The organism is Klebsiella sp. K5-45 (genome assembly GCF_030128605.1).
Lineage (GTDB): Bacteria > Pseudomonadota > Gammaproteobacteria > Enterobacterales > Enterobacteriaceae > Klebsiella > Klebsiella quasipneumoniae.
Window position 1 is genome coordinate 57,385 of sequence record NZ_JAKUZW010000001.1, and the last position, 54,906, is coordinate 112,290.

Genomic DNA, 54,906 nt, shown 5'->3' on the forward strand with positions numbered 1-54,906 from the left:
TAATACCAAATTGTTCAGCGTTTAGCGCCAGATCCTTTTCAATCATTGGTACCGTAATGGATAACGCCACCCGGTCCAGATAATTAATCATATATACTAAAAATAATAACAGGACGATAATCCAGCGGATATTTTTTCCCATGATGACACCATGATGATTATATTATTGAGCTCTGGCGCGACGGATATCAATATTCACGTCGCCCGTTATTTAGTATTTAACCCAGCTGCAGCAATACCTTGCAGCAAGTTTTCCGATCGTTGGCGAAAATCTCCATCGCCTCTTTTACCTGCTCCAGCGGCATGCAGTGGGTGATTAACGCCTCAGGCTGGATAAGGCCTTTCTCCATCCAGTCGATAACCAGCGGAAAACGCCCGCTGTTTAGCCGGGAGGAGAAAATGGAGATCTCTTTACTGGTGATGCTTTGCTGGGTCAGGGTGGACGGCTCGCCGGAGAAGCCGAGTATGCCGATGCGTGCGGCGGGAGAGGCGAGGAGAATGGCCTCCTGAAGGATCGCCGGATGGCAGGCGGCATCGATGATCAGCGTGGGGGCTATCTGCCGCTGCGCCAGCTGTTCCGCCAGCGGCTGGTGAGTGTTATCCAGCGTCAAATCGGCGCCGTTGTCCCGCGCCATCTGCAGACGTTCGGCAATGCGGTCCACTACGATCACCTGCTTAACGCCATACACCCCCTTCAGCGCCTGGATCGCCGTCAGACCCATCGGACCTGCGCCGTAGATCAGGGCGATATCCTGCGCCGTGGGCTGCAGCTGGGCGGTAATGTTTGCCGCAATGGTAAAAGGCTCAACCATCGTCGCCTGACGATCGCTGATGGCCTCCGGAATGCGCCAGGCGTTTTTCGCCGGCACGCAGGCGTAGTCGCTGAATCCGCCGTCGCGGTGAACCCCGATGACCTGGAGCTGCGCACAGACATTCGGCCGCCCCACCGAGCAGGGATAACAATGGCCGCAGCTGACGACAGGGTCGACCGCGACGCGCTCGCCGATGCGTGCCGAAGAGACCTGCTCGCCGACGGCATCAATGATGCCGAAGAATTCATGGCCGATAACGCGGGGATATTTCGCGAAGGGGTTATGGCCTTGATAGATATGCACATCGGACCCGCAGATCCCGGCAAAGGCGATTTTCACCCGGACTTCGTGGGCGCCCGGAGCGGGAACCGGACGGGATTCGATGTTCAGTTGGCCTGGCTCTTTGACAACGACGCTTCTCATTTCTGTTCCTTCCCTTGTCTGTTTTCTGAACAAATAGCGTTATTTTTATTACCATACAAGTATGCAATTGATCATAACTAGCTCTGGATCACATTTGGCGAAGGTCGTCAGAAAAAGCCCGGGAATGATTAATCTATTGAAATAAATTGAGAAAAATTATGAATGTCGCGAAAGCGACCTTACCGACGAGCCGGTCAGCAGGAATGTGATCGTCATCACGACAGTTAAGGCTCAATCAATTATGATTAATGGTATGGTAGTAGGGTGAAATTAAACTATGTTGAGCAGGTGATGACGATGCAGATGACAATGCGCTGGTTTGGACCAGAGGAAGATAAGGTTTCATTAGAGCATATACGCCAGGTGCCCGGCGTGGAGGGAGTGGTCGGCGCGCTCTATGACGTCGCGGTCGGCGAGGTATGGCCGGAGGATAAAATTGAGCGTCTGGTCAGCCAGGCCCATGCCGCAGGCCTGAAAATGGAGGTGATAGAGAGCGTCAACATCCATGACGACATCAAAATCGGCCTCCCTTCCCGTGACCGCTATATTGCCAACTATCAGCAGACCATTCGCCACCTTGCCCGCTTCGGCGTCAAAGTCATCTGCTATAACTTCATGCCGGTGTTTGACTGGATGAAGACGGATATGAACTACGTCCTGCCGGATGGCTCGTTGACGATGGCTTTTGAGAAGAAAGATATCGATAAGCGGCTGGAAGACGTGGTTAAGGAGGTCCTGGAGAATTCAAACGGCTTCGCGTTGCCGGGCTGGGAGCCGGAACGGCTGGCGGAAGTGCAGACCCTGTTTGCCAAATATAGCGCGGTGGATGACCACAAGCTGCGGGAGAACCTGGTCTATTTTCTCCAGGCGGTGATCCCGGTTTGTGAAGAGGTGGGCGTGAAAATGGCGATCCATCCTGACGATCCGCCGTACTCGATATTTGGCCTGCCGCGGGTGGTCAAAAACCGCGACGATCTGGACTGGATCTGCCGGGCTGTCGATTCACCCGCCAACGGCATTACCCTCTGCACCGGCTCGATTGCCGAAGATCCGGATAACGACGTATACGCTATTCTGGCTGAGTTTACCCGCCGCAAGCGGATCCATTTTGCCCACGTCCGCAATATTAAACTGATGCAGGATAAAGACTTTTACGAGTGCGCCCATCCGTCAGAATACGGCTCCCTGGATATGTACAAGGTGATGCAAGCGTTGCACGACAACGGCTTCGACGGCTATATACGCCCGGATCATGGCCGCTTTATCTGGGGAGAGACCGGACGCCCGGGCTATGGTTTATACGATCGCGCACTCGGGGTGACCTACCTCAAAGGTCTCTGGGAGGCGCTAAGCAAGCGCTAGCCTCCTCCTGACCATGCCTCTTTTTAGCGGCTGGTTCGCCTTGGCGGCCAGCCGTCATATCGGCTCCTTCCCGCATTTTTTGCACAACTTACAGCGCATTGCTCAGAATTGAGTATTATTGTGCGGAGTTGTCGTGAAGGAATCCCCTATGAAGCAAATTCGTATGCTGGCGCAGTATTATGTCGACCTGATGATGAAGCTGGGTCTGGTCCGCTTTTCAATGCTGTTGGCTCTTGCGCTGGTGGTGCTGGCCATCGTGGTACAGATGGCGGTCACCATGGTGCTGCATGGCCAGGTTGAAAGCATCGACGTTATCCGCTCTATCTTCTTCGGTCTGCTGATCACCCCTTGGGCGGTCTACTTTCTCTCGGTGGTGGTGGAGCAACTCGAAGAGTCCCGCCAGCGTCTGTCGCGGCTGGTGGAGAAGCTGGAGGAGATGCGCGAGCGCGATCTGAAGCTGAATGTGCAGCTGAAAGACAATATCGCGCAGTTGAATCAGGAGATTGGCGAACGTGAAAAGGCGGAAGCCGAGCGTGAGACTACCCTTGAGCAGCTGAAGATCGATATGAAAGAGCGTGAAGAGACGCAGATCCAGCTCGAACAGCAATCCTCCTTTCTGCGCTCTTTCCTCGACGCCTCCCCGGACCTGGTCTTTTACCGCAATGAGGATAAAGAGTTTTCCGGCTGTAACCGGGCGATGGAGCTGCTGACCGGCAAAAGCGAGAAACAGCTGATCCACCTCAAACCACAGGACGTCTATAGCGAAGAAGCAGCGGAAAAGGTGCTGGAAACCGATGAGAAGGTGTTCCGCCACAATGTATCGCTGACCTATGAGCAATGGCTGGACTATCCCGATGGCCGTAAAGCGTGCTTCGAAATCCGCAAGGTCCCGTACTACGATCGCGTCGGTAAGCGTCGCGGCCTGATGGGCTTCGGGCGCGATATCACCGAACGAAAACGCTATCAGGACGCCCTCGAACGCGCCAGCCGGGATAAAACCACCTTCATCTCCACCATCAGCCATGAGCTGCGTACCCCGCTGAACGGGATCGTCGGGCTGAGCCGAATTTTGCTGGATACCGAACTGACCAGCGAGCAGGAAAAATACCTGAAAACCATCCATGTCTCGGCGGTGACGCTGGGGAATATCTTCAATGATATTATAGACATGGATAAAATGGAGCGCCGTAAGGTACAGCTCGATAACCAGCCGGTGGACTTCACCAGCTTCCTTGCCGACCTTGAAAACCTTTCCGGTCTGCAGGCGCAGCAGAAGGGACTGCGCTTTGTGCTGGAGCCGAGCCTGCCGCTGCCGCACAAGGTGATCACCGACGGCACCCGCCTGCGGCAGATCCTGTGGAATCTTATCAGCAACGCCGTGAAATTTACCCCACAGGGCGGTGGGGTGAACGTCCGCGTGCGCTATGACGAAGGCGATATCCTGCACTTCGAAGTGGAAGACTCCGGGATTGGTATTCCTGAAGCGGAACAGGACAAAATATTCGCGATGTATTACCAGGTCAAAGACAGCCACGGCGGCAAACCAGCCACCGGCACCGGGATTGGCCTCGCCGTATCGCGCCGCCTGGCGCGCAATATGGGCGGCGATATCAGCGTCACCAGCCAGCCGGGTAAAGGAGCGACCTTTACGCTCACCGTCCATGCGCCTGCCATTGCGGAAGAAGTGGAAGATACCCTGGCGGAAGACGACATGCCATTACCGGCGCTCAACGTGCTGCTGGTAGAAGATATTGAGCTCAACGTCATCGTGGCGCGCTCGGTGCTGGAAAAGCTGGGCAACAGCGTGGATGTCGCGATGACCGGTAAAGCCGCGCTGGAGATGTTTGAGCCTGGCGAGTACGACCTGGTGCTGCTGGATATCCAGCTGCCGGATATGACGGGTCTGGATATCTCTCGTCAGCTAAAACAGAATTTTGCCGCGGATGAGCTGCCGCCGCTGGTAGCCCTGACCGCCAACGTGCTGAAGAATAAGAAAGAGTATCTTGATGCCGGCATGGACGATGTGCTGAGCAAGCCGCTATCGGTGCCGGCGCTGACGGCCATGATCAAAAAATTCTGGGATGCGCCGGAAGAGGAGGCGCAGGAAGCGCCGGCGGCCGATCTGCATAAAGCCGACGCGGTGCTGGATACCGATATGCTGGAGCAATACATCGAACTGGTGGGACCGAAGCTTATCAACGATGGTCTCGCGGTGTTTGAGAAGATGATGCCGGGCTATATGTCCGTCCTTGAGTCTAATCTCACCGCCCGCGATCAAAAAGGGATCGTCGAAGAGGGGCATAAGATCAAAGGGGCTGCGGGTTCTATTGGCCTGCGCCACATCCAGCAGCTGGGTCAGCAGATCCAGACGCCGGACCTGCCTGCCTGGTCTGATAATGTCGCTGAATGGGTTGAAGAGATGAAATCCGAGTGGCAAAACGACGTGGCGATTCTGAAGGCATGGGTGGCGAAGGCCGGGAAAAAATGACCCCGGACAGACCGGGGTGCGCGAATACTGCGCCAACACCAGGGAACTGGTGGTTGAGCCAGTGTGATTTGAGTGATGTTGTTACGTGGCGCAACCTGAGAAGTGGATTGCTCGCTCATTAAGATAGCAAAGCTTAACTAATTTGTTACATGAATCAGTAAAATATGTGAAGCATAGCGAGTAAATCGACATTTTTGACTGGTTTCAGTGAGTTGCATGGAGGAGCGAAGGCGATGAAAAAAATTGGTGTGGTACTGAGCGGCTGCGGCGTGTACGACGGCAGTGAAATTCATGAGGCAGTGATTACCCTGCTGGCGATCGCGCGCAACGGCGCGCAGGCGGTCTGCTTTGCGCCCGATAAACCGCAGCGCGACGTCATCAACCATCTGACGGGTGAACCGTTGACGGAGCAGCGCAACGTGCTGGTGGAAGCGGCGCGCATCGCCCGCGGCGACATCCTGCCGCTGGCGCAAGCGCGTGAGGAGACGCTGGACGCGCTGATCGTCCCCGGCGGCTTCGGCGCGGCGAAAAACTTAAGCAGCTTCGCTGCCGAGGGCAGTAAATGCGAGGTGGACCACGATCTGCGGGCCCTGGCGCTGGCGATGCATCAGGCCGGCAAGCCGCTGGGCTTTATGTGCATCGCTCCGGCGCTGCTGCCGAAGATCTTTGCGTTTCCGCTGCGGATGACTATCGGGACCGATCTCGACACCGCCGATGTGGTGGAGGAGATGGGGGCGGAGCATGTGCCTTGCCCGGTCGACGACATCGTGGTGGATGAAGAGAATAAAGTGGTCACCACCCCGGCGTATATGCTGGCGGAGAATATTGTGCAAGCCGCCACTGGGATCGAAAAACTGGTCGCCCGCGTGCTGGCGCTGAGCGCATGAAGCTCCGCATTGCGCCCTTCGCGCTGCTCAAACGACTGGCGCTGCGTCTGCTGCTGATCGCCGCCGTCTTCTGGGGCGGGGGGATCGCGCTGTTTAGCGTGCTGCCGGTGCCCTTTTCGGCAGTCATGCTTGAGCGGCAGATAAGCGCCTGGCTGTCCGGCGATGTCCACTATCTTGCTCACTCCGACTGGGTCGCCATGGATAAGATCTCCCCGTGGATGGGGCTGGCGGTGATTGCCGCCGAAGATCAGAAGTTCCCGGAACACTGGGGGTTTGACGTCTCGGCAATCGAAAAGGCGCTGGCGCACAATGAGCGTCACGATACCCGCATCCGCGGCGCGTCAACGCTGTCGCAGCAGACGGCGAAAAACCTGTTTTTGTGGGATGGTCGTAGCTGGCTGCGCAAGGGGCTGGAGGCCGGATTGACCGTCGGCATGGAAACCGTGTGGAGTAAAAAGCGGATCCTGACCGTCTACCTGAATATTGCCGAGTTTGGCGAGGGGATTTTTGGTGTGGAAGCGGCCGCCCAGCGCTATTTTCATAAGCCCGCCAGCCAGTTGACGCCGGGGGAAGCGGCTCTGCTGGCCGCGGTGCTGCCAAACCCGATCCGCTATCGCGCCGACGCGCCTTCGGGCTATGTGCGCAACCGCCAGGTCTGGATCTTACGCCAGATGCGACAGCTGGGTGGGGAAGGGTTCATGCGTGAGCATAAGCTCTATTAGCGGGTAAATCCGGCGCCGGGGCTGGTACCGTCGCCAGTCTCCGTCGCCGGGAAGCGTCACCTTTAGTCTTCGTCAAACCCGGCATTAAACAGGGCAATCACCGCGGCGAGGGCTTCCACTTCCTGCGGACCGCTGGCCTCCACCTCTATCTGCCGTCCTTTCGCCGAGTCCAGCATCAGCAGGGCAATGACGCTGTTGGCTTCCGCCTCCGTGCCTTCATCGTTGCGCAGCAACACCTCGGCATCGAAATTCTGCATCAGTTCGAACAGCTTCATCGCCGGGCGGGCGTGCATGCCCAGCTTATTGGTGATTTCAACGGTCTGCTTTACGGTCATGATTTACGTTTTTCCAGCGTCCGATGACGAGACTGCACGTTTTTGCCGCGCGAGCGGAAGTAGTCAGCCAGTTGTTCAGCAATATAAACCGAACGATGTTTACCGCCGGTGCAGCCAATGGCCACCGTCAGATAGCTGCGATTGTTGGTCTCCAGCATCGGTAACCATAGCTCAAGATAGCTCCGGGTCTGGTAAATAAAGTTGTGCACTTCGGTGTGCCGATCGAGGAAGGCGGCCACCGGCTTATCCAGACCGGTCATGGGACGCAGCTTCGGATCCCAGTGCGGGTTTGGCAGAAAGCGCACGTCAAAGACGTAATCGGCATCGATCGGGATACCGTGCTTAAAGCCGAAGGATTCGAAGACCATGGTCAGTTCGCGTTCTCGTTTACCCAGCAGCCGGGTGCGTAACATTTCCGCCAGCTCGTGAACCGACATCTCCGAGGTATCGACAATCAGATCGGCCCGCGAGCGCAGGGGCTCCAGCAGATCGCTCTCTTCATCGATGGCGCTTTCCAGCGACAAATTCTTGCTCGACAGCGGATGCAGGCGACGGGTGTCGCTGTATCGACGGATCAGCGTGTTGCGATCGGCATCGAGAAACAGCAGCTGCGGCGAAAAGCACTCCGGCAGGTTTTTCATCGCCTGCTCGAAGATCTCCGGTGATTCCGGCATGTTCCGCACGTCGATGCTGACGGCCGCCGAAATATTGCGGTCAGCCAGCGACCGTGCCAGATCGGGCAGCAGCACGACCGGCAGGTTATCCACGCAGTAAAAGCCCATATCTTCCAGCGCTCGCAGAGCGACGGATTTACCCGAGCCCGAGCGGCCGCTGACGATCATCAGTACCATGTACCGTTTCTCCTCAGTACGATAAAGGATAAGGTGCGACTGCCGTTATGCGTCATCGCTGCTTCCTGCTTCGGTGATGATCTCATACAACTCTTCATCGCTCTGCGCCGCGCGCAGGCGACGACAAATCGCTTTGTCGGCCAGCCGTTTGGCCACCAGGGAGAGCGTATGCAGGTGGGTTTTTGTCTGATCGGCCGGCACCAGCAGCGCGAACAGCAGGTCGACAGGCTGATTGTCGATCGCGTCGAAGGCGATGGGGGTTTCCAGCTGGACAAAAACGCCGACAGCACGCAGCGTATCCTCTTCCAGTTTTCCGTGGGGAATGGCGATACCATTGCCAATCCCGGTACTGCCCATTTTTTCGCGGGTGAGGATCGCTTCGAACACCACCTGCGGCGGCAAACTTAACTGTTTGGCGGCCAGTTCGCTAATGATTTCCAGAGCACGCTTCTTGCTCTGGCAGTGAACCTGGCTACGGGTACATTCCTGGTTCAGGACGTTGCTCAGTTGTAGAGCCGAATCGTTGTTCATCATAATTTCACCTGAGCGCCCCCGCGCCCATCGCCGGTGTTACCTGGCGGCTGACGCAGGGGGGCCCGGACAATTAGTGTTGTTTTAGTTTATCTTTATGCTTCGTTAACTGCCTTGCCAGCTTGTCGATAAGACCATCGACAGCTGCATACATATCCTGCCCTTCCGCACTGGCATGGATTTCGCCACCGTTGACATGCAGATTCGCGTCCGCAATTTGCGTCACTTTCTCTACTTTTAACACAATATAGACCTGATTGATCCGGTCGAAAAATTGTTCCAGCTTGCTGAACTTCGCCGTGACGAAGTCGCGCATCGCGGGAGTGATCTCGACGTTGTGTCCTGTAATGTTGAGCTGCATAGTGTCTTCCTTATCGGTTGTGTCAGACCAGTTGTTTACGCTGGTTTGACGGCGGGATGGATAAAGACTCTCTGTACTTCGCGACAGTGCGGCGCGCGACCATGATACCCTGCTCGGACAGCATGGAGGTGAGCTTACTGTCGCTCAACGGCTTCGCGGGATTTTCCGCGGCGATGAGTTTCTTCACCAGCGCGCGAATCGCCGTCGACGAGGCTTCGCCGCCGCCTTCGGTATTGACATGGCTGGAGAAGAAATACTTCAGTTCAAAAATACCGCGCGGACTGTGCAGATATTTTTGCGTGGTGACACGGGAAATCGTCGATTCATGCATCTCGACGGCCTGGGCGATATCGGCCAGCACCATCGGCTTCATATACTCTTCACCCTGTTCGAAAAAAGCCTGCTGTTGTTCTACGATGCAGCGGCTCACGCGCAGCAGGGTATCGTTGCGGCTTTCCAGACTTTTAATCAGCCAGCGGGCTTCCTGCAGATTGCTGCGAATGAACTGGCCGTCGGCGTCATTGCGGGCGCTGTTGCCCATTGCCGCATACTGCTGATTAATTTTCAGCCGTGGAATGCTGTCGGCGTTGAGCTCCACGGTCCAGCGGCCGCTGACCTTGCGCACCAGCACGTCGGGAATGACATATTCCGGTTCGCTGGTTTGAATGGACTGGCCTGGACGGGGATCCAGGGACTGGATCAGGTTCACCGCCTCTTTCAGCACCTCTTCTTTCAGCCGGGTCACCCGCATCAGGGTGCGGAAATCATGGTTGGCCAGAAGATCGAGATGATCGCTGATAATCAGCCGGGCCTCTTCCAGCCAAGGCGTCTCTTTGGCGAATTGCGAGAGCTGGATCAGCAGACAGTCGCGCAGATCTTTCGCCGCGACGCCAACCGGATCAAAACGCTGGATGCGCTTCAGGACGGCTTCCACTTCTTCGAGGCCGATCTCCTCATCGCCGATGCTGTCGACGATATCTTCAATCTGAACGGTGAGGTAGCCCGTATCGTCGACGGCGTCGACAATGGAGGTGGCGATGGCGCGGTCGGTATCGGTGAAGGGCGTCAGCTCGACCTGCCACATCAGGTAATCCTGCAGCGTCTGGGTGGTCTCGCCTTGATAAACGGGGAGTTCGTCGTCCTGGTAGTCCACGCCGTTGCCTGACGGCGTACCGGCGGTATAGATTTCATCCCAGCTTGCATCGAGAGGAAGCTCGTCGGGCATCTCTTTTTGCTCAAGTGCGTCGACGGTATCGAGAGACTCGCGGTCCTCCACCTCTTTCGCCTCTACCTCGTCGTGAAGATCGGTTTGCTCAAGCAACGGGTTACTTTCCAGCGCTTGCTGGAGCTCTTGCTGGAGTTCTAACGTGGACAACTGCAGCAAACGAATCGCCTGCTGTAGCTGCGGCGTCATGGCAAGCTGTTGGCTAAGCCTTAATTGCAAACCTTGCTTCATGTTCAGGGTAAATATCTCCGGCTAAAACGTCTGTAACCTCTACCCTATCAGAGTCTGAAGTCTTCCCCAAGATACACGCGCTTAACCTGCTCATCTTCGAGGATCTGCTGCGGTGTACCATGAGCGATAAGGTGTCCCTGACTGACAATATACGCGCGTTCGCAGACCGCGAGAGTCTCTCTGACGTTATGGTCGGTAATCAGTACGCCGAGGCCGCTGTCGCGCAAATGCTCAATGATGCGTTTGATGTCGATAACCGAGATCGGATCCACGCCGGCAAAGGGTTCATCCAGAAGAATAAATTTCGGGTTGGCCGCCAGCGCGCGGGCGATTTCGACGCGGCGGCGTTCACCACCGGAGAGCGCCTGACCGAGGCTGTCGCGCAGGTGCTCAATATGAAACTCTTCCATCAGCTCTTTGGCGCGATCTTCCCGCTGCTCGCTGCTCAAATCGTCACGGATCTGCAGGACCGCCATCAGGTTGTCATAAACGCTCAGGCGACGGAAAATCGAGGCTTCCTGCGGCAGATAGCCGATCCCCCGGCGCGCGCGCGCGTGCAGCGGCAGCAGGCTGATGTCTTCGTCATCAATGATAATATTGCCCACGTCGCGCGGCACAATCCCGACCACCATGTAGAAGGTGGTGGTTTTACCGGCGCCGTTGGGGCCAAGCAAGCCGACAATCTCCCCCGAGTTAACGGTGAGACTGACATCTTCCACCACGCGGCGGCCTTTATACGCTTTAGCGAGATTCTTCGCAGTTAAGGTTGCCATAACGGATTAGTTACTCTTCTTTTGCTGGTTGCCGCTTTTGTCCTGCAGCTCGGACGGCACCAGAACGGTGGTGACGCGTCGACCTTTGTCGCTGAAGGCCTGCATTTTTTGCTCTTTCACCAGATAGGTGATCTTGTCGCCCTTGATGTTGCTGTCGAGCTGTTCAAGGTACGCGTTGCCGGTCAGCACGACGTAATCGTTCTGCAGCTCATAGCGCATTTTCGACGCCCGGCCTTTTACCGGTTTGCCGTTATCCTGCATCTGGTAGAAGGTGGCCGGGTTACCGAAACCTTCGATCACCTCTTTGCCTTTTTCATTGCCCGGACGGGTGACCACCACTTTATCAGCGTTAATTTTGATCGTCCCCTGAGTCACGACCACGTTACCGGTGAAGGTGACGACATTGCCCTGCATATCCAGCGACTGCTGATCGGATTCGATATGGATCGGCTGATCGGTATCGCCCGTCTTGGCGAGGGCCGGCAGGCTGGCGGCCAGTAACGCGCCGGCGAGCGCAATCTTAAGGCTGAGTTTGTTTGTTCTGAATTTCATAAGAGGTTCTCACCTTTTCAATCAGCTCGGCATTTTTGCTGCGAAGGTTTCCACGCATTTTCAGGCCGCTGGAATTAAATGTGGTGCCGTATAACGTCACCATGTCATCAGAGGTAACGTCCTGCGTTACCAGATTTATCTGGGCGTTATCCGTCGTAATTTTGCGCAGTTGAGAGTCAGGCGCGAGCGCATTCACCTCAACGTGCCCGTAAAGATAGAGCATCCGGTCATTTGTCAGCTTCGCTTTATCTGCTCTGACTGACCAGGTCGGCACCTTATTGGTATCAAAGGTGGTCATCACTGGTTTGGTAAACCAGGAGACCTCCTGATCGGAAAAATACTCCACATGCTCGGCAATCAGCCGATAGCTCAGGGCGCCTTCCGGACTGTACACCACGGTGTCAGTGTGTTCGCTTTTATACGTCGGGTCGTTGGGATTGACCTCCTGCTGGGCCGTGTCGTCCGTATTCGCCAAATTCAGGCCGATGAGGATCAGCGCGAGCAGCGACAGTAAAATGATAACCCAACGTCTGGTTTTACTCATATTGATTGCCCTTTGGCCTCATCCAGCTTGCCCTGCGCCAATAGTAACAAATCGCAGACTTCGCGTACCGCGCCGCGTCCGCCATTAATCCGGGTGATGTAATCGGCGCGCGGCAGCAGCAGCGGATGCGCATCCGCGACGGCGACGCTAAGCCCCACTTCGGCCATCACCGGCCAGTCAATCAGATCGTCGCCGATGTAGGCGACTTCCTCTGGCCGCACGCCCAGTTTGTCAGTGAGATCGCGGAACGCCAGCAGCTTGTCCGACTGCCCCTGATACAAATGCGTGATGCCCAGCGTCTGACAGCGATCTTCTACCAGTTTAGCTTTTCGTCCGGTAATAATCGCCACTTCAATGCCAGAGGTCAGCGCGCAGCGGATACCATAGCCATCGCGGACGTTGAACGCTTTCAGCTCCTCGCCGTGATTACCCATATAGATAAGCCCGTCGGATAATACACCGTCGACATCAAGGATCAGTAAACGGATCTTAGCCGCGCGATCGAGAAACGTCTGGCTTACCGGCCCATAGCAGGTCGCTAACTGAGCATCAGCATTATTCATTATTTTTTCCTTACTTACACTACGCCCGCGCGCAGGAGATCGTGCATATGTACCACACCCAGCAGATGGTCGCCATCGGCAACCAGCACGCAGGTGATATGACGGGATTGCATCAGGTTTAGCGCATCCACCGCCAGGGTGCCGGGACGGATACGGATCCCTCCCCGGGTCATGACGTCGGCAATGCTGGCATCGCGCATATCAATGCCGGTGTCGAAGACCCGCCGCAGGTCACCGTCGGTAAAGATACCGATGATGTTCATGTCGTCATCGCAGATAGCGGTCATACCTAAATTTTTACGGGTGATTTCCAGCAGCGCATCGCGCAGGGTGGCCTGCAGGCCGACGTGCGGGATCTCATCACCGGTATGCATAATATCATTGACGCGCAGCAACAGCTTACGACCGAGTGCGCCACCCGGATGCGAGAGGGCGAAATCCTCAGCGGTAAAGCCGCGGGCTTCCAGCAGGGCGACGGCGAGGGCATCGCCCATCACCAGCGCGGCGGTGGTGCTGGAGGTGGGCGCCAGCCCTAACGGACAGGCCTCCTTCGGCACTTTCACGCACAGATGGATATCCGCCGCGCGCGCCATGCTGCTTTCAGGCCGGCTGGTGATGCAGATAAGCTTCACCTGCTGACGTTTCAGTACCGGGATCAGCGCGAGGATTTCGTTCGATTCGCCGGAGTTCGACAACGCAATCACCACGTCCTGCGGCGTAACCATGCCCAAATCGCCGTGCGCGGCTTCGCCTGGGTGGACAAAAAATGCCGACGTGCCGGTACTGGCGAAGGTTGCCGCCATTTTGCGGCCGATATGGCCGGATTTGCCCATCCCCATCACCACGACCTTCCCGCCGCAGCGGAAAATCGTTTCGCAGGCGCGGGTGAAATCGTCATTTATATACTGATCGAGCTGGGCCAGACCTTCACGTTCAATTTCCAGCACCTGACGGCCTGCCTGTTGAAAGTCAAAATCCGTGGGCAAATCTATTTGCGACATGATGTTATCCCGAGTCATTCAACGAAGAGCGGCGCTGTCCAGAACAGCATCGCCAACCAAACCACAAAACCGCCGACCAGCAGCGCGCCAACCAGTCGTCCCGGCTGCTGCTGGCGGCGCCAGCACAGCACGGCGAAGATCAGGCTGACCAGCAACATCACGCCATAGTCGCGGGTAAAGGCTTCCGCCGCAAAGGCTCCCGGCGCGATCAGCGCCGGCAAACCCAGCACCAGCGCAATATTGAGGATATTTGCGCCGATGATATTGCCGATGGCAATGTCATCTTCCCCTTTGCGCGCCCCGGCGATGGCGGTGGCCAGCTCCGGCAGGCTGGTGCCTATCGCCACTACCGTCAGGCCGACGGTCAGTTCACTGATGGCAAAATAGTTTGCCAGCACCGTACTGTTATCTACCACCATGCGGGTGGCCATCGGCATGACGATCATCGCCACCCCTAACCACAGCAGAGCGACCGGCAGCGACCCTTCACGCGGCAGTTCGGCCAGCTGTTCGCGGGTCAGGCTATCGCTTCCCTGGCGTTCCGCCAGACGGGCGATTTTGATGGTGAACAGCAGCCATAGCAGCGCCAGCGCCAGTAAAAACAGGCCGTCGAGACGGGACAGTTGACCATCATAGAGCACCAGCCCTGCCAGTACGCTGACCAGCAACATTAGCGGTAATTCGCGGCGCAGAATATCAGAATGCACGGTAAATGGCCTGAGTAAGGCAGCCAGACCGAGGATCAGGAGAATATTAGTAATGTTGGAGCCGAGCGCGGTGCCCACCGCCAGATCGGTCTGTCCATGCAGCGAGGCCGCGGTGGAAACCATGATCTCTGGCAGGCAAGTGCCAATACTCACCACCGTCATACCGATGATCAGCGGCGGGATCCCCAACATGCGACAGAGGATGGAGGCGGCATAGACCAGACGATCGGCACTGTAGACAACCAGCAATAAACCAATAATTAACAGAGCCGTCGCTAAGAGCATCTAAAGTCCTTTCTTCAGGTATAATCGTCGCCTCGCTGGGTTATCCCTACGCAGCGTAACGAATTCTTAATTTTGACTTTATGCGTGCCAAAAGTAAAACAAATGCCAGCTTTCGCTAACCTGTGCAGGTAAGATTCTGTAAAAATGTTGTGATTGTGGCGTAAGAAAGGGCGATGCTTGCCCATCAGGTGCTTAGTAAGGATGATTTTATGAGCCAAACTCAGGCGAATTTAGTTGAAGTGCGCGGTATCCGCTTTTCTCGCGGCGATCGCGTGATCTTCGACGACATCTCGCTGTCGGTGCCGCGCGGTAAAATTACTGCGATTATGGGACCTTCGGGGATCGGCAAGACTACCCTGTTACGCCTGATCGGCGGACAGATCCCGCCGGACAGGGGAGAGATCCTGTTCGATGGCGAGAACGTGCCGCAGATGACCCGTTCGCGTCTGTACACGGTGCGTAAGCGGATGAGCATGCTGTTCCAGTCCGGGGCGCTGTTCACCGACCTCAATGTCTTTGACAACGTCGCCTACCCGCTGCGCGAACATACGCATCTGCCGCCTGCGCTGCTGCATACGACGGTGATGATGAAGCTGGAGGCGGTAGGGCTGCGCGGTGCGGCGAAGTTAATGCCCTCTGAGCTTTCCGGCGGCATGGCGCGCCGCGCCGCCCTGGCGAGGGCCATTGCCCTGGAGCCGGATCTCATTATGTTCGACGAACCGTTCGTCGGGCAGGATCCCATCACCATGGGCGTGCTGGTGAAGCTGATTTCTGAACTCAACAGCACGCTGGGTGTCACCTGCATCGTGGTTTCGCACGATGTGCCTGAGGTGCTGAGCATTGCGGACTATGCGTATATCGTGGCGGATAAAAAGATTGTCGCCCACGGCAGCGCCCAGTCGCTACGTGAGAATGCTGACCCTCGGGTTCGTCAGTTCATTGATGGTATTGCCGACGGCCCGGTGCCGTTCCGTTATCCGGCTGGCGACTATCACCATGATTTATTAGGCATAGGGAGTTGAGCGACTGATGTTGTTTAATGCGCTGGCCGCGCTAGGCCATCGCGGTATTAAAACCACCGCGACCTTTGGACGCGCCGGATTAATGCTGTTCAACGCCGTTGTCGGCAAACCAGAGTTTCGCAAGCACGCGCCGCTGCTGGTTCGTCAGCTCTACAACGTCGGTGTTCTGTCGATGCTGATTATCGTTGTATCGGGCCTGTTTATCGGTATGGTGCTCGGGCTGCAGGGGTATCTGGTCTTAACCACCTACAGCGCAGAGACCAGTCTTGGCATGCTGGTGGCGCTGTCGCTGCTGCGCGAGCTGGGGCCGGTGGTCGCCGCGCTGCTGTTTGCCGGTCGCGCCGGGTCGGCGCTGACCGCCGAGATTGGCCTGATGCGGGCCACGGAACAGCTCTCCAGTATGGAGATGATGGCGGTGGATCCGCTGCGCCGCGTCATTTCTCCCCGTTTCTGGGCCGGCGTCATTTCGCTGCCGCTGCTGACGATTATCTTCGTTGCGGTGGGGATCTGGGGTGGAGCGCTGGTGGGCGTGAGCTGGAAAGGCATTGATGGTGGTTTTTTCTGGACCGCGATGCAAAATGCCGTCGACTGGCGAATGGATCTGGTGAACTGCCTGATTAAGAGCCTGGTATTCGCCATTACGGTAACCTGGATTGCGTTATTCAATGGTTATGACGCTATCCCCACTTCCGCCGGGATTAGCCGGGCGACTACGCGCACCGTGGTGCATGCGTCGCTGGCGGTTCTGGGGCTGGATTTTGTGCTGACTGCGCTGATGTTTGGGAATTGAGTTCATGCAAACGAAAAAAAATGAAATCTGGGTAGGGGTGTTCTTACTGGTGGCGCTGCTGGCGGCGCTGTTTGTCTGCCTGAAGGCGGCGAACGTCACCTCGCTACGTACCGAGCCGACTTACCGTCTTTACGCGACCTTCGATAATATCGGCGGCCTGAAAGCACGCTCGCCGGTGCGCATCGGCGGTGTGGTTGTTGGCCGCGTGGCGGACATCACCCTCGACCCGAAAACCTATCTGCCGCGCGTGGAGCTCGATATTGATGAGCGCTACAACCATATCCCGGATACCAGTTCGCTGGCGATCCGCACCTCTGGCCTGCTGGGCGAGCAGTATCTGGCGCTGAACGTCGGTTTTGAAGACCCGGACCTCGGGACGACTATTCTTAAAGACGGCGGTACTATCCAGGACACCAAGTCCGCTATGGTGCTGGAAGATCTGATTGGTCAGTTCCTTTATAACAGTAAGGGCGGCGACAATCAGAATTCTGGCAATGATAAGGCCGAGGCAGAAGGTCATACTGACGCGACGCCGGCAGCCGGCACGACGCATTAATTTCAGGAGAAACACGATATGTTTAAACGCTTACTCATGGTCGCCATGCTGGTGATTGCCCCGCTGACCGCCGCCCAGGCGGCAGACCAGTCCAATCCGTATAAGCTGATGAATGAAGCGGCGCAGAAAACCTTCGATCGCCTGAAGAATGAACAGCCGAAGATCAAGGCCAACCCTAACTATCTGCGCGACATCGTCGACCAGGAGCTTCTGCCTTATGTGCAGGTGAAGTATGCCGGCGCGTTGGTGCTGGGCCGCTATTACAAAGAAGCTACCCCGGCGCAGCGTGACGCCTATTTTGCCGCCTTCCGTGAATACCTGAAGCAGGCCTATGGCCAGGCGTTGGCAATGTACCATGGTCAGACCTACCAGATTGCCCCGGAACAGCCGCTGGGCAGCGCGACCATCATTCCGATCCGCGTCACTATCATCGACCCGAACGGCCGTCCGCCGGTACGTCTCGACTTCCAGTGGCGTAAAAATACCCAGACCGGCAACTGGCAGGCCTACGATATGATTGCGGAAGGGGTCAGCATGATCACCACCAAACAAAACGAGTGGAGCGACCTGCTGCGTACCAAGGGCGTTGATGGCCTGACCGCGCAGCTCAAAGCGATCTCCGCTCAGCCGATCACCCTGGAACAGAAAAAATAATGAGCGGGCAGCTGAGCTGGACTCGTGATGGCGAGACGCTGGCGCTGCACGGAGAGCTGGACCAGGATCTGCTGGTCCCGCTCTGGGAGGCACGCGCCCAGGCGACAGCCGGGACAGCGATCATCGATCTCAGTCAGACCACGCGCGTGGACACGGCGGGCCTGGCGCTGTTAGTACATTTTGTGGCGCTGATTCGCCGCCAGGGCCGGGAAGCGCAGCTGATCGGCAAGAGCGAAAATCTGCAAACGCTGGTCGGTCTTTACAACCTGCCTGTCGATATGATCCCATAATCTTTTCAGTGTCTTAGCGCTGAAGCTATTCCGAAAGCCCCGGCAATCTTTTCGCCGGGGCTTTTTGCTTGTTTAAGACCGCGCCACTTTCCTCTAAGATGTTGGGCTGTTTTCACTATCAGATAAATTTGAGCCCATGGAAAATCATGAAATTCAGACCGTGCTGATGAACGCACTCCCCCTCCAGGAAGTCCACGTCTCTGGCGATGGCAGCCACTTTCAGGTTATTGCTGTGGGTGAGATGTTCGATGGCATGAGTCGGGTTAAAAAGCAGCAGAGCGTCTACGCGCCGCTGATGGAATATATTGCTGACAACCGCATCCATGCGCTGTCGATCAAGGCCTTTACTCCGCAGGAGTGGGCGCGAGACCGCAAACTAAATGGCTTCTAAGCTGTGGGGGATCCCCTGCAGCGTATGTGAATTTTTAATAGAGAACAGAATCAATGGATAAATTCCGTGTTCAGGGGCCGACTCGCCTTCAGGGCGAAGTCACCATCTCCGGTGCAAAAAACGCCGCCCTGCCAATCCTCTTTTCCGCGCTGCTTGCCGAAGAGCCGGTAGAGATCCAGAACGTACCTAAGCTCAAAGACATCGATACCACCATGAAGCTGCTGAGTCAGCTGGGCGCGAAGGTAGAGCGCAATGGTTCGGTGTGGATTGACGCCGGCCCGGTCGATGTATTCTGTGCTCCGTACGATCTGGTGAAAACCATGCGCGCCTCTATCTGGGCGCTGGGCCCGCTGGTGGCGCGTTTCGGTCAGGGACAAGTCTCTCTGCCTGGCGGCTGCGCCATCGGCGCGCGTCCAGTCGATCTGCATATTAGCGGCCTGGAACAGCTGGGCGCCGAGATCAAACTGGAAGAAGGTTATGTAAAAGCTTCGGTCAATGGTCGTCTGAAAGGCGCGCATATCGTGATGGATAAAGTGAGCGTCGGCGCCACCGTCACTATCATGAGCGCAGCGACCCTCGCCGAGGGTACGACGATTATCGAAAACGCCGCTCGCGAGCCGGAGATCGTCGATACCGCGAACTTCCTTAACGCGCTGGGCGCAAAAATCAGCGGCCAGGGTACCGATCGCATCACCATCGAAGGCGTGCAGCGTCTGGGCGGCGGCGTTTACCGTGTGCTGCCGGACCGTATTGAAACCGGGACCTTCCTGGTGGCCGCAGCCATTTCCGGCGGCAAGATCCTCTGCCGTAACGCGCAACCAGATACCCTCGATGCCGTACTGGCGAAGCTGCGCGACGCCGGAGCGGACATCGAAACGGGCGAAGACTGGATCAGCCTTGATATGCACGGCAACCGTCCGAAAGCGGTTAACGTGCGTACCGCGCCGCATCCGGGCTTCCCGACCGATATGCAGGCCCAGTTCACGCTGCTCAACCTGGTCGCGGAAGGGACCGGCGTGATCACCGAAACGATCTTTGAAAACCGCTTTATGCACATTCCGGAACTGATCCGTATGGGTGCTCACGCGGAGATCGAGAGCAATACCGCGATCTGTCATGGCGTGAAGCAGCTTTCGGGCGCGCAGGTGATGGCGACCGATTTGCGTGCTTCGGCGAGCCTCGTGCTGGCAGGTTGTATCGCTGAGGGAACCACCATCGTCGATCGCATCTATCATATCGATCGTGGCTATGAGCGTATCGAAGATAAACTGCAGGCGCTGGGTGCCAATATTCAGCGCGTGAAAGGCGAGTAATCGCGTCCTGACAGGGCCCGGGTGTCTCTCCCGGGTCCTTGTCGCATAATCCCATCACTTGTCCATCTTCTTCTGACGCATCATCTGCGTTCTGTCGATAAACTCATGCGTTACCGGATCATGGTAGCGTGACGGCCAGATGACCCATGGCTGTGTATCCAGCGCCGTGGCGATGATTAATTCGCCTTTCGGCCAGGGGCGGGTCAGGGCGTTCGCCAGCGTTGAAGAACTCAGACCGTGCCGTCGCGACTCTGCCGCCAGCGATGTTCCCCGTTTACGTAATCCAGCAACAATATCTGCGGGATGCCAGTCGATGAACTTATCCATAAATTCTCCTGGTGATAAAGATCCTGAACGGCCCATATGGGCGACGGAGACACTATACCCGCGCACCAGGTAAGGTTCTAACAAGTTCTGTTAAAGCGTCGGAATATTCAGAATGTATCAAGATATCCGGAAATTTACGGTAGGGAATGGGTTTTTACTGGAACTTTCCCGCGCATTGCGCGGGAAGGGAGAGGGGATTAATGATCGCGCTGAACCGCGATATGCGCCAGCCCGATCAAGGCTTCACGCCAGGGGGTGTCCGGGAGAATCTGCAGCGCGGCGATCGCTTTGTCAGCTTCTTCTTCAGCACGTTTCTGCGTCCACTCCAGCGAACCGCAGGCAGCCATCGTTTCCAGGACGGCATCCAGCAGATGGCGGCCGTTGCCCTGCTCGATAGCCCCGCGGATCATCGCCGATTGATCGGCGGTACCATGGTGCATGGCGTGTAGCAGCGGTAGCGTCGGTTTGCCTTCGTTGAGGTCGTCACCGACGTTTTTACCGAGCCGCTCTCCGTCGGAGCTGTAATCGAGTAAATCGTCGATCAGCTGGAAAGCGGTGCCGAGATAGCGGCCATAATCCTGCAACGCGCGCTCTTCTTCGGCAGTGCAGTCGGCCAATAGTCCCGCACACTGCGAGGCTGCCTCAAACAGACGCGCCGTCTTGCTGTAGATGACGCGCATGTAGTTCTCTTCCGTGATATCCGGGTCATTGACGTTCATCAGCTGCAGCACTTCGCCTTCGGCAATAACGTTCACCGCTTCCGACATGACCTCGAGGATCTTCAGCGAGCCCAGCTGGGTCATCATCTGAAAGGCGCGGGTATAGATAAAATCGCCGACCAGCACGCTGGCGGCATTGCCAAACGCCGCATTTGCCGTGGCTTTGCCGCGACGCATATCAGACTCATCGACGACGTCGTCATGCAGCAGGGTGGCGGTATGAATAAATTCAATCAGCGCAGCAATGGTGACATGCGCGCTCCCCTGATAACCCACCGCGCGCGCGGCGAGCACAGCAATCATCGGGCGAATGCGTTTGCCGCCGCCGCTGACGATGTAATAGCCTAACTGATTGATAAGCTGAACATCGGAGTTGAGTTGCTCAAGAATCGTCGCATTGACACCCGCCATATCTTGCGCGGTTAACTCATTGATTTTTTCTAAATTCATCGCAAAAGCCGGGCCAAATGTCCTGTTACCATGAATCCAGGTGGGATCACAGAAGGATTAAGACAGAATTAAAAGAAGATATGATTGTACTGAAAAATTGCCGTAGATAAACGTTGTCGTGAAAGTTGTGTTTTTTTTCTGCATTGATCGCTAATCGCTCTTGTCAAAGGCTCGCGTTTTGCGTAATATTCGCGCCCTATTGTGAATATTTATAGCGCACTCTGAATCACACGAAGAGGTGCGCGGAAGCGGAGTTTTATATGTACGCGGTTTTCCAAAGTGGTGGTAAACAACACCGAGTAAGCGAAGGTCAGACCGTTCGCCTGGAAAAGCTGGACATCGCAACTGGCGAAGCTGTTGAGTTCGCTGAAGTGCTGATGATCGCAAACGGTGAAGAAATCAAGATCGGCGTTCCTTTCGTTGAGGGCGGCGTAATCAAAGCTGAAGTTGTTGCTCACGGTCGTGGCGAGAAAGTTAAAATCGTTAAGTTTCGTCGTCGTAAACACTATCGTAAGCAGCAGGGCCATCGTCAGTGGTTCACTGATGTGAAAATCACTGGCATCAGCGCCTAAGACCTGAGGAGTAGATTTAAATGGCACATAAAAAGGCTGGCGGCTCGACTCGTAACGGTCGCGATTCAGAAGCTAAACGTCTGGGCGTAAAACGTTTCGGCGGTGAAGCAGTTCTGGCAGGTAGCATCATCGTTCGTCAACGTGGTACCAAATTCCACGCTGGCACCAACGTTGGTTGCGGCCGTGACCACACTCTGTTCGCTTTGACTGACGGTAAAGTCAAGTTCGAAGTTAAAGGCCCGAAAAACCGTAAATTCATCAGCATCGTTGCTGAATAAGTTTTTCGCGTCCCGGTAACGGATGAAAGCCCCGCAACACGTTGCGGGGCTTTTTACATTCGTCTACCGGAAAATTTTTGCAGGGAAACAGGCATGAAGCAGCAGGCTGGGATTGGCATTATTCTGGCGCTTACCACCGCGATGTGTTGGGGAGCGTTGCCGATTGCAATGAAGCAGGTTCTTGAGGTGATGGCGCCGCCAACGGTGGTGTTTTATCGCTTCCTGATGGCCAGTATTGGCCTTGGCGCGATTCTCGCGATCAAAGGCAAACTGCCGCCGCTGCGGATTTTTCGCAAGCCGCGCTGGCTGGTCTTATTAGCGATTGCCACCGGCGGTCTGTTCGGTAACTTCATTCTGTTCAGTTCTTCCCTGCAGTATCTCAGCCCCACGGCTTCTCAGGTCATCGGCCAGCTATCGCCGGTGGGCATGATGGTGGCTAGCGTCGTGATTCTGAAAGAGCGCATGCGCGGCACCCAGGTGGTGGGCGCGTTGATGCTGCTCAGCGGGCTGGTGATGTTCTTCAACACCAGCCTGATTGAAATCTTTACCCGCCTGACGGACTACACGTGGGGGGTAATTTTCGGCGTTGCTGCCGCCACGGTGTGGGTAAGCTACGGCGTCGCGCAAAAGGTGTTATTGCGCCGTCTGGCATCGCAGCAGATACTATTTTTGCTGTACACTTTATGTACGATTGCATTACTGCCGCTCGCTGAGCCTGGGGTGATATCCCGGTTAAGCAACTGGCAACTGGCATGCCTGATTTTTTGCGGGCTAAATACCCTGGTCGGCTACGGCGCGCTGGCGGAAGCCATGGCGCGCTGGCAGGCGGCGCAGGTCAGCGCGTTAATCACCTTGACGCCACTGTTTACGCTACTGTTTTCTGATTTATTATCAATGGCCTGGCCCGATGTTTTCGCCAGACCGATGTTAAACCTGATTGGTTATCTCGGTGCGTTTGTCGTGGTTGCGGGCGCGATGTATTCCGCCATCGGTCATCGTCTTTGGGGACGTTGGCGTAAGCGAGAGGCGGTAGTACCGCTGCCCCGCTCAGGCGAATGATTTACGGAGAGTAAAATGAAGTTTGTAGATGAAGCAACGATCCTGGTCGTAGCAGGTGACGGCGGCAATGGTTGCGTAAGCTTCCGCCGCGAGAAATATATTCCGAAAGGCGGCCCGGACGGCGGCGATGGCGGTGACGGCGGCGATGTCTGGCTGGAAGCGGACGAGAACCTGAATACCCTGATCGACTACCGTTTTGAAAAATCTTTCCGCGCCGAACGCGGGCAGAATGGCCAGAGCCGCGACTGTACCGGTAAGCGTGGTAAAGACGTGACGGTAAAAGTGCCGGTCGGGACCCGGGTTATCGACCAGGGCACCGGCGAGACCATGGGCGATATGACCAAACACGGTCAGCGTCTGATGGTGGCGAAGGGCGGCTGGCACGGTCTGGGCAACACCCGTTTTAAATCATCCGTTAACCGTACCCCGCGTCAGAAGACCATGGGTACGCCGGGTGATAAGCGCGACCTGCAGCTGGAGCTGATGCTGCTGGCGGACGTCGGAATGCTGGGGATGCCGAACGCCGGTAAATCCACCTTCATCCGTGCGGTCTCCGCCGCCAAGCCAAAAGTGGCTGACTATCCGTTTACCACCCTGGTACCAAGCCTGGGCGTGGTGCGTATGGACAACGAGAAGAGCTTTGTGGTCGCCGATATCCCGGGGCTGATTGAAGGCGCAGCGGAAGGCGCAGGCCTCGGTATCCGCTTCCTCAAGCACCTTGAGCGCTGCCGCGTATTGCTGCACTTGATCGACATCGAGCCTATCGACGGTTCCGATCCGGTTGAGAACGCGCGCATCATCATCGGCGAGCTGGAGAAATACAGCGAGAAGCTGGCCTCCAAACCGCGCTGGTTAGTCTTTAACAAGATTGACCTGATGGACAAAGCGGAAGCCGAAGCTAAAGCGAAGGCGATTGCTGAAGCGCTTGGTTGGGAAGAGAAATTCTACCTGATCTCCGCCGCCAGCCAGCAGGGCGTGAAAGATCTGTGCTGGGACGTGATGACCTTCATCATCGAAAACCCCATCGTGCAGGCGGAAGAAGAGCAGAAGCCGGAGAAAGTCGAGTTTATGTGGGACGACTATCACCGTCAGCAGCTTGAAGAGGCCGAAGCCGAAGTGGAAGATGACGAAGACTGGGATGACGACTGGGACGAAGACGACGAAGAAGGCGTCGAATTCATCTACAAACGCTAATCCTGACTTCTTTGGATCAAAAAGGGCCGCATCTGATGCGGCCCTTTTGTTTTTAGTTGTTCTGGTACAGATCCTTATAAAGCCGGCTTTCAAAGCGCACCAACGGTATGCGGCGATTACGCTGATCGGCTGGCTCCACCGCGTAGCCGGAGAGGTATTGCACGAAGGCCACCTTTTGCCCGCTGGCGGTAGTGATGAAGCCCGCAAGGTTATAAACCCCCTGCAGTGACCCAGTTTTCGCCGAGACTTTGCCATCGACGCCCGCCTGATGGAGGCCGGCGCGATACTGCAGCGAGCCGTCATGGCCCGCCAGCGGCAGCATAGAGATGAAGTTGAGCTCGGTGTCGTGCTGGGCGATATACTGCAACACCTGCATCATGGTCGCCGGCGCGATCAGGTTGTGGCGCGACAGGCCAGAGCCGTCGGCGATGATGGTGTTGCCAAGATCAACACCAGCCTGTTGACGCAGGATCTGACGTACGGCATCGGATCCTGCCCGCCAGGTCCCTGGTACGCCGAACCGGGCATGACCGATGGTACGAAAAACGGTATCCGCAATCATGTTGTCGGATTTCTTCAGCATGATCCGCAGCAGATCGTGCAGCGGCGCCGACTGGGTGGTGGCTAATACCGTACCGGGCTCATTGGCCAGTGTCTGACGCAGCAGCGTGCCGCTATAGGCGATCCCCGCCTGCTTCAGCTCCGCTTTAAGGATCGCCCCGGCATAGCTGGCACCATCCTGTATCGCAAAGGCCAGCGGCAGCGGTTCGCTACGCTGCGGCAGGCAGCCGGTGAGGGTATAGCGGTTGAGGTCGCCCGGCACCACGTCCAGTTCGCAATACTGGGCTTCCGATGAGCCGCGCGCCAGGGTGCGAACCTGACTGAACATGGTGACCGGATAATAGGAGGCGACGCGAATGAAGGCGAGATCGCCCGGCTTCTGCGCGCTATACAGCGAGACCGAGAAGCAGTTGCGGTCGACAATCGCCGCCGCAGGCGGAGCGCTGAAGCATTGCGTCATGTCGTTCCACGGCCACCCCGGCGCTTTATCATGGCTGGCGAAGACCGAGGTATCGATAAGCACATTGCCGTCGATACGCTGCACGCCAGCTTTTTTTAGCGTCGCCACCATGTTGCGAATATCCTGCCGCTTCAGCGTTGGGTCGCCGCCGAAGCGGGCGATCAGATCGCCTTTCAGCACGCCGCCGTCCAGTGAGCCTTTGGTTTCCAGCGTGGTGGTGAAGCGAAAATCGGGCCCCAGTTGCAGCAGCGCCGCCAGCGCGGTGATGACCTTTTGCGTACTGGCTGGAAGTGCCATTTGCTGGCTGTGATAGTCGATTTCCGGCGTCGACGCGCCGACCTTTTGCGCCATAAAGGCAAGGTTCGCACCGGCGGGAAGCTGGGTGATGTACTCGTCAATATTCGCCGCCTGAGCGCTAAGCGCTATACCGGCAGTCAATCCGATGATAAATCTGGGAAATCGCATAATCTCGCGCTAACAACCTGAAGCCAGGCCGTCATACTACGGTGCAACGCCCAGTAAAGTAAACGATGACCCATAATGAACTTCGGGTTAAAATACCTATCAAATGAAAAATTGCTGCTGACCTGGGGAGTGTTTCCCGGGTCGGTTTCTTTTTGCTCGTGTCCTGCCCGTGTACAGGACAGGTGGCGGAGCGGGGCTATCCGTTCCCTGAAGGAATGATAAAGAGGTATAACTAATGCAAGCGATTCCGATGACCTTACGTGGCGCTGAAAAACTGCGCGAAGAACTGGATTATCTGAAGTCTGTGCGTCGTCCTGAAATCATTGCCGCTATTGCTGAGGCCCGTGAACACGGCGATCTGAAAGAGAATGCCGAGTATCACGCCGCGCGTGAACAGCAGGGCTTCTGCGAAGGGCGTATCAAGGACATCGAAGCGAAACTGTCCAACGCGCAGGTTATCGATATCACCAAAATGCCGAACAATGGCCGGGTGATTTTTGGTTCAACCGTCAGTGTGCTGAACCTCGATACTGACGAGGAGCAGACCTACCGTATCGTGGGCGATGACGAAGCTGATTTTAAGCAGAATCTGATCTCCGTGAACTCGCCGATTGCCCGTGGTCTGATCGGTAAAGAGCAGGATGACGTCGTGACTATCCGCACACCAGGTGGGGAAGTGGAATACGAAATTACCAAGGTTGAATACCTGTAAGGCGTATTTCCCGCTACGATGTTTATAGATTGTAAAGAAAGGAAAAAGGCCGCATAGCGGCCTTTTATCAACGTCACGAGCATGGCATTTTGCTCGCCTGGCCACAGAAATCCCTCGTTTTACACAAAGTTGTGTCGGGATTGAGGATATTCTTAGCGTGGCAGCGAGATTTTACGCTCTGGCGTTGGGCGGTACAGAACCAGCGTTTTACCGATGACCTGTACGTTACAGGCGCCGGTTTCGCGCACGATGGCTTCCACGATCAAGGCTTTAGTTTCGCGATCTTCTGAGGCGATCTTCACCTTGATGAGTTCATGGTGCCCTAACGCTTGTTCGATCTCGGCCAGTACCCCTTCGGTCAAACCATTGTTGCCAAGCATAACTACCGGCTTGAGCGGATGTGCCAGACCTTTCAGGTGCTGTTTTTGTTTAGTACTCAGATTCATCGTATTTTTTTGCTTACGTTGGGATTGAAAACGGGTCATTCTACCGCCATCTCCCATATATCGCCAAACTACCGCGTCGATTTTTACGCAGTAAAGTACGATGAACCCGAACGGGAATGTTAAATGACAGGTAAAAAGCGTTCTGCCAGCTCAAGCCGCTGGCTTCAGGAACACTTTAGCGATAAATATGTTCAACAGGCACAGAAAAAGGGGTTACGTTCCCGTGCCTGGTTTAAACTTGATGAAATACAGCAAAGTGACAAAATTTTTAAGCCGGGGATGACGGTAGTCGACCTCGGTGCTGCTCCCGGTGGCTGGTCGCAGTATGCGGTCACGCAGATCGGCAACAGCGGCCGCATCATCGCTTGCGATCTTTTACCAATGGATCCAATTGTTGGTGTGGACTTCCTTCAGGGCGATTTTCGTGATGAATTAGTCCTGAAAGCGTTACTTGAGCGAGTGGGCGACAGTAAAGTACAAGTGGTCATGTCCGATATGGCGCCGAATATGTGCGGAACACCGGCGGTGGATATTCCCCGGGCTATGTATCTGGTAGAACTGGCGCTTGAAATGTCTCGTGATGTATTAGCGCCAGGTGGTAGTTTTGTAGTGAAGGTGTTCCAGGGCGAAGGCTTCGATGAGTATCTTCGAGAAATTCGCTCCCTGTTTACGAAGGTCAAAGTTCGTAAGCCGGACTCTTCCCGCGCTCGTTCGCGTGAAGTGTATATTGTAGCGACCGGGCGTAAACCATAACCGGCAGATTTCAAACGAAAGTTTGAAAGAAACTGGATATAGAGTATCCTGACGCTGTTTTTAACACAGTTGTAATAAGAGGTTAATCCCTTGAGTGACATGGCGAAAAACCTAATACTCTGGCTGGTCATTGCCGTTGTGCTGATGTCAGTATTCCAGAGCTTTGGGCCCAGCGAGTCGAATGGCCGCAAGGTGGATTATTCTACCTTCCTGCAAGAGGTCAATCAGGACCAGGTTCGCGAAGCGCGTATCAACGGACGTGAGATCAACGTTACCAAGAAAGATAGTAACCGTTACACGACTTACATTCCGGTTAACGATCCGAAGCTGCTCGATAACCTGTTGACTAAAAACGTCAAAGTGGTTGGTGAACCACCAGAAGAGCCAAGCCTGCTGGCTTCCATCTTCATCTCCTGGTTCCCTATGCTGCTGTTGATCGGCGTCTGGATCTTTTTTATGCGGCAAATGCAGGGCGGCGGCGGGAAGGGCGCGATGTCCTTCGGCAAAAGCAAAGCCCGTATGCTGACGGAAGATCAGATCAAAACCACTTTTGCTGACGTTGCAGGGTGTGACGAAGCGAAAGAGGAAGTCGGCGAACTGGTGGAATACCTGCGTGAGCCGAGCCGCTTCCAGAAACTGGGCGGTAAGATCCCGAAAGGCGTCCTGATGGTCGGTCCTCCGGGTACCGGTAAAACGTTGCTGGCGAAAGCGATCGCTGGCGAAGCAAAAGTGCCGTTCTTTACTATTTCCGGTTCTGACTTCGTAGAAATGTTCGTCGGTGTTGGTGCATCTCGTGTGCGTGACATGTTCGAACAGGCTAAGAAAGCAGCGCCTTGCATCATCTTCATCGATGAAATCGACGCCGTCGGCCGCCAGCGTGGCGCCGGTCTTGGCGGTGGCCACGATGAACGTGAGCAGACCCTGAACCAGATGCTGGTTGAGATGGACGGCTTTGAAGGTAACGAAGGCATTATCGTTATCGCGGCGACTAACCGTCCGGACGTTCTTGACCCCGCGCTGTTGCGTCCGGGCCGTTTTGACCGCCAGGTGGTGGTTGGCCTGCCGGATGTTCGCGGTCGTGAGCAGATCCTGAAAGTGCATATGCGTCGCGTTCCGCTGGCGCCGGATATCGATGCGGCAATCATTGCTCGCGGTACCCCTGGCTTCTCCGGTGCCGACCTGGCCAACCTGGTCAACGAAGCGGCCCTGTTTGCTGCCCGCGGCAACAAACGCGTCGTCTCGATGGTTGAGTTCGAAAAAGCGAAAGACAAAATCATGATGGGTGCGGAACGCCGCTCCATGGTGATGACGGAAGCGCAGAAAGAGTCTACCGCTTACCACGAAGCGGGCCACGCGATTATCGGTCGCCTGGTGCCGGAGCACGATCCGGTACACAAAGTGACGATTATCCCGCGCGGTCGTGCGCTGGGTGTGACCTTCTTCCTGCCGGAAGGCGATGCGATCAGCGCCAGCCGTCAGAAACTGGAAAGTCAGATCTCCACCTTGTACGGCGGTCGTCTGGCGGAAGAGATTATCTACGGTCCGGAACATGTTTCTACCGGCGCGTCCAACGACATTAAAGTGGCGACGAACCTGGCGCGTAACATGGTGACCCAGTGGGGCTTCTCCGACAAACTCGGTCCGCTGCTGTATGCGGAAGAAGAGGGTGAAGTGTTCCTCGGCCGCAGCGTCGCGAAAGCGAAGCATATGTCCGATGAAACCGCGCGTATCATCGACCAGGAAGTGAAATCGCTGATTGAGCGTAACTATGGTCGTGCTCGCCAGTTGCTGAACGACAACATGGATATTCTGCACGCGATGAAAGATGCGCTCATGAAGTATGAGACCATCGATGCGCCGCAGATTGACGACCTGATGGCTCGTCGCGATGTTCGTCCGCCAGCGGGTTGGGAAGAACCAGGTTCTTCTAACAACTCTGACAACAATGGCACGCCTCGTGCGCCGCGTCCGGTTGATGAACCGCGTACGCCGAACCCGGGCAATACCATGTCAGAGCAGCTGGGCGACAAATAAGCTGCCGCTGTTGATGTCTTGTTTTAACCTTAAAACCCCGGGGCGCCCGCTCCGGGGTTTTTCTTTTTTAACCTCTTCTGTCTCAGGGATTTTGTGATGAAACTTGTAGCCCAGGGCTCAACCCTCGATCTCTCTCACCCCCACGTGATGGGTATTCTTAATGTGACGCCTGACTCCTTCTCTGATGGCGGCGCCCATAATTCGCTGATTGAGGCGGTGAAGCATGCCAATCTGATGATCAACGCCGGGGCGACCATCATTGATATCGGCGGTGAATCGACGCGGCCAGGGGCTGCTGAGGTTAGCGTGGAAGAGGAGCTTGCGCGGGTGATCCCGGTGGTGGAGGCTATCGCCCAGCGCTTTGAGGTGTGGATCTCAGTGGACACCTCCAAAGCGGAGGTTATCCGCGAATCGGCCCGAGCGGGGGCGCATATCATTAACGATATTCGTTCGCTGACCGAACCCGGCGCGCTGCAGGCTGCGGCGGAAACCGGGTTGCCGGTGTGTCTGATGCATATGCAGGGACAGCCGAAAACCATGCAGGAGGCGCCGAAGTATGAGGATGTCTTCGCCGATGTAGAGCGCTTTTTTAATGAACACATCGTGCGCTGCGAACAGGCGGGGATCGCAAAAGAAAAATTGCTGCTCGACCCGGGATTCGGTTTCGGTAAAAATCTCACCCACAATTATCAGTTGCTGGCCAGGCTGGGAGAGTTTCATCACTTTGGTCTGCCGCTGCTGGTCGGTATGTCGCGTAAGTCGATGGTAGGTCAGTTGCTGAACGTTGGGCCGTCGGAACGGCTGAACGGCAGCCTGGCGTGTGCCGTCATAGCAGCAATGCAGGGCGCGCAGATTATCCGCGTCCATGATGTCAAAGAAACGGTAGAAGCGCTGCGCGTGGTGGAAGCCACCCTCGCCGCTAAGGGAAAAAAACGTTATGAGTAACCGCAAGTATTTTGGCACCGATGGTATTCGTGGCCGCGTCGGCGATGCGCCGATCACTCCGGAATTTGTGCTTAAGCTCGGCTGGGCGGCGGGTAAAGTGTTAGCGCGCCACGGCTCGCGTAAAATTATCATCGGCAAGGATACCCGTATTTCGGGCTATATGCTGGAATCGGCGCTGGAAGCCGGGCTGGCGGCAGCGGGACTCTCTGCATCGTTCACCGGGCCAATGCCGACGCCGGCGATTGCCTACCTGACGCGCGCCTTTCGCGCCGAGGCGGGGATCGTCATCTCCGCTTCACATAACCCTTTCTACGACAACGGCATCAAGTTCTTCTCCATTGAGGGCACCAAGCTGCCTGATGATGTGGAAGAGGCGATTGAAGCCGAAATGGAGAAAGAACTCACCTGTGTGGATTCGGCTGAGCTGGGTAAAGCCAGCCGTATCGTCGATGCCGCGGGGCGCTACATTGAGTTTTGTAAAGGCACCTTTCCCAATGAACTGAGCCTCTCCACGCTGAAAGTGGTGGTGGACTGTGCGCATGGCGCAACCTACCACATCGCTCCTAATGTATTCCGCGAGCTGGGCGCCCAGGTTATCGCGATGGGCTGCGAGCCTGACGGCCTCAACATCAACGAAGAGGTCGGGGCTACCGACGTGCGGGCGCTGCAGGCGCGCGTGCTGGCGGAAAAAGCCGATCTGGGCATTGCCTACGACGGCGATGGCGATCGGGTGATCATGGTTGACCATGAAGGCAATAAAGTCGATGGTGACCAAATCCTCTACATCATCGCCCGGGAAGGGCTGCGTCAGGGACAGCTGCGCGGCGGCGCCGTCGGTACGCTGATGAGCAATATGGGCCTGGAGCTGGCGCTCAAGCAGCTAGGCATCCCGTTTGCCCGTGCGAAGGTGGGCGACCGCTATGTGCTGGAGATGCTTCAGGAAAAAGGCTGGCGCATCGGTGCGGAAAACTCCGGCCATGTGATCCTGCTGGATAAAACCACCACCGGCGATGGCATCGTCGCCAGTCTGCAGGTGGTCGCGGCGATGGTACGCAACCACATGAGCCTGCATGACCTGTGCAGCGGCATGAAGATGTTCCCTCAGCTGCTGGTGAATGTGCGCTTTACCGAGGGCAGCGGCAACCCTCTGGAGAATGAGCATGTCAAAGCGGTGACCGCAGAAGTGGAAGCGGCATTAGGTAAGCGCGGCCGCGTCCTGCTGCGTAAATCGGGTACGGAGCCGCTGATCCGCGTCATGGTGGAAGGCGAGCATGAAGATCAGGTGCACGAGTTTGCGCATCGCATCGCCGAAGCGGTAAAAAGCGTCTAAGCTTGCTGGCTAAGTGGTTAAAAAGGCGGCGCTTGCCGCCTTTTTTATGATCGAATACCGGCTTTTTGCTGTTTTTTTCTGCAGTTGATACAATGTGTCGAAATTGCCCTTGCGAAGGTCATTCGCTTTGGTTAGTATTCACACCCGCTTCAGTGGGAAACGTTAAAACGCCCCGCTTTATTGGTCGAAGCACTTGGTATGCGGCGAATCCGCAAGGAACAGGTTGATTATGTACGAAGCTCTTTTGGTTGTTTTCCTTATTGTAGCGATTGGCCTCGTAGGTCTGGTTATGCTGCAGCAAGGTAAAGGCGCTGATATGGGAGCCTCCTTCGGTGCAGGCGCTTCCGGCACACTGTTTGGGTCCAGCGGTTCTGGTAACTTCATGACCCGTATGACCGGCATCCTGGCTGCGCTGTTCTTCATCATCAGTCTGGCGCTGGGTAACATCAACAGCAACAAGACCAGTAAAGGAAGTGAGTGGGATAACCTGAGCGCGCCGAAAACAGAGCAAACTCAGCCAACTGCGCCGGCTCAGCCGACCAGCGATATCCCGCACTAAGTATTCTGTACCGAGGTGGTGGAATTGGTAGACACGCTACCTTGAGGTGGTAGTGCCCTAACGGGCTTGTGGGTTCGAGTCCCATCCTCGGTACCAATATTCCAGAAAAAAGACGCTGAAAAGCGTCTTTTTTTGTTTTTATCCCCACCGGTCATTTATTAATAAACATCTCTTCGCTGGTCCCCTCCTTTTGCTGTCGTTAAAGTCGCCTCGTCAAATTAACAGAGGTGAAGTGACACAATGAACAAGATCGGGGTGCTTATCGTCGCCGGCGTGCTCGGTTTAGCGGGATGCAGTTCAACATCCCCATCCAAAACGGTGGAGACGATTAATACGCTAACCGTACCGGTATCGCACAGTGAGCCGGGGACTGCGGCGAACAATGCCCAGGCTGTGACGCGCTATTTCCAGGACAATACGGCACTGATTGGTCGCCTTAATCATTCGTTGAAAAGCCATTATTTGCAGGATGTGGAGCGCCGCGATGTGTTCGACAGACACAGCGAGGCATATCAGGTGTATGGCGCGTTGACCCGCCTGGAGCAGATGGCATCCATGAATGACGTTTACCGTAAAGAGAATAATGTTGCTGGTCTGCAGGAGATCAACCGTGTACTGAAAAGCGTGCCACTGACCAGCTGAGATGAGACAGGGACTGCCGGAAGGCAATCCCTGTGCATGGATTAAAAGCGGAAGTTAACCCCGGCATAGGCCCCGTCGGCGAGGGTGTTGTCGCGGTTGCCATCTTTCCCCGCCATATCGATATAACGATAGCCAGCTTCGATATTTAGCGACGGAAGCACGTTAAGGCGTAGCCCGGCATTAGCCTCCACATAATCATCGACGCCGCTGGACATCGAGTCCGGCGAGTAATAACCCTCACCGAAGAGCGTGAAGTACTGGCCGAGTGGGAGTTCTGCTCCGCCACCTGCGGCGATAGCGTAACCTTCATCACCATCTTTAGGGTTCAAATAGACCCCTTTACCGCCCAGCGTCATCAGAAAGGGTCCGAGGTTAAAGTTGTAACCCATTCCCAGTCCTACGCTGTCCCCGTCATTGTCGCTGTGGGCCCACTGGGTGTTGAACGTCATGCCAGGTTCCCCGGCACCAAAGCTGGCGGACAGATTGGTAAACTCGGCGCCGGCTTCACCATGCAGGTTAACGGATGCGCAGGCAGCGCTGCTGGCCCCTAAAGCGATCATCACGGCAACCATTTTTGGAGCAATAGACTTCATTGTTGAATTCCTTCAGATAAAAAAAAGCCCGATACGGGCGTTCGGGCAAAATTAACGGGTTCTTGGATCTCATCGTTATGGTCGCTGCAGACGGCAAACAAGAGGGGTCAACTCCCGCTGCCGCTGCTCACGCCTGGCCGATTTCCGGTGGCATATCCTGAGCTGATGCAGGCCCGGCGGTTAACGCCGTGAGTGGCAGTCTGCTGGTTGATCTCAGGGACATGTTGTCCACCGGTAAATTCAGGAACTCAGCATAAAATTTTTCTTTTTTTACCGTTAGCGTTTATTGATTTAAATTTAAACATTTTCAACAGTAAGGTGAATAACGACAAAAAGATGGTGACGGGCGCGGGTTAGAATTTTTCCGGAAGCGAGGCGATACTTTGCAAATAACCGCCGCGGGCAAAGGCAATATAACCGCCTTTCTTTAAGGCTGACAAGACATTGAGAATACTGCTGCGCGACAGATGGGTCCGGTCCTGAATATATTCCAGAATAGACACGCGCTGCCGAGTCTCTTCGGTTAAGAGCATCATTTCCAGCAGATGGTTACGGATCACCGAATAGGTTCGCTGCTGCAGGACCAGATCGTCACGATATACCATATACGAGGTATGATAAGCCAGCAGGCTGGTAACTTCTTCCCACAGGTTGTGCTGACGGAATAGCGCCGACGCCAGGTCATAATCGATACGCAGCAGTTCGGAAGAGACCTCCGCCCGCAGACTATGGCTGCGGCTGGGCTGCAGCATTTCCGCCACGCCGAACAGATGCGGCTCATAGACGGTCACCATCAATAGCTTGTCGGAATTACGAATAATCGACAGCTCGCCTTTTTTAAAAATAAAGAGTTGGGTCTTACCTTTATATTCCCACGTTAGTCTTTTTCTGGCGATCGCGTTAACGGGCGTCGCGTGTGGCTCAAGCACATCGATCAGTCGGTCAATGGCCTTTTGCGGCCTGATCGGCGGTTTAATATTCATGATGTTTATCACCAGATATGAATTAATCAATTGAGGCTATTATAGTCAACAATTTTGCCGGCCGGGTGATAAGGAAAAAATGCCTCTTTTCGATTTTTCTGCTGCTGACTGGTAACAAAAAATAAAAAGCCGGCGGAGAGCCGCCGGCAGAGAGAGTAAACATCGTCAGGCGATTATTTGCCTTTGTTTTCCAGATTTTCAACCTGCGGTAAACCCGTCGCTGAGGAGGCGCTCAGCAGTCCAGACTGCGCGTAGCCGAACAGCTTCTCGCGAGTATCGGTGATATCCAGATTACGCATGGTCAACTGGCCGATACGGTCTTCAGCGGTAAACATGGAATCGCCTTTTTCCATGGTCAGGCGCTCTGCTTTATAGGTCAGGTTGTCTGATACCGTATTGAGGATCGAGTAGTCATTGCCGCGACGCAGCTCAAGGGTGACTTCGCCGGTGATCTGGCTGGCGACCCAGCGCTGCAGCGAATCACGCAGCATCAGCGCCTGGGAATCGAACCAGCGGCCCTGATACAGCAGACGGCCCAGCTGGCGACCGTGAGCGTGATACTGCTCGATAGTATCTTCGTTATGAATACCGGTCAGCAGACGCTCGTAGGCGATATGCAGCAGCGCCATCCCCGGGGCTTCATAAATGCCGCGGCTTTTCGCTTCGATAATGCGGTTTTCGATCTGGTCGCTCATGCCCAGGCCGTGACGACCGCCGATGCGGTTGGCTTCCAGCATCATTTCAACGTCATCGGCGAAGGTTTTGCCATTCAGCGCCACCGGGTGGCCTTGCTCAAAGCGTACGGTGACTTCTTCCGCAGGGATCTTCACGTTTTCGTCCCAAAACTTCACGCCCATAATCGGGTTGACGATCTTGACGCTGGAATTCAGAAACTCCAGATCTTTCGCTTCGTGGGTAGCGCCGAGCATGTTGGAGTCGGTGGAATAGGCTTTCTCGACCGACATCTTGTAGTCAAAGCCGCAGGCGATCATAAATTCGGACATTTCGTGACGGCCGCCGAGTTCATTGATGAAATCGCTGTCCAGCCACGGTTTGTAGATCTGCAGTTCAGCGTTGGTCAGCAGGCCGTAGCGATAGAAACGTTCGATATCGTTGCCTTTATAAGTGCTGCCATCGCCCCAGATGTTAACGCCGTCTTCTTTCATTGCCGCTACCAGCATGGTGCCGGTGACCGCGCGGCCCAGCGGCGTGGTGTTGAAATAGGTCAACCCGCCAGTGGTGTTATGGAAAGCGCCACACTGAATCGCGGCGATCCCTTCTGCGACCAGCTGTTTGCGGCAGTCGATCAGACGGGCACCTTCGGCGCCGTACTCTTTCGCGCGGCGCGGAATAGCATCGTAGTCGTCTTCGTCCGGTTGACCCAGGTTAGCGGTATATGCATAAGGCACGGCGCCTTTTTTGCGCATCCATAACAGCGCGGCGCTGGTATCCAGTCCACCAGAGAAAGCGATACCAATACGTTGACCAACCGGGAGATGCTTGAGAATCGTCGTCATAAAATAAAACCCTGCTCGATAGACTGTGGTGAGTTCGACCCAACAACCTTAACTGCATTTTTATGCATTAATTGTGAGTATTCATTTAACCATCTTTTACTGGCGACAGGAAGGGCTTCATCATCTTTTTGCTAAAAAAGCCTGAAATACCAGCACAAACGGCAATCGGGGGCGCTAAAATGCATGTTGACAAAATATACTAGTTGCCGTTACAATTCATCCCGATTTTATGTCCCGTCTTCGGTACCAAATCCCAGCAGTATTTGCGTCTTTTGCTCAAAAAGAGTAAAATATGCCACGTTTCAGGCGCGGGGTGGAGCAGCCTGGTAGCTCGTCGGGCTCATAACCCGAAGGTCGTCGGTTCAAATCCGGCCCCCGCAACCACTTTCCCATTAAGTACTTTTTCAAATATACTGTGAGGACTAGGTGTCCTTCGTAGCCGAATTTGAAAGAATTCTTGCGGAAGGTGTTCCAGATCGCCATGGCGATCTCAGGGTTCAGTTATCTAAAGCCCCGATTTATCGGGGTTTTTTGTTATCTGACTTCAGAATAACTGGGCTATACGCCCTTTTTTTATGTCTTGGGGGTGGGTTTGTCCACATTAGAGCAAAAATTGACAGAGATGCTCACTGCGCCGGTTGAAGCGCTTGGCTTTGAGCTGGTCGGCATCGAATTTATTCGCGGTCGCACATCCACACTGCGCATCTATATTGATAGTGAAGATGGCATCAACGTTGATGATTGTGCTGATGTGAGCCACCAGGTAAGCGCCGTCATGGATGTCGAAGACCCGATTACTGTCGCTTACAACCTGGAAGTCTCTTCGCCTGGTCTCGACCGTCCGATGTTCACCGCCGAACACTATCAACGTTTCACTGGCGAAGAAGTTGCGCTGGTGCTGCGCATGGCGGTTCAGAACCGTCGCAAATGGCAGGGCATTATCAAAGCGGTAGACGGTGAAATGATCACGGTAACCGTCGAAGGCAAAGATGAAGTGTTCGCGCTGAGTAACATCCAGAAGGCGAACCTGGTTCCCCACTTTTAACAGTCTGGATTGAGGTGAAAGGCCCCGATGAACAAAGAAATTTTGGCTGTTGTTGAAGCCGTTTCCAACGAAAAAGCGCTGCCGCGTGAGAAAATTTTCGAAGCGCTGGAAAGCGCGCTGGCAACGGCCACCAAGAAAAAATACGAACAAGAGATCGACGTTCGCGTTGAAATCGACCGTAAGAGCGGCGATTTCGACACTTTCCGTCGCTGGCTGGTTGTAGAAGAAGTGACCCAGCCGACGCGCGAGATCACGCTGGAAGCCGCGCGTTTCGAAGATGAAAGCATGAACGTCGGTGACTACGTCGAAGATCAGATTGAGTCTGTCACTTTCGACCGCATCACCACCCAGACCGCTAAACAGGTTATCGTGCAGAAAGTTCGCGAAGCCGAGCGCGCAATGGTGGTCGATCAGTTCCGCGAGCACGAAGGTGAGATCATCACCGGCGTGGTGAAAAAAGTGAACCGCGACAACATCACTCTGGATCTGGGCAACAACGCTGAAGCCGTGATCCTGCGTGAAGATATGCTGCCACGTGAGAACTTCCGCCCGGGCGACCGCATTCGCGGCGTACTGTACGCAGTCCGTCCGGAAGCGCGTGGCGCCCAGCTGTTCGTGACCCGTTCCAAACCTGAGATGCTGATCGAACTGTTCCGCATCGAAGTGCCGGAAATCGGTGAAGAAGTGCTGGAAATCAAAGCGGCGGCTCGCGATCCGGGATCTCGTGCCAAAATCGCGGTGAAAACCAACGACAAGCGTATCGACCCGGTTGGCGCTTGCGTCGGTATGCGCGGCGCGCGCGTGCAGGCGGTTTCCACTGAGCTGGGCGGCGAGCGTATCGATATCGTCCTCTGGGATGATAACCCGGCGCAGTTCGTGATTAACGCTATGGCGCCGGCAGACGTCGCGTCCATCGTGGTGGATGAAGATAAACACACCATGGATATCGCGGTAGAAGCGGGCAACCTGGCGCAGGCGATTGGCCGTAACGGTCAGAACGTTCGTCTGGCCTCGCAGCTCAGCGGCTGGGAACTCAACGTGATGACCGTTGACGATCTGCAGGCTAAGCACCAGGCGGAAGCGCATGCCGCTATCGATACCTTCACCAAATATCTCGATATTGATGAAGATTTCGCGACAGTGCTGGTTGAAGAAGGCTTCTCCTCGCTGGAAGAGCTGGCCTATGTGCCGATGAAAGAACTGCTGGAAATCGACGGTCTGGATGAAGCCACCGTTGAAGCACTTCGTGAGCGTGCGAAAAACGCACTGACTACGCTGGCGCTGGCTCAGGAAGAAAGCCTGGGAGATAACAAACCTGCCGATGATCTGTTGAATCTCGAAGGTCTGGATCGTGCCCTGGCATTCAAACTGGCTGCCCGTGGTGTTTGTACGCTGGAAGATCTCGCCGAGCAGGGCGTTGATGACCTGGCTGATATCGAAGGGATGACCGACGAGAAAGCTGGCGAGCTCATCATGGCCGCTCGCAACATTTGTTGGTTCGGCGACGAAGCGTAATAAACTGTAGCAGGAAGGAACAGCATGACAGATGTGACTATTAAAGCGCTGGCCTCAGAGATTCAGACCTCTGTGGATCGCCTGATACAGCAATTTGCTGACGCAGGCATCCGCAAAACGGCTGATGATTCTGTGACCTCGCAAGAGAAACAAACTTTGTTGACGCACCTGAACCGTGAGCATGGTTCGGCGCCAGACAAGCTGACGTTACAGCGTAAGACGCGCAGTACGTTGAATATTCCAGGTACCGGTGGAAAGAGTAAATCGGTACAAATCGAAGTCCGCAAGAAACGCACCTTTGTGAAACGCGATCCGCAAGAGGCTGAACGCCTGGCCGCGGAAGAGCAGGCGCAGCGTGAAGCGGAAGAGCAGGCCCGTCGTGAAGCTGAAGAAGCAGCGAAACGCGAGGCGCAATTAAAAGCTGAACGTGAGGCCGCAGAACAAGCTAAACGTGAAGTCGCTGATAAAGCGAAACGTGAAGCTGCGGAAAAAGACAAAGTGAGCAATCAACATACCGACGAAATGACCAAAACCGCCCAGGCTGAAAAGATCCGTCGCGAGAACGAAGCCGCGGAACTGAAGCGCAAATCGGAAGAAGAAGCACGCCGCAAACTTGAAGAAGAAGCGCGCCGTGTAGCGGAAGAAGCACGCCGTATGGCAGAAGAAAACGAAAAAAATTGGTCTGAAACTTCAGACAGCCCGGAAGACACCAGCGACTATCACGTCACCACGTCACAGCATGCTCGTCAGGCTGAAGATGATAACGATCGTGAAGTTGAAGGCGGTCGCGGCCGCAGCCGCAGCAGCAAAGCGGCGCGTCCGGCGAAGAAAGGCAACAAACACGCTGAATCGAAAGCCGATCGTGAAGAAGCCCGTGCGGCCGTTCGCGGCGGTAAAGGCGGTAAGCACCGTAAGGGTTCTGCTCTGCAGCAGGGCTTCCAGAAGCCGGCGCAGGCCGTTAACCGTGACGTGGTGATCGGCGAAACCATCACCGTTGGCGAACTGGCTAACAAGATGGCGGTGAAAGGTTCTCAGGTCATCAAAGCGATGATGAAGCTGGGCGCCATGGCGACCATCAACCAGGTCATCGACCAGGAAACCGCACAGCTGGTTGCCGAAGAGATGGGCCACAAAGTTATCCTGCGTCGTGAAAACGAGCTGGAAGAAGCGGTAATGAGCGACCGTGACACCGGCGCGGCGGCTGAACCGCGCGCACCGGTTGTGACCATCATGGGTCACGTTGACCACGGTAAAACCTCGCTGCTGGACTATATTCGTTCTACTAAGGTTGCCTCCGGCGAAGCGGGTGGTATTACCCAGCACATCGGTGCTTACCATGTAGAAACCGACAACGGCATGATCACCTTCCTGGATACCCCGGGCCACGCCGCGTTTACCTCCATGCGTGCTCGTGGTGCGCAGGCGACGGATATCGTGGTTCTGGTGGTGGCGGCAGACGACGGCGTGATGCCGCAGACTATCGAAGCTATCCAGCACGCCAAAGCGGCGCAGGTGCCGGTGGTAGTTGCGGTGAACAAGATCGATAAGCCTGAAGCCGATCCGGACCGCGTGAAGAATGAACTGTCCCAGTACGGCATCCTGCCGGAAGAGTGGGGCGGCGAGAGCCAGTTCGTCCACGTCTCCGCGAAAGCCGGTACCGGTATCGACGACCTGCTGGACGCGATCCTGCTGCAGGCTGAAGTCCTCGAGCTGAAAGCGGTCCGTAACGGGATGGCGAGCGGCGCAGTGATCGAATCCTTCCTTGATAAAGGTCGTGGTCCGGTTGCTACCGTTCTGGTTCGCGAAGGTACTCTGCACAAGGGTGATATCGTTCTGTGCGGCTTCGAATACGGCCGTGTGCGTGCGATGCGTGACGAACTGGGTCGCGAAGTGCTGGAAGCGGGTCCGTCCATTCCGGTGGAAATCCTCGGCCTGTCCGGTGTGCCGGCTGCCGGTGACGAAGTGACCGTGGTTCGTGACGAGAAAAAAGCGCGTGAAGTGGCGCTGTATCGTCAGGGCAAATTCCGTGAAGTTAAGCTGGCGCGTCAGCAGAAATCTAAACTGGAAAACATGTTCGCTAACATGACCGAAGGCGAAGTTCACGAAGTGAACATCGTGCTGAAAGCGGACGTACAGGGTTCTGTCGAAGCGATTTCCGATTCCTTACTGAAACTGTCTACCGACGAAGTGAAAGTGAAGATCATCGGTTCCGGCGTAGGTGGTATCACCGAAACCGACGCCACCCTGGCTGCAGCATCCAACGCGATTCTGGTTGGCTTCAACGTTCGTGCCGATGCCTCTGCGCGTAAAGTTATCGAAGCGGAAAGCCTGGATCTGCGCTACTACTCCGTCATCTATAACCTGATCGACGAAGTGAAAGCGGCGATGAGCGGTATGCTGTCTCCGGAACTGAAACAGCAGATCATCGGTCTGGCTGAAGTGCGCGATGTCTTTAAATCGCCGAAATTCGGCGCCATCGCGGGCTGTATGGTTACCGAAGGGACCATCAAACGTCACAACCCAATCCGCGTGCTGCGTGACAACGTGGTTATCTATGAAGGCGAGCTGGAATCCCTGCGCCGCTTCAAAGATGACGTTAACGAAGTCCGTAACGGCATGGAATGTGGTATCGGTGTGAAGAACTACAACGACGTTCGCGTTGGCGATATGATCGAAGTGTTCGAAATCATCGAAATCCAGCGTAGCATCGATTAATCATCGGATGGCTAAGCCGCCGGGGAAGCGAAGCGCCACCCGGCAATCATTTTAAAAAGGGGCTTTAGGCCCCTTTTTTGTCTTTATTCTGGAGAATTTATTATGGCGAAAGAATTTGGTCGCCCGCAGCGCGTGGCCCAGGAGATGCAAAAAGAGATTGCGATTATCCTGCAGCGTGAAATCAAAGACCCGCGTCTGGGCATGATGACCACCGTTTCCGGTGTGGAAATGTCCCGTGACCTGGCCTATGCCAAGGTGTATGTCACCTTCCTCAACGACAAAGATGAAGCCGCGGTGAAAGCGGGCATCAAAGCGTTGCAGGAAGCCTCTGGCTTTATCCGCTCTCTGCTGGGGAAAGCGATGCGCCTGCGCATCGTGCCGGAGCTGACCTTCTTCTACGACAACTCACTGGTAGAAGGGATGCGCATGTCCAACCTGGTCACCAGCGTGGTGAAACACGACGATGAGCGTCGTGTGAACCCGGACGACAGCAAGGAGGACTGATGAGTCGTCCTCGTCGTCGCGGCCGCGACGTGCACGGCGTATTGCTGCTGGATAAGCCTCAGGGCGCCTCCAGCAACGATGTGCTGCAGAAAGTAAAGCGTATATATAACGCCAACCGCGCCGGACACACCGGCGCGCTGGATCCGCTGGCGACCGGCATGCTGCCGATCTGCCTTGGCGAAGCGACCAAGTTTTCCCAATACCTGCTGGATTCCGATAAGCGCTACCGCGTGATCGCCAAACTTGGCCAGCGCACCGATACCTCCGATGCCGACGGCCAAGTGGTGGAAGAGCGCCCGCTGACCTTTAGCGACGAACAGCTGGCGGCGGCGCTGGACAGCTTCCGCGGCGAGACGCAGCAGGTGCCGTCGATGTACTCGGCGCTGAAATATCAGGGCAAGAAGCTATACGAATATGCCCGTCAGGGGATTGACGTCCCGCGGGAATCCCGGCCGATTACCGTCTATGAGCTGCTGTTTATCCGCCACGAAGGCGATGAGCTGGAGCTGGAGATCCACTGCTCGAAAGGCACCTACATCCGGACGATTATCGATGATTTAGGTGAGAAGCTCGGCTGCGGCGCGCACGTGATTTTCCTGCGTCGCCTGGCGGTGAGCAAATACCCGGTTGAGCGGATGGTAACCCTCGAGCAGCTGCAGGCGCTGGTCGATCAGGCGGCGGCGCAGGATATTCCTGGCGCGCAGCTGCTCGATCCGCTACTGATGCCCATGGACAGCCCGGCCTCGGACTATCCGCTGGTGACCATCCCGGAGACCTCCGCGGTCTATTTTAAAAACGGCAACCCGGTACGTCAGTCAGGCGCGCCGCTTAACGGGCTGGTGCGGGTGATGGAAAGCGAATCCGGCAAGTTTCTCGGCATGGGCGAAATTGACGATGAAGGCCGCGTGGCGCCGCGTCGTCTGGTGGTGGAATACCCGGCGTAAGCGCTTTTCTTGCGATAAAAGCCTGCTACGAGTAGAATATCGCCGCTTAACGTCCGCTAAAGTGTTTTAACATTTTCGGGCGTTGCATCAGGGGTCGCTGAATTAGAGATCGGCACCCTTTCTTTCTTTTAATTTCTGGAGTTCTAAAATGTCTCTAAGCGTTGAAGCTAAAGCAAAAATCGTTTCTGAGTTTGGTCGTGGCGAAAACGACAGCGGTTCTACCGAAGTTCAGGTTGCACTGCTGACTGCACAGATCAACCACCTGCAGGGCCACTTTGCAGAGCACAAAAAAGATCACCACAGCCGTCGTGGTCTGCTGCGCATGGTTTCTCAGCGTCGTAAACTGCTCGACTACCTGAAACGTAAAGATGTTGCACGTTACTCCGCGCTGATCGAGCGTCTGGGTCTGCGTCGCTAATTCTGCGAGTTTCAGAAAAAGGGGCCTGACGGCCCCTTTTTTCGACCGGGCGGCAGCAATTCATTCAAAACTCATGTATTGTTGCTAGTAATGATCTTCATGCACAGGTTCGCGCGGCTAATGAGAGGCTTCATCCGCAGGGGCGGGTAAAGGTTGTCATTAGTCGCGAGGATGCAGAGGATCGGGTCAATAGACGCTATGTCGTGGATATGGCGTGATTTATAGATAAAAAGGATAGAATTTTGCTTAATCCGATCGTTCGTAAATTCCAGTACGGCCAGCATACCGTGACCCTGGAAACCGGCATGATGGCGCGCCAGGCAACGGCCGCTGTGATGGTTAGCATGGATGACACTGCGGTATTCGTGACCGTTGTGGGCCAGAAAAAAGCGAAGCCAGGCCAGGACTTTTTCCCGCTGACGGTTAACTACCAGGAGCGCACCTACGCTGCCGGTAAAATCCCGGGTGGTTTCTTCCGTCGTGAAGGCCGCCCAAGCGAAGGCGAAACCCTGATCGCGCGTCTGATTGACCGCCCGGTTCGCCCGCTGTTCCCGGAAGGCTTCGTTAACGAAGTACAGGTTATCGCCACCGTTGTTTCCGTTAACCCGCAGGTTAACCCGGATATCGTCGCGATGATCGGCGCTTCCGCAGCGCTGTCCCTGTCTGGTATTCCGTTCAATGGCCCAATCGGCGCCGCGCGCGTGGGTTACATCAACGACCAGTACGTACTGAACCCGACCCAGGAAGAGCTGAAGTCCAGCAAACTGGATCTGGTGGTGGCCGGTACCGAAGCGGCCGTACTGATGGTGGAATCCGAAGCGGAACTGCTGAGCGAAGACCAGATGCTGGGCGCGGTGGTCTTTGGCCACGAGCAGCAGCAGATTGTTATCCAGAACATCAACGACCTGGTGAAAGAAGCCGGTAAACCACGTTGGGACTGGCAGCCGGAAGCCGTCAACGAAGCGCTGAACGCGCGCGTTGCTGCGCTGGCTGAATCCCGCCTGAGCGATGCTTACCGTATCACCGACAAACAAGAGCGTTACGCTCAGGTTGATGTGATCAAATCTGAAACCATCGCTACGCTGGTTGCAGAAGATGAAACCCTGGACGCTAACGAACTGGGTGAAATCCTGCACGCTATCGAGAAAAACGTGGTTCGTAGCCGCGTGCTGGCCGGTGAGCCGCGTATCGATGGTCGCGAAAAAGATATGATCCGTGGTCTGGACGTTCGTACCGGCGTTCTGCCGCGTACTCACGGTTCCGCACTGTTCACCCGTGGCGAAACGCAGGCGCTGGTTACCGCGACGCTGGGTACCGCACGCGATGCGCAGAACATCGATGAACTGATGGGCGAGCGTACCGACTCCTTCCTGTTCCACTACAACTTCCCTCCGTACTCCGTAGGTGAAACTGGCATGGTGGGGTCTCCGAAGCGTCGTGAAATCGGTCACGGTCGTCTGGCTAAGCGCGGCGTTCTGGCCGTGATGCCGACTATCGAAGAATTCCCGTACACCGTACGCGTGGTGTCTGAAATCACCGAATCTAACGGCTCTTCTTCCATGGCTTCCGTCTGCGGTGCCTCTCTGGCGCTGATGGACGCTGGTGTGCCGGTGAAAGCCGCCGTGGCGGGTATCGCCATGGGCCTGGTGAAAGAAGGCGACAACTTCGTCGTGCTGTCTGACATCCTCGGTGACGAAGACCACCTTGGCGATATGGACTTCAAAGTAGCGGGTTCCCGCGACGGTATCTCTGCGCTGCAGATGGATATCAAAATTGAAGGTATCACCAAAGAAATCATGCAGGTTGCATTGAACCAGGCTAAAGGTGCGCGTCTGCACATCCTGGGCGTGATGGAGCAGGCGATTAACGCGCCGCGCGGCGATATCTCTGAATTCGCACCGCGTATCCATACCATCAAGATCAACCCGGACAAGATCAAAGACGTTATCGGTAAAGGCGGTTCTGTTATCCGTGCCCTGACCGAAGAGACCGGTACCACCATCGAAATCGAAGATGACGGTACTGTGAAGATCGCAGCGACTGACGGCGACAAAGCACAGCATGCTATCCGTCGTATCGAAGAGATCACCGCTGAGATCGAAGTTGGCCGTATCTACAATGGTAAAGTGACCCGTATCGTTGACTTTGGCGCGTTCGTTGCCATCGGCGGCGGTAAAGAAGGTCTGGTTCACATCTCGCAGATCGCTGACAAGCGCGTTGAGAAAGTGACTGACTACCTGCAGATGGGTCAGGAAGTGCCGGTTAAGGTTCTGGAAGTTGACCGCCAGGGCCGTGTCCGTCTGAGCATCAAAGAAGCAACTGAACAGACTCCGTCTGCCGCAGCGCCGGAAGTTCCGGCTGCCGAGCAGGGCGAGTAAGGTTGCCGTTAGCCCTCCGCTTTTGCGGAGGGCGTTTTACGGGCAGGACGCCTCGTTTGCAGCCGGGGAACAGGACGTTCATCCAATCGTTGTCTTCGGGAGTGGGAAATGAAGCCTTTTTTGCGCTGGTGTTTCGTGGCGACAGCTCTCACGCTGGCAGGATGCAGTAGCACCGCCTGGCGTAAGGACGCCGTCCTCGCAGTACCATTGCAACCGACTTTACAGCAAGAAGTGATTCTGGCACGTATGGAACAAATTCTTGCCAGTCGGGCTTTATCCGATGACGAACGCGCACAGCTTTTATATGAGCGCGGAGTGTTGTATGATAGTCTCGGTCTGAGGGCATTAGCGCGAAATGATTTTTCACAAGCGCTGGCAATCCGACCCGATATGCCTGAAGTATTCAATTACTTAGGTATTTACTTAACGCAGGCAGGCAATTTTGATGCTGCCTATGAAGCGTTTGATTCTGTACTTGAGCTTGATCCAACTTACAACTACGCGCACTTGAACCGCGGTATCGCCCTGTATTACGGCGGCCGGGCTAAGTTAGCGCAAGATGATCTGCTGGCGTTTTATCAAGACGATCCCAATGATCCTTTCCGTAGCCTGTGGCTTTATATCGCCGAGCGTAAACTCGACGAGAAGCGGGCGCTTGAAGCACTCAGAGAGCGCTTAGACAAGTCGGACAAAGAGCAATGGGGATGGAACATTGTCGAGTTCTACCTTGGCGACATTAGCGAAAAAGAGCTGATGACTCGTCTGAAGGCAGACGCAACGGATAACACCTCGCTCGCTGAGCATCTCAGTGAAACCAACTTCTATTTAGGTAAGTACTACCTAAGTCTGGGGGACAAGGACAGCGCTACGGCACTGTTCAAACTGGCGGTCGCCAACAACGTACATAACTACGTTGAGCACCGATACGCATTGTTGGAATTATCGCTCTTGGGCCAGGAGCAAGATGACCTGGCAGAATCGGACCAGCAATAGCTGACGAACACATCAGCCCATAGTTTTTTGCTTGCCATCACCTTCGCGGGTGAGGGCGTTGTTGTTCGTTAATACACCTACTTTGAGCCGGTTCACACTTTTCAATGAAAATTACCGTAAATTTTCACGATGAGTTATGTAGACTGGCCGCCATTAATTTTGAGGCACACGTACTACATGGCTGAATTCGAAACCACTTTTGCAGATCTGGGCCTGAAGGCTCCTATCCTTGAAGCGCTTAACGATCTGGGTTACGAAAAACCATCTCCGATCCAGGCTGAGTGCATTCCGCATCTGCTGGACGGCCGCGACGTTCTGGGTATGGCCCAGACCGGTAGCGGTAAAACCGCAGCGTTTTCTTTACCGCTGCTGAACAACATCGATCCTGAGCTGAGAGCACCACAGATCCTGGTGCTGGCGCCGACCCGCGAGCTGGCGGTACAGGTTGCTGAAGCAATGACGGAATTCTCTAAACATATGCGCGGCGTAAACGTGGTTGCCCTGTACGGCGGCCAGCGTTATGACGTGCAGCTGCGCGCCCTGCGTCAGGGTCCGCAGATCGTTGTCGGTACCCCGGGTCGTCTGCTGGACCACCTGAAGCGCGGCACCCTGGACCTCTCTAAACTGAGCGGTCTGGTACTGGATGAAGCAGATGAAATGCTGCGCATGGGCTTTATCGAAGACGTAGAAACCATTATGGCGCAGATCCCGGAAGGGCATCAGACCGCGCTGTTCTCCGCCACCATGCCGGAAGCGATCCGTCGCATTACCCGCCGCTTTATGAAAGAGCCGCAGGAAGTGCGTATTCAGTCCAGCGTGACCACTCGTCCGGACATCAGCCAGAGCTACTGGACTGCCTACGGTATGCGTAAAAACGAAGCGCTGGTGCGTTTCCTGGAAGCGGAAGATTTTGATGCGGCGATTATCTTCGTCCGTACCAAAAACGCGACCCTGGAAGTGGCTGAAGCGCTGGAGCGTAACGGCTACAACAGCGCGGCGCTGAACGGCGACATGAACCAGGCGCTGCGTGAGCAGACCCTGGAGCGTCTGAAAGACGGTCGTCTGGATATCCTGATTGCGACTGACGTGGCAGCCCGTGGTCTGGACGTTGAACGTATCAGCCTGGTGGTGAACTACGACATCCCGATGGATTCTGAATCCTACGTTCACCGTATCGGTCGTACCGGTCGTGCGGGCCGCGCGGGCCGCGCGTTGCTGTTCGTTGAGAACCGTGAACGTCGTCTGCTGCGCAACATCGAACGTACGATGAAGCTGACCATCCCGGAAGTGGAGCTGCCGAACGCAGAGCTGCTGAGCAAACGTCGTCTGGAAAAATTCGCCGCGAAAGTCCAGCAGCAGCTGGAAAGCAGCGATCTGGACCAGTACCGTGCGCTGCTGGCGAAAATCCAGCCGACGGCGGAAGGCGAAGAGCTGGACGTGGAAACGCTGGCTGCCGCGCTGCTGAAAATGGCCCAGGGCGAACGCTCGCTGATCGTGCCGCCGGATGCGCCGATGCGTCCGCGTCGTGAGTTCCGTGACCGTGACGATCGCTTCGAGCGTCGTGGCGACCGCAACGATCGCGCTCCGCGTGGCGATCGCGAAGATCGTCCGAAGCGTGAGCGTCGTGACGTAGGCGATATGGAACTGTATCGCATTGAAGTGGGTCGCGATGACGGTGTTGAAGTGCGTCATATCGTTGGCGCGATCGCTAATGAAGGCGATATCAGCAGCCGCTACATCGGTAACATCAAGCTGTTCGCTTCTCACTCCACCATCGAACTGCCGAAAGGGATGCCGGGCGAAGTGCTGCAGCACTTTACTCGTACCCGCATCCTGAACAAGCCGATGAACATGCAGCTGCTGGGCGATGCGCAGCCGCGCACCGAACGTCGTGGCGGTGGTGAACGTCGTGAAGGTGGTCGTAGCTTCGGCGGTGAGCGTCGTGAAGGCGGTCGTGGCTTCGGTGGCGAGCGTCGTGAAGGTGGTCGTGGTGATGGTCGTCGTTTCAGCGGCGAACGTCGTGAAGGCCGTGCGCCGCGTCGTGATGATGCATCCGCGCCGCGCCGCGATGACTCTGCCGGTCGCCGTCGCTTCGGTGGCGATGCATAATTAACGTAGCCCGCTAGCGTAAACTAAATAATACAGCCCCGATCGTCATGATTGGGGCTTTTTTTATTTCTTTTGTACTCGTGTACTGGTACAGTGCTTCGCACCCATCGTGGGAAAGTATTTTTGACTGGAGATTTCGGTAAATGGCGACACTAACCACTACGGCAACCCGTCCGTCCCTGTTTGGCGGCGTGGTGATCATCGGCGGCACGATTATCGGCGCGGGTATGTTCTCGCTGCCGGTGGTGATGTCCGGCGCGTGGTTTTTCTGGTCGCTGGCGGCGCTGGTTTTCACCTGGTTCTGCATGCTGCACTCCGGTCTGATGATCCTCGAGGCCAACCTTAACTACCGGATCGGCTCCAGCTTCGACACCATTACCAAAGACCTGCTCGGAAAGGGCTGGAACCTGGTCAACGGCGTGTCGATCGCCTTTGTGCTGTATATCCTGACCTACGCCTATATTTCAGCCAGCGGCTCGATACTGCATCATACGTTTAGCGAGATGTCGCTGAAGGTGCCGGCGCGGGCGGCGGGTTTTGGCTTTGCGCTGCTGGTGGCATTTATCGTCTGGATGAGCACCAGGGCGGTGAGCCGCATGACGGCTGTTGTGCTCGGCGCCAAGGTGATCACTTTCTTCCTGACCTTCGGCAGTCTGCTGGGGCACGTCGAGCCGACGACGCTGTTTAACGTTGCGGAAAAGAACGCCTCCTATGCGCCATATCTGCTGATGACGCTGCCGTTCTGCCTGGCCTCGTTTGGCTACCACGGCAACGTGCCGAGCCTGATGAAATACTACGGCAAAGATCCACGCACCATTATCCGCTGCTTAACCTACGGTACGCTGCTGGCGCTGGGTCTGTACGTGGTCTGGCTGCTGGTGACGATGGGCAATATCCCGCGTCCGCAGTTTGTCGACATCGCGCAGAAGGGCGGCAACATTGATGTGCTGGTGCAGGCCCTGAGCGGGGTGCTGAACAGCCGGAGCCTGGATCTGCTGCTGGTGGTGTTCTCTAACTTTGCCGTCGCCAGCTCGTTCCTTGGCGTCACGCTGGGGCTGTTCGACTACCTGGCGGATCTGTTTGGTTTTGACGACAGCGCGCTGGGGCGCTTTAAAACTGCGCTGCTGACCTTTATTCCGCCGATGATGGGCGGGCTGGTGAAACCCGATGGCTTCCTCTACGCCATCGGCTATGCCGGCCTGGCGGCGACGATCTGGGCGGCGATTGTACCGGCGCTGCTGGCTCGCGCCTCGCGTAAACGCTTCGGCAGCCCACAGTTCCGCGTATGGGGCGGAACACCGATGATTGTGCTGATTCTACTGTTTGGCCTTGGCAATGCGGTTGTACACATTCTGTCGAGCGTTAATCTGCTGCCTGTTTACCAGTAATTTTAATCTACCTGAGCCAGAATTACCGATCTGGCTCAATATATATTCCCCAGCATTCTCTTATTATCAGGTAAGGTCATTTTAAATAAGGGGATGTTTATATGCCTGAGCAAGACATCACTTTGCGTAAACTGGAAATTTTCCTTGGATATATGGAAACCATGAATATTTCTAAGGCAGCAGAGAATATGAAAATATCTCCGGTCAGTGTACACCGCGCCATTCATTCTCTGGAAGATAATCTACGCTGTGCTCTGTTTACGCATAATGGCCGAAATTTACAACCATGTCCCGCGGCCTGGGTGATGCAAAAGCATGCCAAAGAAGTGATGGATGCCATGGAACGCTGTGTTTACATGACGCGAGAAGCTTCAGGATATCACTCTCCGGCATTACGCTTAGGTCTGCTCTATTCACTGGTGCTGAAAACGGCGCCGCAGATTGTTCAGGGGTTGAAAAATCGTCGCCCGGAACTTTCTATAGAATTTATTATGAATTATAATAAAGTTTTATTAGAAGCTTTAAATGCAGGAAGTATTGATGCAGCATTAATTTCAACGCCCGATGAATATAATTCTCATTTATTTGAAACCTGGACGATATTTTCTGATTCCATTTATTTAGCGGTTCCTGTACAGGATGCGGATACTCTATCAGTACCCGTTGACCTCTCCCTGCTACAGAGTAAAAAGTTTATCGCCCTGAGTGAGGGGTTCGCCACCTGGAGAGGTTTCCAGCAAGCGTTTCGTATCGCTGGTTTTGAACCTGACATTGCGCTGCGGGTGCATGATATTTTTTCGTTAATGAGCATGGTGAATGCCGGAGTGGGTTACACGCTTATTCCCGGGCGCATGCGTGGGCTTTTTCGTAGCGGTATACGCCTGTTGCCTTTGCAGGAGGCCTTTCGTATGGAGCAGGAGATATCGCTTGTTTTTCCCCGTAGCCAGGAAAATCATCCAGGACTGCTATCTCTTCTCGCAGAATGCCGTATGTATGCCAGGCAGCTTATGCTGGAGAATAACGATGTAGAGAAAGCCCCATGATTTCCTGGGTAATCCGCTGATAAACCTGGGCTTCGCCGTACATGGCGACGGCGAGCCACCGGGGGGTGCTGACTAAGGCAATTTTCATGCGGATATGATCATCGCTGATAGTATTCGTTAACGCGTGGGTCAGCGCCTGGCGGCTGAGTGAGCATAAGGTGAAAATGGCCGATTCCTGCCTGGGGATGATTTGATTCTTCAACGCACAGCCGATGACGGAGCGCTGAAGTTTGTTTCGCAGTTCGTCAGGAGTGCCGCTGATAAACGCAAAGCCGATTCGGTGTTCGGGTTTATCGGCCAGTAACTTTTGCCGAAAAATCTCCTCTTCCTCCTGCGTGCACAGTGAGGCCTGCATCGCAATTTGCCCGGGCTTCATACGTTGAAATGAATCCATAAGTCTCCCTGGCGCCTGTTGCATAAAACAACAGGCGCATGCGGTTAAAAGAACGGGGATAAAGAGAGATAGAGCGCAGAGGGTGCCAGCAGACAGCCCAGGCCGGTATAGAAGGTGGCTGTCATTGCGCCATAAGGGACAAGTTTCGGGTCAGTCGCCGCCAGCCCTGCCGCCACGCCGCTGGTGGAACCCATTAGCCCGCCGTAGACAATGGCTGCAGCGGGAGAGTTCAGTCCGGCGGGTTTGGCCACCAGCGGCGTAACAATCATGATGGCGATAGATTTAATCACTCCGGCAGCGATACTGAGCGCGATAACATCCGAGCTTGCGCCAAGCGCCGCGCCGGTAACCGGGCCGACAATAAAGGTCACTGCGCCGCCGCCGATAGTCGCCATGCTGACCGCATCGGTATAGCCGAAGGCCCAGGCAACAATCGCTCCCAGGTAGAAGGAGAGCACGGTAGAGACGACCAGCGCCAGCGCGCCCGCGAGGCCCGCTTTTTTCAGCTCCTCAAGCTTCACGCCAAAGGCGGTGGCGATAATGGCAAAATCACGGAACATGCCGCCGCCCATCAGCGCAATACCGCTAAAAAGCGTGATGTCGGAAAGCCCTTTTTTGCCGCCGGTGAGTTCGCCGCCTAGCCAGGCCAGCAGCAGACCCGCGGCAATGGCGATCGCCGAACTGTGAATTTTACCGCGAAAGACGTGGGTTGAAAGCCAGGCCGCAACCCAGCAGACAATACCAACCACCACAAAAGCGGTGACCAGGGCATTGCTGGTGAAGTTACTGGTAAGAATCTTTGTGAATTGTTCCATTCTTTATACTCTCCACCGGTTAGTCTGCTGAACGTGCCATCGTGCTTTTGTTGCCGATTTTGCTCAGTGGTTTAATCAGCAGAAAACCAATCACCACTGCGCCAAGGCCGGCAATAAGCGCCACCGGGCCTCCTTTGAGCGCGGCCACAACGTTCTGGTTCGCGGACATGGCGACAACAATAGGGATATACATCGCGTTCCAGAATCCAACCCCCTGTTCGGCAGGTTTAGACAACAGCCCCTTATCCGTCAGCTTCTGGGAAATAACGACTAAAAACAGCATGGCAAAGCCGACGCCGCCGATATTGGCGGAAATTCCAAGCAGCAAGCCCAAAAGATCGCCGACAATTAACCCGGCGAACATGCATAATCCCATTAACATCAATCCGTAAATAATCATGATGTTTCTCTTTCTATAACCACACTAAAAGCATAAGAGGCTACCCGAACCGGGAAATGACAATAAAGTAAGACAAGGGCTTTTAGCACAGTCTGTTTTTATGATGCGGACAGTCAACAGTCAATTTATACGTACACACCCTGCCTGTCATATCAGCGAAATGTTTATCGCTGATATGACTCAGGCATAATGGTTATATCACAAAGGAATGCCGCACTATTTATTTAGTATTAAAAACGTGACGGTCTACTCAGCGGCAATTTCAAATAAGACCATGCCTGGGTTTACGCGATCGCCTGCGTTCACCGCCAGTGACTTTAATACGCCAGCCTCCGGCTAGGCGACAGGCATTTTCATTTTCATGGCTTCCAGGATCACAACCGGCTGGCCTTTTTCAATTTTGTCGCCCACTGCAGCTTTAACTTCATCGACCACACCCGGTACTTTTGATTTAACTTCAGACATATTAATTTCCTTTAATATATTTCATTGAAAGATGTTTTATTAACCCGGCGACATCATGTCGCGTCATTAATTCGACATCGGTCTCACCTTTAGCCAGCAGGGTCAGACTCCCGCTAAACCATTCCTGGATATTGATAGAAAAACCGTTGGGTAAATTAATTTCCCCATCAATACGCACTGAATATTGCTGAGCAATATCAGTCAGAAATGAGTAACAATCGCTTAACGCCATTTCGTGCCAGGGCGTAATGCGGATATCTAAATCGGAGCGACTGTCCGTCCATAGCCAGGGCGTCGCCATCTCAAGCGCCACCGACCCCCACACGCCGAGCCCGGTTTCCGGCCCGCGCCAGGCCTGGCGCAGGGCGTTAAAGGCACGTGTCGCGCTGGTACGGCTGACGGCAGGCAGGGTGGCCGTTTGCTCCGGCGTTGACACGCGCGTGACGGCCTGTAATGAAGCCACCGTCGCCAGCCGTAAACGCTGCCCTTGCCAGCGCTGCGGAAAGCAAAATCCCAGGGAAATACTCACTTCATCACGAATGCCTCTGCGCACAATGCCGGGGAGATATCCGGAGAGCAGATAGTCCCGCGCCTCTTCCCGCCATGAGGCGGGGAGGGCGCTAAACGCGCCGTTCAACTGCCTCGCAATCAGCCGCAGCTCAGCGCTGTCCAGCCAGCACAGAGTATGGCGTTGCAAGGCACTCATCGCTGCTTGCTCCATGCCGGATCGTTTTTCGCCTGTTGCTGAAGATCTCGCTGCGCCGCCAGCAGGGCGTCAAACTGCGCGGTGGCCTGCGGACCGATAATATCGACCGGCGCGGTTTTTGCCGCTTCCTCCCCTGGAACCGTAACGGGGTAAAGGCGGATATGGGTGGCGCTGGCCTGGGTTTGTAACTGCGCGCTGACCCGGCAAACACGCCCCTTGATACGTAAAATCGTCCGTGCCGTCCGCTCGATAATTTCCCGGTGATTGGCGGTAGTCGCCATCACCACCATGTCATATTCCGGCGTGGTGCGCTGACGCTTCCAGGTCTGGATTTTGCCCTGCGCATTACACAGATGGCCGTTGGTCGCCACGGGAAAGCTGTCGCCGGTCGGCAGGCCGCCAACGATAACTTCCCGCCAGTCACCGCCCTGCGGCGCGGCGACCAGCGAAATATCTTCCCGCAGCGGAAGGCCGTCCAGGATCAGCCAGCCGAATTCCTGGCAACCGTAGACATCATGCAGTCCATAACCCAGCGAAGCACACAGCGGAACCAGCGCTTCATCAAGGGGCGTGCCTGCGGTAATCAGCGTCAGCGTTTTGGGTAAATACGCCTGCAGATTCATCTTTAGCGCCTGTTCGAGCGTGGCGCGTAAAAATGAGGACTCTCCCACCACCACATCCGGCTGCTGGCGACACAGGGCAATCAGCAGCGCGTCCCGGCAGGAGCGGGATAAAAAAGACCAGTGCAGACCGCTCTCGTCCAGCGCCTGACGCGTGAACACATTCACCAGCGGCGCGTAGGTCAC

General features: G+C 55.4%; 60 protein-coding genes and 2 tRNA genes (2 of these 62 cut by a window edge). 36 read left to right on the top strand and 26 right to left on the bottom strand.

Annotated features, from left to right (window positions below):
• Both MKS11_RS00275 and MKS11_RS00280 read right to left on the bottom strand, forming a co-directional pair.
• Positions 1–142: the start of an MFS transporter gene (locus MKS11_RS00275; protein ID WP_004206215.1), read on the bottom strand. Its footprint begins 1,142 nt before the window's first position; 142 of the gene's 1,284 nt are visible here — the first part of the coding sequence; its start codon is at positions 140–142; its stop codon lies off the left edge, out of view.
• A gap of 76 nt (positions 143–218) precedes the next feature.
• Positions 219–1,235 (bottom strand): Zn-dependent oxidoreductase, encoded by a 1,017-nt coding sequence (locus tag MKS11_RS00280; protein WP_004206214.1) that lies wholly within the window; start codon positions 1,233–1,235, stop codon positions 219–221.
• Positions 1,236–1,532: 297 nt separating this feature from the next.
• Between MKS11_RS00280 and uxuA the strand changes: the two genes are divergently transcribed.
• From uxuA to mtgA, 4 genes are all read left to right on the top strand, one after another.
• On the top strand, positions 1,533–2,597 hold the full coding sequence (gene uxuA / locus MKS11_RS00285) for a mannonate dehydratase (RefSeq protein WP_025999212.1): 1,065 nt from the start codon (positions 1,533–1,535) through the stop codon (positions 2,595–2,597).
• Positions 2,598–2,745: 148 nt separating this feature from the next.
• A complete protein-coding gene (gene arcB, locus MKS11_RS00290) occupies positions 2,746–5,085 on the top strand; it encodes an aerobic respiration two-component sensor histidine kinase ArcB (protein ID WP_284109342.1) in 2,340 nt (779 codons plus the stop codon).
• A 233-nt stretch (positions 5,086–5,318) separates the two neighbouring features.
• Complete coding sequence (gene elbB, locus MKS11_RS00295; protein ID WP_004206211.1) at positions 5,319–5,972, top strand: isoprenoid biosynthesis glyoxalase ElbB; 654 nt, start codon at positions 5,319–5,321, stop codon at positions 5,970–5,972.
• Positions 5,969–6,694: a monofunctional biosynthetic peptidoglycan transglycosylase gene (mtgA, locus tag MKS11_RS00300; RefSeq protein WP_087770965.1), complete on the top strand. Its 726-nt coding sequence runs from the start codon at positions 5,969–5,971 to the stop codon at positions 6,692–6,694. Before elbB ends, mtgA begins: the two co-directional genes overlap by 4 nt.
• A 62-nt stretch (positions 6,695–6,756) precedes the next feature.
• On the opposite strand, the gene npr is transcribed toward mtgA, so the two are convergent.
• From npr to MKS11_RS00355, 11 genes are all read right to left on the bottom strand, one after another.
• Entirely contained in the window at positions 6,757–7,029 is a 273-nt protein-coding gene (npr, locus tag MKS11_RS00305) for a PTS phosphocarrier protein NPr (RefSeq protein WP_002918431.1), read from the bottom strand.
• Positions 7,026–7,880: an RNase adapter RapZ gene (gene rapZ / locus MKS11_RS00310; RefSeq protein ID WP_004206208.1), complete on the bottom strand. Its 855-nt coding sequence runs from the start codon at positions 7,878–7,880 to the stop codon at positions 7,026–7,028. The genes npr and rapZ overlap by 4 nt, the downstream gene beginning before the upstream one ends.
• Positions 7,881–7,925: 45 nt before the next feature.
• Positions 7,926–8,414 (bottom strand): PTS IIA-like nitrogen regulatory protein PtsN, encoded by a 489-nt coding sequence (gene ptsN, locus MKS11_RS00315; RefSeq protein WP_004144926.1) that lies wholly within the window; start codon positions 8,412–8,414, stop codon positions 7,926–7,928.
• A 70-nt stretch (positions 8,415–8,484) separates the two neighbouring features.
• A complete protein-coding gene (gene hpf, locus MKS11_RS00320; protein ID WP_004206206.1) occupies positions 8,485–8,772 on the bottom strand; it encodes a ribosome hibernation promoting factor in 288 nt (95 codons plus the stop codon).
• Positions 8,773–8,794: 22 nt separating this feature from the next.
• Entirely contained in the window at positions 8,795–10,228 is a 1,434-nt protein-coding gene (gene rpoN / locus MKS11_RS00325) for an RNA polymerase factor sigma-54 (protein ID WP_004206204.1), read from the bottom strand.
• Positions 10,229–10,275: 47 nt separating this feature from the next.
• A complete protein-coding gene (lptB, locus tag MKS11_RS00330) occupies positions 10,276–11,001 on the bottom strand; it encodes an LPS export ABC transporter ATP-binding protein (RefSeq protein WP_087770964.1) in 726 nt (241 codons plus the stop codon).
• Between the two features lie 6 nt (positions 11,002–11,007).
• Complete coding sequence (gene lptA / locus MKS11_RS00335) at positions 11,008–11,553, bottom strand: lipopolysaccharide ABC transporter substrate-binding protein LptA (RefSeq protein ID WP_002918415.1); 546 nt, start codon at positions 11,551–11,553, stop codon at positions 11,008–11,010.
• Positions 11,522–12,097, bottom strand: a complete 576-nt coding sequence (gene lptC / locus MKS11_RS00340; RefSeq protein ID WP_004206202.1) for an LPS export ABC transporter periplasmic protein LptC — start codon at positions 12,095–12,097, stop codon at positions 11,522–11,524. Before lptC ends, lptA begins: the two co-directional genes overlap by 32 nt.
• Entirely contained in the window at positions 12,094–12,660 is a 567-nt protein-coding gene (gene kdsC, locus MKS11_RS00345) for a 3-deoxy-manno-octulosonate-8-phosphatase KdsC (RefSeq protein ID WP_023319211.1), read from the bottom strand. Before kdsC ends, lptC begins: the two co-directional genes overlap by 4 nt.
• A gap of 14 nt (positions 12,661–12,674) precedes the next feature.
• Positions 12,675–13,679: an arabinose-5-phosphate isomerase KdsD gene (gene kdsD, locus MKS11_RS00350; RefSeq protein WP_369707407.1), complete on the bottom strand. Its 1,005-nt coding sequence runs from the start codon at positions 13,677–13,679 to the stop codon at positions 12,675–12,677.
• Entirely contained in the window at positions 13,676–14,653 is a 978-nt protein-coding gene (locus tag MKS11_RS00355) for a calcium/sodium antiporter (RefSeq protein ID WP_004206198.1), read from the bottom strand. The genes kdsD and MKS11_RS00355 overlap by 4 nt, the downstream gene beginning before the upstream one ends.
• Positions 14,654–14,862: 209 nt before the next feature.
• Here MKS11_RS00355 and mlaF point away from each other — a divergent pair, with 209 nt between their 5' ends.
• From mlaF to murA, 7 genes are all read left to right on the top strand, one after another.
• On the top strand, positions 14,863–15,675 hold the full coding sequence (mlaF, locus tag MKS11_RS00360) for a phospholipid ABC transporter ATP-binding protein MlaF (RefSeq protein WP_004206196.1): 813 nt from the start codon (positions 14,863–14,865) through the stop codon (positions 15,673–15,675).
• Positions 15,676–15,682: 7 nt separating this feature from the next.
• On the top strand, positions 15,683–16,465 hold the full coding sequence (mlaE, locus tag MKS11_RS00365; protein WP_284109343.1) for a lipid asymmetry maintenance ABC transporter permease subunit MlaE: 783 nt from the start codon (positions 15,683–15,685) through the stop codon (positions 16,463–16,465).
• Positions 16,466–16,469: 4 nt separating this feature from the next.
• Positions 16,470–17,021 carry an outer membrane lipid asymmetry maintenance protein MlaD gene (mlaD, locus tag MKS11_RS00370; RefSeq protein ID WP_004206195.1) on the top strand — a complete coding sequence of 184 codons (552 nt, stop codon included), beginning with the start codon at positions 16,470–16,472 and terminating at the stop codon, positions 17,019–17,021.
• 18 nt (positions 17,022–17,039) lie between these two features.
• Positions 17,040–17,675: a phospholipid-binding protein MlaC gene (mlaC, locus tag MKS11_RS00375; protein WP_087770963.1), complete on the top strand. Its 636-nt coding sequence runs from the start codon at positions 17,040–17,042 to the stop codon at positions 17,673–17,675.
• A complete protein-coding gene (gene mlaB, locus MKS11_RS00380) occupies positions 17,675–17,965 on the top strand; it encodes a lipid asymmetry maintenance protein MlaB (RefSeq protein WP_048325846.1) in 291 nt (96 codons plus the stop codon). The genes mlaC and mlaB overlap by 1 nt, the downstream gene beginning before the upstream one ends.
• A gap of 136 nt (positions 17,966–18,101) precedes the next feature.
• Positions 18,102–18,356 carry a BolA family iron metabolism protein IbaG gene (gene ibaG / locus MKS11_RS00385; RefSeq protein WP_004144910.1) on the top strand — a complete coding sequence of 85 codons (255 nt, stop codon included), beginning with the start codon at positions 18,102–18,104 and terminating at the stop codon, positions 18,354–18,356.
• 53 nt (positions 18,357–18,409) lie between these two features.
• A complete protein-coding gene (gene murA, locus MKS11_RS00390) occupies positions 18,410–19,669 on the top strand; it encodes a UDP-N-acetylglucosamine 1-carboxyvinyltransferase (protein WP_004206190.1) in 1,260 nt (419 codons plus the stop codon).
• Positions 19,670–19,723: 54 nt separating this feature from the next.
• Here the strand turns inward: murA and sfsB are convergent, their stop codons facing one another.
• Both sfsB and ispB read right to left on the bottom strand, forming a co-directional pair.
• A complete protein-coding gene (gene sfsB / locus MKS11_RS00395) occupies positions 19,724–19,996 on the bottom strand; it encodes a DNA-binding transcriptional regulator SfsB (protein ID WP_004206189.1) in 273 nt (90 codons plus the stop codon).
• A gap of 197 nt (positions 19,997–20,193) precedes the next feature.
• Positions 20,194–21,165: an octaprenyl diphosphate synthase gene (ispB, locus tag MKS11_RS00400; protein WP_004206188.1), complete on the bottom strand. Its 972-nt coding sequence runs from the start codon at positions 21,163–21,165 to the stop codon at positions 20,194–20,196.
• A 260-nt stretch (positions 21,166–21,425) separates the two neighbouring features.
• On the opposite strand from ispB, the gene rplU reads away from it, so the two are divergent.
• The 4 genes from rplU (at position 21,426) to cgtA (ending at position 24,268) form a co-directional block, all read left to right on the top strand.
• The gene (gene rplU, locus MKS11_RS00405) at positions 21,426–21,737 is read left to right on the top strand and encodes a 50S ribosomal protein L21 (RefSeq protein WP_002918379.1); all 312 of its coding nucleotides are present in this window, start codon (positions 21,426–21,428) and stop codon (positions 21,735–21,737) included.
• A 20-nt stretch (positions 21,738–21,757) separates the two neighbouring features.
• Positions 21,758–22,015: a 50S ribosomal protein L27 gene (gene rpmA / locus MKS11_RS00410; protein ID WP_002434222.1), complete on the top strand. Its 258-nt coding sequence runs from the start codon at positions 21,758–21,760 to the stop codon at positions 22,013–22,015.
• A 93-nt stretch (positions 22,016–22,108) separates the two neighbouring features.
• Entirely contained in the window at positions 22,109–23,074 is a 966-nt protein-coding gene (locus MKS11_RS00415) for a DMT family transporter (RefSeq protein WP_087770962.1), read from the top strand.
• Positions 23,075–23,089: 15 nt separating this feature from the next.
• Positions 23,090–24,268: an Obg family GTPase CgtA gene (cgtA, locus tag MKS11_RS00420; RefSeq protein WP_004206186.1), complete on the top strand. Its 1,179-nt coding sequence runs from the start codon at positions 23,090–23,092 to the stop codon at positions 24,266–24,268.
• Between the two features lie 52 nt (positions 24,269–24,320).
• Here cgtA and dacB read toward each other — a convergent pair whose 3' ends face one another.
• Positions 24,321–25,754, bottom strand: a complete 1,434-nt coding sequence (gene dacB, locus MKS11_RS00425; RefSeq protein ID WP_004206185.1) for a serine-type D-Ala-D-Ala carboxypeptidase — start codon at positions 25,752–25,754, stop codon at positions 24,321–24,323.
• A 235-nt stretch (positions 25,755–25,989) separates the two neighbouring features.
• Here dacB and greA point away from each other — a divergent pair, with 235 nt between their 5' ends.
• Positions 25,990–26,466, top strand: a complete 477-nt coding sequence (greA, locus tag MKS11_RS00430; protein WP_002918375.1) for a transcription elongation factor GreA — start codon at positions 25,990–25,992, stop codon at positions 26,464–26,466.
• A gap of 152 nt (positions 26,467–26,618) precedes the next feature.
• Here the strand turns inward: greA and yhbY are convergent, their stop codons facing one another.
• Positions 26,619–26,912, bottom strand: a complete 294-nt coding sequence (yhbY, locus tag MKS11_RS00435; RefSeq protein WP_002918374.1) for a ribosome assembly RNA-binding protein YhbY — start codon at positions 26,910–26,912, stop codon at positions 26,619–26,621.
• 123 nt (positions 26,913–27,035) lie between these two features.
• Between yhbY and rlmE the strand changes: the two genes are divergently transcribed.
• The 7 genes from rlmE (at position 27,036) to MKS11_RS00470 (ending at position 33,175) form a co-directional block, all read left to right on the top strand.
• Positions 27,036–27,665 carry a 23S rRNA (uridine(2552)-2'-O)-methyltransferase RlmE gene (rlmE, locus tag MKS11_RS00440; protein ID WP_002918373.1) on the top strand — a complete coding sequence of 210 codons (630 nt, stop codon included), beginning with the start codon at positions 27,036–27,038 and terminating at the stop codon, positions 27,663–27,665.
• A 99-nt stretch (positions 27,666–27,764) separates the two neighbouring features.
• Positions 27,765–29,699, top strand: a complete 1,935-nt coding sequence (ftsH, locus tag MKS11_RS00445; RefSeq protein WP_004206183.1) for an ATP-dependent zinc metalloprotease FtsH — start codon at positions 27,765–27,767, stop codon at positions 29,697–29,699.
• A gap of 96 nt (positions 29,700–29,795) precedes the next feature.
• Positions 29,796–30,644: a dihydropteroate synthase gene (gene folP, locus MKS11_RS00450; RefSeq protein WP_004206182.1), complete on the top strand. Its 849-nt coding sequence runs from the start codon at positions 29,796–29,798 to the stop codon at positions 30,642–30,644.
• Complete coding sequence (gene glmM / locus MKS11_RS00455; RefSeq protein WP_004206179.1) at positions 30,637–31,974, top strand: phosphoglucosamine mutase; 1,338 nt, start codon at positions 30,637–30,639, stop codon at positions 31,972–31,974. The genes folP and glmM overlap by 8 nt, the downstream gene beginning before the upstream one ends.
• A gap of 229 nt (positions 31,975–32,203) precedes the next feature.
• Complete coding sequence (gene secG, locus MKS11_RS00460; RefSeq protein ID WP_002918369.1) at positions 32,204–32,533, top strand: preprotein translocase subunit SecG; 330 nt, start codon at positions 32,204–32,206, stop codon at positions 32,531–32,533.
• Between the two features lie 9 nt (positions 32,534–32,542).
• Positions 32,543–32,629, top strand: a tRNA-Leu gene (locus MKS11_RS00465).
• Between the two features lie 297 nt (positions 32,630–32,926).
• Entirely contained in the window at positions 32,927–33,175 is a 249-nt protein-coding gene (locus tag MKS11_RS00470; protein ID WP_072206933.1) for a hypothetical protein, read from the top strand.
• A 41-nt stretch (positions 33,176–33,216) separates the two neighbouring features.
• Here the strand turns inward: MKS11_RS00470 and MKS11_RS00475 are convergent, their stop codons facing one another.
• From MKS11_RS00475 to argG, 3 genes are all read right to left on the bottom strand, one after another.
• A complete protein-coding gene (locus tag MKS11_RS00475; RefSeq protein ID WP_032456656.1) occupies positions 33,217–33,768 on the bottom strand; it encodes a YfaZ family outer membrane protein in 552 nt (183 codons plus the stop codon).
• A 353-nt stretch (positions 33,769–34,121) separates the two neighbouring features.
• The gene (locus MKS11_RS00480; RefSeq protein ID WP_004206175.1) at positions 34,122–34,751 is read right to left on the bottom strand and encodes a winged helix-turn-helix transcriptional regulator; all 630 of its coding nucleotides are present in this window, start codon (positions 34,749–34,751) and stop codon (positions 34,122–34,124) included.
• Between the two features lie 173 nt (positions 34,752–34,924).
• Entirely contained in the window at positions 34,925–36,268 is a 1,344-nt protein-coding gene (argG, locus tag MKS11_RS00485; RefSeq protein ID WP_004144895.1) for an argininosuccinate synthase, read from the bottom strand.
• Positions 36,269–36,575: 307 nt separating this feature from the next.
• Here argG and MKS11_RS00490 point away from each other — a divergent pair.
• From MKS11_RS00490 to MKS11_RS00550, 13 genes are all read left to right on the top strand, one after another.
• Positions 36,576–36,652 (top strand) — tRNA-Met (locus MKS11_RS00490).
• A gap of 208 nt (positions 36,653–36,860) precedes the next feature.
• Positions 36,861–37,313, top strand: coding sequence for a ribosome maturation factor RimP (gene rimP, locus MKS11_RS00495; RefSeq protein ID WP_002918364.1), 453 nt, complete (start codon positions 36,861–36,863; stop codon positions 37,311–37,313).
• A 27-nt stretch (positions 37,314–37,340) separates the two neighbouring features.
• Positions 37,341–38,828: a transcription termination factor NusA gene (gene nusA / locus MKS11_RS00500; RefSeq protein ID WP_002918252.1), complete on the top strand. Its 1,488-nt coding sequence runs from the start codon at positions 37,341–37,343 to the stop codon at positions 38,826–38,828.
• 24 nt (positions 38,829–38,852) lie between these two features.
• Positions 38,853–41,543, top strand: a complete 2,691-nt coding sequence (gene infB, locus MKS11_RS00505) for a translation initiation factor IF-2 (RefSeq protein ID WP_004206173.1) — start codon at positions 38,853–38,855, stop codon at positions 41,541–41,543.
• A gap of 102 nt (positions 41,544–41,645) precedes the next feature.
• A complete protein-coding gene (gene rbfA / locus MKS11_RS00510) occupies positions 41,646–42,047 on the top strand; it encodes a 30S ribosome-binding factor RbfA (protein WP_002918248.1) in 402 nt (133 codons plus the stop codon).
• On the top strand, positions 42,047–42,991 hold the full coding sequence (gene truB / locus MKS11_RS00515) for a tRNA pseudouridine(55) synthase TruB (protein WP_004206172.1): 945 nt from the start codon (positions 42,047–42,049) through the stop codon (positions 42,989–42,991). The genes rbfA and truB overlap by 1 nt, the downstream gene beginning before the upstream one ends.
• A gap of 148 nt (positions 42,992–43,139) precedes the next feature.
• A complete protein-coding gene (rpsO, locus tag MKS11_RS00520) occupies positions 43,140–43,409 on the top strand; it encodes a 30S ribosomal protein S15 (RefSeq protein WP_002918244.1) in 270 nt (89 codons plus the stop codon).
• A gap of 242 nt (positions 43,410–43,651) precedes the next feature.
• Positions 43,652–45,787, top strand: coding sequence for a polyribonucleotide nucleotidyltransferase (pnp, locus tag MKS11_RS00525; RefSeq protein WP_004206170.1), 2,136 nt, complete (start codon positions 43,652–43,654; stop codon positions 45,785–45,787).
• A 108-nt stretch (positions 45,788–45,895) separates the two neighbouring features.
• Positions 45,896–46,780 (top strand): lipoprotein NlpI, encoded by an 885-nt coding sequence (gene nlpI, locus MKS11_RS00530; protein WP_004206169.1) that lies wholly within the window; start codon positions 45,896–45,898, stop codon positions 46,778–46,780.
• A 104-nt stretch (positions 46,781–46,884) separates the two neighbouring features.
• Positions 46,885–46,965 (top strand): protein YrbN, encoded by an 81-nt coding sequence (gene yrbN, locus MKS11_RS00535; RefSeq protein WP_085903200.1) that lies wholly within the window; start codon positions 46,885–46,887, stop codon positions 46,963–46,965.
• On the top strand, positions 46,958–48,889 hold the full coding sequence (gene deaD / locus MKS11_RS00540; protein ID WP_004206168.1) for an ATP-dependent RNA helicase DeaD: 1,932 nt from the start codon (positions 46,958–46,960) through the stop codon (positions 48,887–48,889). Before yrbN ends, deaD begins: the two co-directional genes overlap by 8 nt.
• 143 nt (positions 48,890–49,032) lie before the next feature.
• Entirely contained in the window at positions 49,033–50,277 is a 1,245-nt protein-coding gene (gene mtr, locus MKS11_RS00545) for a tryptophan permease (protein ID WP_080847432.1), read from the top strand.
• Between the two features lie 101 nt (positions 50,278–50,378).
• Entirely contained in the window at positions 50,379–51,320 is a 942-nt protein-coding gene (locus tag MKS11_RS00550; protein WP_087770961.1) for a LysR family transcriptional regulator, read from the top strand.
• On the opposite strand, the gene MKS11_RS00555 is transcribed toward MKS11_RS00550, so the two are convergent.
• From MKS11_RS00555 to MKS11_RS00580, 6 genes are all read right to left on the bottom strand, one after another.
• Complete coding sequence (locus tag MKS11_RS00555) at positions 51,283–51,714, bottom strand: HutP family protein (RefSeq protein WP_048325843.1); 432 nt, start codon at positions 51,712–51,714, stop codon at positions 51,283–51,285. The two genes, MKS11_RS00550 and MKS11_RS00555, sit on opposite strands and share 38 nt — an antisense overlap.
• Positions 51,715–51,758: 44 nt before the next feature.
• On the bottom strand, positions 51,759–52,529 hold the full coding sequence (gene madM, locus MKS11_RS00560; protein WP_017899909.1) for a malonate transporter subunit MadM: 771 nt from the start codon (positions 52,527–52,529) through the stop codon (positions 51,759–51,761).
• Between the two features lie 19 nt (positions 52,530–52,548).
• Positions 52,549–52,929 (bottom strand): malonate transporter subunit MadL, encoded by a 381-nt coding sequence (gene madL / locus MKS11_RS00565; protein ID WP_025999210.1) that lies wholly within the window; start codon positions 52,927–52,929, stop codon positions 52,549–52,551.
• A 336-nt stretch (positions 52,930–53,265) separates the two neighbouring features.
• Entirely contained in the window at positions 53,266–53,394 is a 129-nt protein-coding gene (locus tag MKS11_RS00570) for a biotin/lipoyl-containing protein (protein ID WP_284109344.1), read from the bottom strand.
• A gap of 1 nt (position 53,395) precedes the next feature.
• Positions 53,396–54,100: a malonate decarboxylase holo-[acyl-carrier-protein] synthase gene (mdcG, locus tag MKS11_RS00575; RefSeq protein ID WP_048325840.1), complete on the bottom strand. Its 705-nt coding sequence runs from the start codon at positions 54,098–54,100 to the stop codon at positions 53,396–53,398.
• Positions 54,097–54,906, bottom strand: partial view of a hypothetical protein gene (locus MKS11_RS00580; RefSeq protein ID WP_048325837.1) — the 3' portion only. The gene runs 294 nt beyond the window's last position; the window shows 810 of its 1,104 coding nt (coding positions 295–1,104); its start codon lies beyond the right edge, outside the window — the gene reads right to left on this strand; the stop codon is at positions 54,097–54,099. The genes mdcG and MKS11_RS00580 overlap by 4 nt, the downstream gene beginning before the upstream one ends.

Bases quoted from the DNA above. Each gene is read 5' to 3' on its own strand.
- MKS11_RS00570 (WP_284109344.1), bottom strand. From the start codon at position 53,394: ATGTCTGAAGTTAAATCAAAAGTACCGGGTGTGGTCGATGAAGTTAAA.
- mtgA (WP_087770965.1), top strand. From the start codon at position 5,969: ATGAAGCTCCGCATTGCGCCCTTCGCGCTGCTCAAACGACTGGCGCTG.
- mlaF (WP_004206196.1), top strand. From the start codon at position 14,863: ATGAGCCAAACTCAGGCGAATTTAGTTGAAGTGCGCGGTATCCGCTTT.
- yrbN (WP_085903200.1), top strand. From the start codon at position 46,885: ATGAAAATTACCGTAAATTTTCACGATGAGTTATGTAGACTGGCCGCC.
- yhbY (WP_002918374.1), bottom strand. From the start codon at position 26,912: ATGAATCTGAGTACTAAACAAAAACAGCACCTGAAAGGTCTGGCACAT.
- rplU (WP_002918379.1), top strand. From the start codon at position 21,426: ATGTACGCGGTTTTCCAAAGTGGTGGTAAACAACACCGAGTAAGCGAA.
- rapZ (WP_004206208.1), bottom strand. From the start codon at position 7,880: ATGGTACTGATGATCGTCAGCGGCCGCTCGGGCTCGGGTAAATCCGTC.
- hpf (WP_004206206.1), bottom strand. From the start codon at position 8,772: ATGCAGCTCAACATTACAGGACACAACGTCGAGATCACTCCCGCGATG.
- ftsH (WP_004206183.1), top strand. From the start codon at position 27,765: ATGGCGAAAAACCTAATACTCTGGCTGGTCATTGCCGTTGTGCTGATG.
- npr (WP_002918431.1), bottom strand. From the start codon at position 7,029: ATGACCGTAAAGCAGACCGTTGAAATCACCAATAAGCTGGGCATGCAC.
- argG (WP_004144895.1), bottom strand. From the start codon at position 36,268: ATGACGACGATTCTCAAGCATCTCCCGGTTGGTCAACGTATTGGTATC.
- uxuA (WP_025999212.1), top strand. From the start codon at position 1,533: ATGCAGATGACAATGCGCTGGTTTGGACCAGAGGAAGATAAGGTTTCA.
- cgtA (WP_004206186.1), top strand. From the start codon at position 23,090: ATGAAGTTTGTAGATGAAGCAACGATCCTGGTCGTAGCAGGTGACGGC.
- infB (WP_004206173.1), top strand. From the start codon at position 38,853: ATGACAGATGTGACTATTAAAGCGCTGGCCTCAGAGATTCAGACCTCT.
- kdsD (WP_369707407.1), bottom strand. From the start codon at position 13,679: ATGACTCGGGATAACATCATGTCGCAAATAGATTTGCCCACGGATTTT.
- greA (WP_002918375.1), top strand. From the start codon at position 25,990: ATGCAAGCGATTCCGATGACCTTACGTGGCGCTGAAAAACTGCGCGAA.
- lptB (WP_087770964.1), bottom strand. From the start codon at position 11,001: ATGGCAACCTTAACTGCGAAGAATCTCGCTAAAGCGTATAAAGGCCGC.
- mtr (WP_080847432.1), top strand. From the start codon at position 49,033: ATGGCGACACTAACCACTACGGCAACCCGTCCGTCCCTGTTTGGCGGC.
- MKS11_RS00480 (WP_004206175.1), bottom strand. From the start codon at position 34,751: ATGAATATTAAACCGCCGATCAGGCCGCAAAAGGCCATTGACCGACTG.
- mdcG (WP_048325840.1), bottom strand. From the start codon at position 54,100: ATGAGTGCCTTGCAACGCCATACTCTGTGCTGGCTGGACAGCGCTGAG.
- rbfA (WP_002918248.1), top strand. From the start codon at position 41,646: ATGGCGAAAGAATTTGGTCGCCCGCAGCGCGTGGCCCAGGAGATGCAA.
- folP (WP_004206182.1), top strand. From the start codon at position 29,796: ATGAAACTTGTAGCCCAGGGCTCAACCCTCGATCTCTCTCACCCCCAC.
- MKS11_RS00555 (WP_048325843.1), bottom strand. From the start codon at position 51,714: ATGGATTCATTTCAACGTATGAAGCCCGGGCAAATTGCGATGCAGGCC.
- elbB (WP_004206211.1), top strand. From the start codon at position 5,319: ATGAAAAAAATTGGTGTGGTACTGAGCGGCTGCGGCGTGTACGACGGC.
- MKS11_RS00355 (WP_004206198.1), bottom strand. From the start codon at position 14,653: ATGCTCTTAGCGACGGCTCTGTTAATTATTGGTTTATTGCTGGTTGTC.
- kdsC (WP_023319211.1), bottom strand. From the start codon at position 12,660: ATGAATAATGCTGATGCTCAGTTAGCGACCTGCTATGGGCCGGTAAGC.
- mlaB (WP_048325846.1), top strand. From the start codon at position 17,675: ATGAGCGGGCAGCTGAGCTGGACTCGTGATGGCGAGACGCTGGCGCTG.
- ptsN (WP_004144926.1), bottom strand. From the start codon at position 8,414: ATGATGAACAACGATTCGGCTCTACAACTGAGCAACGTCCTGAACCAG.
- lptA (WP_002918415.1), bottom strand. From the start codon at position 11,553: ATGAAATTCAGAACAAACAAACTCAGCCTTAAGATTGCGCTCGCCGGC.
- mlaE (WP_284109343.1), top strand. From the start codon at position 15,683: ATGTTGTTTAATGCGCTGGCCGCGCTAGGCCATCGCGGTATTAAAACC.
- rlmE (WP_002918373.1), top strand. From the start codon at position 27,036: ATGACAGGTAAAAAGCGTTCTGCCAGCTCAAGCCGCTGGCTTCAGGAA.
- madL (WP_025999210.1), bottom strand. From the start codon at position 52,929: ATGATTATTTACGGATTGATGTTAATGGGATTATGCATGTTCGCCGGG.
- MKS11_RS00415 (WP_087770962.1), top strand. From the start codon at position 22,109: ATGAAGCAGCAGGCTGGGATTGGCATTATTCTGGCGCTTACCACCGCG.
- nlpI (WP_004206169.1), top strand. From the start codon at position 45,896: ATGAAGCCTTTTTTGCGCTGGTGTTTCGTGGCGACAGCTCTCACGCTG.
- murA (WP_004206190.1), top strand. From the start codon at position 18,410: ATGGATAAATTCCGTGTTCAGGGGCCGACTCGCCTTCAGGGCGAAGTC.
- glmM (WP_004206179.1), top strand. From the start codon at position 30,637: ATGAGTAACCGCAAGTATTTTGGCACCGATGGTATTCGTGGCCGCGTC.
- MKS11_RS00475 (WP_032456656.1), bottom strand. From the start codon at position 33,768: ATGAAGTCTATTGCTCCAAAAATGGTTGCCGTGATGATCGCTTTAGGG.
- secG (WP_002918369.1), top strand. From the start codon at position 32,204: ATGTACGAAGCTCTTTTGGTTGTTTTCCTTATTGTAGCGATTGGCCTC.
- ibaG (WP_004144910.1), top strand. From the start codon at position 18,102: ATGGAAAATCATGAAATTCAGACCGTGCTGATGAACGCACTCCCCCTC.
- mlaD (WP_004206195.1), top strand. From the start codon at position 16,470: ATGCAAACGAAAAAAAATGAAATCTGGGTAGGGGTGTTCTTACTGGTG.
- MKS11_RS00550 (WP_087770961.1), top strand. From the start codon at position 50,379: ATGCCTGAGCAAGACATCACTTTGCGTAAACTGGAAATTTTCCTTGGA.
- ispB (WP_004206188.1), bottom strand. From the start codon at position 21,165: ATGAATTTAGAAAAAATCAATGAGTTAACCGCGCAAGATATGGCGGGT.
- lptC (WP_004206202.1), bottom strand. From the start codon at position 12,097: ATGAGTAAAACCAGACGTTGGGTTATCATTTTACTGTCGCTGCTCGCG.
- deaD (WP_004206168.1), top strand. From the start codon at position 46,958: ATGGCTGAATTCGAAACCACTTTTGCAGATCTGGGCCTGAAGGCTCCT.
- arcB (WP_284109342.1), top strand. From the start codon at position 2,746: ATGAAGCAAATTCGTATGCTGGCGCAGTATTATGTCGACCTGATGATG.
- madM (WP_017899909.1), bottom strand. From the start codon at position 52,529: ATGGAACAATTCACAAAGATTCTTACCAGTAACTTCACCAGCAATGCC.
- sfsB (WP_004206189.1), bottom strand. From the start codon at position 19,996: ATGGATAAGTTCATCGACTGGCATCCCGCAGATATTGTTGCTGGATTA.
- dacB (WP_004206185.1), bottom strand. From the start codon at position 25,754: ATGCGATTTCCCAGATTTATCATCGGATTGACTGCCGGTATAGCGCTT.
- rpoN (WP_004206204.1), bottom strand. From the start codon at position 10,228: ATGAAGCAAGGTTTGCAATTAAGGCTTAGCCAACAGCTTGCCATGACG.
- nusA (WP_002918252.1), top strand. From the start codon at position 37,341: ATGAACAAAGAAATTTTGGCTGTTGTTGAAGCCGTTTCCAACGAAAAA.
- truB (WP_004206172.1), top strand. From the start codon at position 42,047: ATGAGTCGTCCTCGTCGTCGCGGCCGCGACGTGCACGGCGTATTGCTG.
- rpsO (WP_002918244.1), top strand. From the start codon at position 43,140: ATGTCTCTAAGCGTTGAAGCTAAAGCAAAAATCGTTTCTGAGTTTGGT.
- mlaC (WP_087770963.1), top strand. From the start codon at position 17,040: ATGTTTAAACGCTTACTCATGGTCGCCATGCTGGTGATTGCCCCGCTG.
- MKS11_RS00280 (WP_004206214.1), bottom strand. From the start codon at position 1,235: ATGAGAAGCGTCGTTGTCAAAGAGCCAGGCCAACTGAACATCGAATCC.
- rpmA (WP_002434222.1), top strand. From the start codon at position 21,758: ATGGCACATAAAAAGGCTGGCGGCTCGACTCGTAACGGTCGCGATTCA.